Genomic DNA, 54486 nt, shown 5'->3' with positions numbered 1-54486 from the left:
TCGGGCTGGGCTTTGGCTACTTTCCGGCACGCACTGCCGCGCAGCTGGACCCGATCCAGGCATTGGCGGCGGAGTAGGGGCGCACCCGGTGACATCGTAGCCGCCATCACGGCCGGCGTTGCGGTAGAACGGCAGCAGCCACAGGTGGCTGATGCCGGGTTCACGGTGACCAGCCTGTTGCGCGGCATGGCAGCGGTCGGTGAACCGGATGGCACCGCATCATTACGCGGCATCCACGTTCCTTGGATGCCTGGGCGCGCACACTGAACGCTCACCCGATGCGCCGAGGAGACTTCCCGCATGGCCCGTCGCAAGATGCTTCGCATTGCCACGTTCAACGTCAACGGCATCGGCACACGCCTGCCGCAGCTGTTGGACTGGCTGCACAGCGAATCGCCGGATGTGGTTGCCCTGCAGGAACTGAAGGCGACCGACGCCGCGTTTCCGGCTTCGGCGTTGGAAGAGGCTGGCTACGGCGCGCTCTGGCAGGGCGAGGCGCGGTGGAACGGCGTGGCGCTGCTGGCACGAGGGACCACGCCGGTCGAGAGCCGCCGCCGATTGCCGGGCGAGCCCAAGGACACCCAGAGCCGCTACCTGGAGGCGGCGGCGCATGGCATTGTGGTGGGTGCACTCTACCTGCCCAACGGCAACCCGCAGCCCGGGCCCAGGTTCGACTACAAGCTACGCTGGATGGAGCGCCTGATCCGGCATGCGCGCAGCCTGGTCGAGCAGCCGCACCCTGCGCTGCTGCTGGGTGATTTCAACGTGATTCCCACCGACGCCGACGTCTACGACCCCAAGGCCTGGCGCCGCGATGCGCTGTTCCAGCCAGAGGTGCGCGAGGCCTTTGAACGACTGCTGGCGCAGGGCTGGACCGATGCGTTGCGGGAGGTGCACGGCGACGCCACGATCTACACCTTCTGGGATTATTTCCGCCAGCATGCCGAGCGCGACCGTGGGTTACGCATCGATCATCTGCTGTTGAACCCCGTACTGGCGGAGCGACTGAAGGACGCTGGCGTCGACCGCTGGGTACGCCTGCAGGAAAAGGCCAGCGACCACGCGCCGGCCTGGGTGACGGTAAGCGCGTGATCAACGCGCGGCTGGGTCCTCGCGTCGCTCGCGGCGTACCCGTGCGCGGGTGCGGTACAGGCGGCTGTCCGCTTTCTGGATGGTGTCGGCCACCGGCTCGCCGGGCGTGTTGATGGCCGCACCCATCGAGAACGCGCTGGGCGCGAGCGCGGCGTGGTCCTGGTACCAATGCTCCAGTTCGCTCAACCGGCCGTCGGCAGGCGCGACCAGTACCACCATGAATTCGTCGCCGCCCAGTCGTACCACCGTCTCATCTTTGCCCAGCGGTGAGCGCAGGAACGTCGCGAACTCGACCAGGACGGCGTCGCCACGCCGGTGGCCCTGGGTGTCGTTGATGTGCTTGAAGTGGTCCAGGTCGAACATCACGCAGGCCCAGCGCTCGTCAATGAGTTCATCCAGCCGGTGCAGGTAGCGCCGGTTGTAGCACTGGGTGAGGGGATCCTTGAAGGACATTTCGCGCAGCTGCTGCTCCTGCATCCGCAGCGCGGTGACGTCCTGAGCATGTCCCAGCACGTAGGGCGGGCTGGCTTCGTTGTCGAGCACGTTGTGATACGCCCAGTAGTGGCGCGTTCCGTCCGCGGCGATCAGCTCGATCACACCAGCGTCGGTGTGGTTTGCCTGGATCCGAGCGAGGTAGGCATTGAAGCCCGCGCGTTTTTCCGGCGGCATCAGGTCACACAGGCTGCGCCCGATCATCTGGCTTTCTTCGAAACCCAGCGATTGCACGGCCGCCGGATTCACCGAGGTCAATGTTCCGTCCAGCGTGTGGGTGCAGATCAGGCCCAGGCTGTAGTGGAACAATCGGCGGTAACGGGTTTCGCTCGCTTCCAGCGCGTCCAGCGCGGCTCGTTCGTCCGTGATGTCCTGGATCGCCCCGACCAGGCGCGGGTGGCCGTCGACCTGTTGCCGGCTGCCGACCACGCGGGTCCAGATCGCGCGCCCGTCGGCCGTGGTCATCGGCAGCTGCACTTCCCAGGACGTGCCTTCGTCGATGCAACGCTGCACTGCTGCCCGGATGATGTTGCGGCTGTCTTCGCGATAGAACGACAGCGCGGCGTCGAGCGTCGGTTCAAAGTTGCTGCGCACGCCGTGCAACTGCTTGGTCTCGCGGGTCCAGCGCACTTCGTTGGTGACCAGGTCCATCTCCCAGCCGCCCACCCGGGCGGCGCGGTTGGTGCGCTCCAGGAAGTCCTCACTGCGTTTGAGCTCACGATGGAGCGCCTTGGCCTGGCCCACCTGCGCCATCAGCATGCTGCGCTGCTCCAGTACCTGGGTGGTGACCCGGGCAAGGTGCACCATCAGCTCGCGCTGGGACGGAGACAGCACGCCGGGCATCGGATCGAGCAGGCACAATGTGCCGATGCGTGCGCCGTGCGCGGAGCCCAGAGGGATGCCAGCGTAGTGACGGATGCGCGGCCCGCCCGTCACCAGTGGATTGGTGGAAAAACGCGGATCCTGGCGTGCATCGGCTATCTCGAGCAGCTCGTCCTGGCGTATGGCATGGGTGCAGAAGGAAATTTCGCGGGCCGTTTCACTGACGCCCTCAAGGCCGATGTTGGCCTTGAACCACTGACGGTCTTCGGCCACCACGCTGATCAGGCCCATGGTCATGCCGGTCGCGGCGCGGGCGGCGGCGACAATGGCATCGAACACCGGCTCCGGGGGCGTATCCAACAGGTGCAGTCGTTCGATTTCGAGCAGTCGTTCGGCTTCGTCCATGGCGCTTTTCAGGGCTGGGTGGCGAGGGCGGTTGCGGCGGCTGTCTGGCACTACGCTAGTGCTTGCCGCGTTATGTATCGCCATGACGGGGTGATGCCGACGTGACGCATCGCGATCAGGGTTTGCGGGGCCCGCGCGAGGGCCGCACTGAAACGTGACGGTGGTCGCGAACATGCCAGCGCCAGGGGAAGTCCACCGCGCGGGTGATGCCGATGCGGGGCCCGATCACCGGATCTGCCGGAGGCGGCACGCCATCGCTGGCGATGACAATGCCGTGGCTGCCTGTCACCAGATCGGCGCCGTCGAAACTGCGGTCCAGCCCGAAGGCCTGTGAGAGCTTGCCGGGGCCGCTGGCCAGATCGTGGTCGCGGCGTGCGGCGGGACGCCGCGCCCGCATCTGGTCCAGCCCCTCGAGAGGTTCGATGGCGCGAAGCAGTACGGCGACGCCTTCGCCGATCTCTCCGCAGACAACGTTGCTGCCCCAGTGCATACCGTACGTGAAGTAGACATAGAGGTGGCCCGCCTCACCGAACATGCTGACCGTGCGCGGCGTTGGCCCGCGATAAGAGTGCGCGGCCGGATCGTCGCTGCCGGCATAGGCTTCAACCTCGACGATGCGGCCGACGCGACCATCGTTGCGCACCAGCAGCTTGTTGAGCAGCTCCGGGGCGAGCTCGGTTGGCGGGCGCCGGTAGAAGCCGCGCGGGAGGCTCTGCAGGGAAACGGGCAACCAGTCCGGCACGAGAGTGGCAGGTTCGGGCGAGAGAGCTTGGCACTGTGGCACTGGCGAGGTGAAACGTGCGCAGACGCCACGTCATTCCGGTGCAGGCGGAGCGGCCAGTGCCGCGCGGCGGGAGGCATAGATCTCGGGCGTCTGCGGCTTGATGAACAGTGCCACCAGTTCGGGATGCTCGCGCTTCACCGCCGTTTCGATGCGGGTGATGCAGGCTTCGATCTGCGGGGTCTGCCGGTCATCCTCGAACTCGGCGCTGAGCATGGCCACCACCTGTTCCGGGCCCATCTGCATGGTGGTCACCCCGTTCGCGCGACGCAGGTCCGGATCGGTTTCGGCCACCGCCATGATCCGCTCGGCCACCGCGGGGTGGGCAGGCTCTCCAACCAGCAGGCCTTTGGTTTCACGGGCCAGAAGGAAGGCGGTCGCGGCCAGCACGCCGGCGATGCACAGTGACGCGACCCCATCAAGCACCGGCATGTCCAGCACCTGCGCGGCCACCAGCCCGATCAACGCGAAGCCTAGCCCGAGCAATGCAGCGCTGTCTTCCAGCAGTACGGTGAAGGTGGAAGGATCCTTGCTGCGGCGGAAGGCTTCGAAGTAGCCGAGTCTGCCCTTGGTACGCCGGAACTCGCGCAGCGCCACCCACCAGGAAGCACCCTCGAACAGGATGGAAATGCCCAGTACGCTGTAGCTCAGCGCGTGGTTGCTGGCGGGCTCCGGCCGGCGGATGTGCTGGATGCCCTCGTAGGCCGAGACGCCGGCACCAGCGGCGAACACCAGCAGGGCGACGATGAAGCTCCAGAAGTACAGCTCGCGGCCATAGCCGAAGGGATGGACCGGGTCCGGCGCCTTGCCGGCACGGCGCAGGCCGTACAGCAGCAGTACCTCATTGAGGGTGTCGACCAGTGAATGCACGCCCTCGCTGAGCATGGCCGAGCTGCCGGAGATGCCGGCAGCGACGAACTTGGCGATGGCAATGGCGAGGTTACCCGCGAGGGCGGCATAGATGACCAGACGGGAACCGGTGGGAGCGGACATTTCGGCGGCGGGGCGGGGCGGACGCCTGATCTTCCCGATCAGCGCGTGCCCATTGCGTGCACGGCGCGATCAGTGCCCCTTGGGATTGAGGTACAAACGCGCCCCATCCGATTCACGGTAGCCCGTCCAGCGCCCACCGCCTGACGCGCGGAAGCGCCCGAACACGGTGTTGCTGGTGTCGGTAAGCAGCAGCTGATTGCCCGACAGTACCCAACGGTTGGCCGAGAAGAAGCCATCCGGGCAGCCGGCGGGCACGTAAGCACTGTAGCCGCCGAACCACTCGATACTCTTCAGCTCGATGGAGCAGGTGTTGCCGTTCTCCTGGCCCAGCGTCCAGCTGCCGAACAGATCGCTGTCGCGCACATCGCGGCCGCCACGGTGGCGGTCGTGGCCCCAGTCGTCGTTGTCGTCGTGGAAACCGAAGCCCACGTCGATCTCTTTGCTTTCGCTGCGTGACCCGGACTGCGAGCTGCCGCTGGTGGTGGCCTGGGTGGTCACCGAGCCACTGGTCCGGGTCTGGGTGCTGCTCGATTGGGTGGTCTGGTCGGTGCGGGTGGTCTGTTCGCCGAAGCCGGACGAGGCGTCCTGGGCAAGGGCGGGCAGGGCCAGGAAGTACAGCGCCGACAGGCAGCTACGGGCAAGCAGGGCAGCCATCGCAGGATCCTCGGAAGGGTGGATCGCGCGAGTATCGAACCGGTGGGGTGGGAGACGGTGTGAGGGCGCGCCCTGAGGCAAGCCAGCCAAGAACAGGTGCTGTCCGCTGAAGGATCGTGCCGGCCGCTGGCCGTCTCCCCTTTGACGCCCAGAGACCGAAGGAATGCCGGCCCGCGGCCGGCACTTCCCGCAGCCAGGCATCGCCTGGCGCTACTGATCCGGCTTCACCCTTGCCACCCGTTTCCGGTACTCATACACGTTGTCACCGCGGATACGCTTGTCCTCGGTGCCGGTGATCCGGCCGACCTGCTGGTCCGAGCCGGTGACCGGTTTGGCCTCGATCTCGGTCTCGTGTTCGAAGGAGTGCGATTTGTCGGTGTTGCGGTAATAGCGGTACAGCGCCCAGTACAGCGCGGTTGCGCCGGCCGGACCTGCCGCCAACAGCCAGAGGCCACTGTCGTCGCTCATGTCGATGCCACCAGGAAGGCAATTGCGAGGGCTTCAATGACGGTGCCGGTGGCCAGGGCCGCCAGCAGCATCTTCCATTGCTGCACGGGCACGCTGCCCATGGTTTCGCCGGTACGGCCGTTCACTGCGATGTAGTGCAGCATGCCGCCGTTCTTTCCGGGCTGGTGATACGAGTACAGCCACACCGGCAGGTACATCGACACCCAGCGCGTTCCATGCACCTCCAGCTGCTCCTGTTCCCAACGCACCCCACGGTTGTAGCGCCTCACCGAACCTTCCACCTGCGCGCGGGCGATCGACAGCAGCTGGTCTTCCAGCCGCGGCCGCAGCTTCTCCACGTCGAGGTTGCGCTTCTCAGAGGTGAAGCCGGCCAGGTATGAGGCGTTCCATTTCACCGCGTTCTTGGTGTCGAACGGCAAGATGGTGTTGATGATGTTGTTGGTGTTGGCGCGGGTATCCAGATTGCCGCGCTCGGCCGAGGATTCCAGGGGCAGGTCATCAACCGTGAAATCCACCTGGCGTTCGACCTGGTAGACATCTGCGTCGTACAGGGTGCGTTTGTTCTTCTCGCTGCCGACCGTGTATTGCCGGGTCTGGATCTCGCCCTTGCCGGCCACGGCCGCGCTGACATTGCTGTCCACGATCATGTAGGGCAGGAACACGCCCACCACGTTTTCCGGGGTGAACTGCTCCTTGAACGCCTTCAGCGCGAACATGCGGCGCTTGTCGACGAACTGGCGGATGCGCGCGACCGCATCGTCCTTCTTGATGTGGAAGGGCAGCACCGCATCGGGCACCGCACCATTGCTGATCTGTTCGTTGACGCCGAAGACGTGGCGGCACCAGTGGCAGCGCGCCGTCATCGTGCTTTCGGTATTGACCGTGACTTCGGCACCGCAGCCCGTGCACTTGAACGTCATCAGCGCCGAGGTGTCGGCGTCGATGTCACGCGCGCCGGAAGCGATGACCGTACCGCGCAGCTGGTCGATGGCCTCGCCCAGCCCGAATTCCTCCTCGACGCGCGCGCCATGCCATTCGTGACGGCAGTACAGGCAGACGAGGATATCGGTGCCGGCCTTGGGCCGGATGTCGGTGGCGCCGCACTTCGGGCAGCGGTTAAGGCCGTCCTTCAGCTCGCTGGCTGAGGTATCGATGGCTACAGGATCGGGCGCTTCCACTTCATCGCGGATGGCCTGGGGCAGCTTCGAGGTGTCCAGCGGGAAGCTGCCGGGCAGGGGAGGGACGTCCTGCGGCGAACCGGGCCCATCCAACGACGCCGCCGGCAAGGGCGGCGGCGTCGCGGGCGCGGATCCGGGCAGCGGCGGTGGGCCGTTTCGGGGATCGGACATGTTCGTTGTGCGTCCTGCTGTTACAGGCCCAGTGCCTTTGCTTTCAGGGCGTCGTAGTCGCCCTGGGTGATCAGGCCCAGGTCCAGCATTTCCTTGGCCTTCTTCAGCTTGGCCACCGGATCGTCGGCAGCCGGCGTGACCGGCTGCTGCATGCCGCCGACACCGAACATGCCCGAGGCCATGCCGACACCGACCAGGCCAGCCGCACCGCCGTTCTCGCCGGCCGACTGGATGCCCTGGGCGACGCTCGCCTGCAGGTTGGAATTACCGCGCGAGCCGGACAGCGCATCTGCGCGCTGGACGGTCTTCAGCAGTTCGCGGGTGTTGGCGTCGTACTCGATCGAGACAATGGCGGTCTTGACGATGGCCAGGCCGCGATCCGACTTCCACTGGTAGCCCTGCTCGACGGCGGCCGACAGGCTCTGTGCAAAGCCCAGCGAGTCCTGCTGCAGCTTGGTGATGCGGTTGCCCTTGCCCGGATCGTTCGTGTACAGGCTGAAGGCCGGTGCCAGCGAACCGACCACTTCATTGAACAGCTGGCTGGCGGCGGCGTTGTCCAGGTCGGTGAAGTCGAACACCTGGCCCGGCTGCAGGTAGCTGGCCGGCACGAAGTTCTTCACGAACAGGATCGGGTCGACGATCTTCAGCGTGTACGAGCCGCGCGTGACCGCGCCCACCTGGGTATTGAGGAAGCCATCGTCCCAGTAGATTTCCGACTGGGTACCGAAGCGGTTGTCCGGCAGCTCCTTCATCGAGACGAAATAAGCCGCCTGCTGCGAACCGGGCTGGCCGCCGAACTTGAAGCGTTCCCAGCTCTGCTTGATGAAGGTGCTGACCAGACCGTCGCCGGCGAAGATCGACTGCGAGTTGGGATCGTCCGAACGCCACTCGTAGCCGCCCGGTTCGGCGACGAACGCGGTGATCGCGCCGTCCTGGAACAGCAGCAGGCCGTAGCCCTCCGGCACGATGATCTTCGAGCCGTTGGTGATGATGTTGGACGAGCCACTGGTGTTGGAGCCGCGGCCGGCGTTGGTGCCGCGCGGCACCGCGGCGAACAGGGCCGCCGTCGAGGGCAGGCCTGTGGGCACGGTGTAGAAGTCCTTCCACTGGTCGGCCAGCACACCACCGACTGCACCCTTCACCGCCTGTACCAGACCCATGTCCAACTCCCTGTGATTCGAGGGCAGGCACCATGCCTGCCGAGCTGGACTGACTATAGAGGAGCGGCATGGGCCGCCGCCACCGCCGCGCGCGCCTCCCATTCATCATGGCGCGACGGCGGCAGCAGGCGATCAGGCCATGCCGCGCGCAATCAGGGCATAGCCGATCATCAGTGCCAGGCACAGTGGCAAGGTGACGAAGGAGGCGATCATCCAGCGCAGGGCCTTGCGCGCAGCCTCGGTGGCCGCGCCGATCTGGCCGCTGGCGACCAGTGACGTGCTGCGGTTGGCGTAGACGGTGGCGACGATGCCGAACGGCCAGAAGCCGGCGATGATGCTCAGGATGGCCCACATCAGGTAGTTCCTGGGGGGCACGGGTGGCGGGGTGCGGTCCATGCGGTCGATCTCCTTGATCATGCTGCGGCCGGGAGCGCGAGTATGCCGACAGGCCAATCGCAGCGGAAGGCATGCCACCCGTGCGTGGTGCGCAATCTTCTGCTGGTCGAATGGTCATTGATCGGGGGCGGCGACGCGGCAGGCATGCGCGGTGGCCTGCGGGGCTGGGCGAGCAGGCGGTGTAACCGTCATGGCGGCGCAACACGTGCCCGCCTCCGGTTCGGGCAGACGCGCTGATCATCAGCGTGGATGGGATTTCGGCGGCTTGCCTTCACCTGCTTTGCGGCGAGCGGCGAGCGGCGAGCGGCGCACGGAAACGTGGGCGACAAATATCCGGCGCGGATATTCACGTCATTATCATGCTTATTTTCTGGAAACTCGCTCTCCATAATCCAGGGACGCGATGGCCGGAACACAGGGAGCGCCGCGTCACAGGCAGTGCCGCCCTGTGGCGCACGACCCAGGCCTGGACGACGTCCGCGTTGCCGACCTCCAGCAGCGATGGCAGTTCCCGGCACCGCGGGAGCGGAAAGCGTGCACGGCAACAGCGGTTCGACCAGCGGGCACGGCATGCGGCGTGGACGTCGCAGCATCCCGCGATGATGCCGGAGGGCCTGCATCGCGAGATCGCCCGTTGCAGATGCATCGGGTCGCCATTCCAAAGGGGAGTTTCGATGCACAGGCAAGTCAGTGAGATGCTGCAGCGCGCTTATCGGCCCTATCCGTCATTGCCCGACCTGCTGGGCGCGTTCGTGAAGGAGCTGTCCCGGCACAAGGTGATGCGTGGTGGTCAAGTGCGGTTGCGTGGTGCGGTGGCAGGGGCGGCAGCGGGGTTGCCGGCGGCGTCCGGGAATGCGGAAGAGGTTTGCTTGCAGCGGGTTCCCATCCGCTATGGCGGCGAGCTGTTGGGTGAACTGCACCTGGAAAGTGAGGGGGGGCGGCTGGATGGCAGTGCGTTGGCGCTGGGGGAGCAGTTTGCCCAGCGCTGCGCGCACCTGATCAAGCGCTACGAGGCAAAGGACTGGGCCGAACAGGCGCTTAGCCGGCCGCTGCTGCTGGTCGGCGCTGGCGAGGCGTTGAAACAGATGGATGAATTCGTCGAGCGCGCGGCGGCCAGCCCGCTGCCGGTCCTGCTGCGCGGCGAGTTCGGTACCGAGAAGATGGAGCTGGCCGCTGCCCTCCACAGTGGCGGCCCTTGCAGGCAGGGCCCGTTCGTCGAAGTGAACTGTGTCCACCCGCAGGGCGAAGCCAGCGACTGGTTCGCGCGCGCACAGGGCGGGACGCTGTACTTCCACGAAGTCGACGAACTGCCGGTGCCGCTGCAGGGCCAGCTGTCACATCGCATGCGTGGGCTGCCTGCTGCCCATGCTGAAGCGCTGGCGGCCGGCCCGATACGGGTGATCGCTTCGACCAGCGCGGACCTGGAACAACGGGTGAGAGAAAAGCAGTTCTCGCGCGCCCTGCTGGCCGGGCTGGAGTTCCTGACAGTGGATATTCCACCGCTGCGCGAACGGGTGGAGGACATCGGTGCGCTGGCGGCGCGTTCGCTTGAGCTGCATGGATTCAATCCCCGCGTACTGGGTGACGATGTGCTGGAAGCCCTGTGCGCGCATGACTGGCCCGGCAATCTATTGGAAATGGAGCGGGTGGTGGTACGGCTGGCGGTGATGACCGGTGGCCGATGCATCCGCCGCGAGGATCTTGCACGCCACGCGCCGGATCTGGCAGCAGGCCACGTCGCCAGCGGTGCCGGGTGCGCGCCGCAACGGCTGCCCACGCTTGAGGAGATCGTCGCTCCTGAGCCCGTGCAGCCGGATACGGTGCGGGCAGCGCATGAGGGCCTGCACGACGGCCTGAAACGTGCGCTGGCCTATCTGAAGGACCATGCTGCGGAGCCGCTCACCCTGGGCGACCTCGCTCGCCAGGCCCATGTGAGCCAGTCGCACCTGGGATTCCTGTTCCGCAGCGAGTTGGGCACGACGTTCAAGCTGCTGCTGCAGCAACTTCGCATCGAGCATGCCAAGCAGCTGCTGCGGGATGGGCAGCGCCTGCGCATTACCGATGTCGCGCTGCAGGTCGGCTTCGGTGACCTGAGCCACTTCGAGAAGAGCTTCCGGCGCGCGGTAGGGGTCAGCCCGCGCAGCTACCGGCGAACCCCGCACCAGTAAAAGCAACGCCCCGGCGCAGGCGCGGGCCTGCCCGGGGCGCTGGGGTGGCAGATCCAGCGTTACCGTGCGTTTGCTTCTGCAGCGCGCTGCACGGCCTGCTCGGCGGCTTCGTCGGCGCGCCGTGCCGCCTCGGCGGCAGCGTCGACCGCGCGTTGCGAGACCTCCATCGCGGCGCGGATGCCGTCTTCACTGGCGGCCATCGCGGCGTCCGCCAGCTCCTGGGCGATCTGCATCGGGGATTTGCCCGCCGGATGGGCGGGAGTGGGCTTGCCGGGAAGCGGGGTCGGGAAGGTCATCGTCGGTGCTCCTGCTGGGGATGAGGGGGGAACACCGTCGCTGCGTTCCCCCAGGATGTGGCGCAATGCCGCCTGGGCATCGGCCAGGATCTTCTGCGCCTGTTTCCGGGCCGCCAGGCGTCCGGCAGCAACGGCCGCGCCGGCTGCCGACGCGAGCGCCTCCGTAGCTGCCTGCACGCCATCACCACCTGGTGCCGGGACCGGGTTCACACCGCGTCCGCCCGGTAATCCAGCGTCCCTTCATCGCCCAGGTAGCCGCCGGTTCGGCGGTAGTCCTGCAGGGTGATGACATTGTCCTCCACCTGCACCACCGCCTTGGCTCTGGAGCCATCGATCGGGAACTGCACGCTGGCACCATCCTGGCCGAGTCGGCCACGGGAGACCGGATGTTCGTTGAGGAATTCCTGTGCATCGCGCAGCTGCCAGCGCACGGCCTCGCGCAGCCGGCTGTCATCCTGCAGCAGGTCGGGATCGTTGTCGAAGCAGGCTGCCATCTGCTGGGCGGCCAGCGAGATGCGGGCGTAGCCGATCTGCCGGTTCGCGGCCAGGCTTGCGTCGATCGCCTCACGCACCTGCTCTGGCGACGGCAACTGTGGCAGTTGCGGCCCGTCCAGGAAGCCGAACAGGATCGGCAGCACCTGCTGCAACGCGCGGGTGGCATGCGCCAGCCGATGCTCGCGACTGCCGCCACCTGCGCTCACCCGCTGGTAGAAACGGAAGTAGTCGGCAAACTCGATGGGCCTGCGCGCGTGCAGCAGCGCGAAGTGGGCAGCGTCGGCCAGGTCATCGCGCCCTGTGGCAGGCATGCCGACCTCACCGGCCAGTTGGTGGAGCGCCAGCGACTCACGAAAATCCAGTTGCTGCAGCAGGGGAGCAGCGGCCGCACCGATCGCCGCCAGGAACGCGCGCGAGGCCCCGAGGTCGGTGTTGGTCAGCAGCTGGTGTTTGTCCAGTACCCGCTGCGCCTCGTTGTGCGACAGGCGTGTTTCTTCGTCAAACTCCATGTTGCGCAGGGCACCGAGGTCGCTGGCGCCAAGGCTGAGCAGCTTGATCGGGCCGACCTGCAACCCGAGGCGTGGCAACCATGTCATGCGCGAACCATGCAGACCCTGCTGCACCCCATCGAGCATCGTGCCCTCGTCGGAGAAAGCGTAACGGTGCTCATGCGATTCCATGGCCCATTTCAGCCATTGCTCGCCACCGTCGATGAACTGAAGGACATGCCTGCAGGGTTGGCTGATCTGGTTGGCCTGGGGGATGGAACGACCGGCAATGAAAACGCTCATGCGTGGCTCTCCTGGCGGCCTCACTGGGCCGGAAATTCCTTTAGGACGGTCGCAGCGGCATTGCCGACGCGATTGAAGTCGTCGGTGGCCCCCTGCATCATGTTCTGCGCCTGCGTGAGCACCCTTGCATACTTTTCGTCCCCCGTCGCCAGGTACTGGGCCATGGCCACGCCGGCCGCGGTGGTCGCGATGGTTGAGACATTGCGCAGGGCGTCGGCGGCATCCTGCACGGCGATCGCGGCAGACTGGGCCACCGACTGGTAGGCCTTGCCGGCGCCACTGGTCTTCACCACGGATGCGGACATGGTGGCCGTCTGCACCTGGTTGATCACATCGATGACCTGGGCGTTGACGTTGCTCGGGTCCATACGGGCTCCTTGATGGGCGGGTGGGGCCGCAGGCGGCCTGCAGGGTGTCAGGCCCCGGCGTCAGCGTCGGCTGCCGGGGAAGAAGAAGGAGAATCTGGCGCGGGATCCTGGGCGGGACCTGCGTCCGGATCCGGACCGGACGCGGCGTCGGGCGCAGGACCGGGCGCAGGCGCTGCCGCATTGCCTGCAAGCGTTTGGAGTGCATGCAGGCTGCTGGTGGCGGCCGCAGCGTCGGCAGTGGCACCGTGGGTCTGTGCCTGCAGGACGCTGATGGCGGTCTTTCCTTCTGCGGTGGCCGCGGCGATCACGGCCGCAGGCGAAGGGGGCGCCGGCACCGGGCCGGGCAGGGGGATGACCTGCGGCGGTGGCGGCGGAGGGGGGTCCGGAGCAGGCGGTGGCACCGGCCAGGGGGCATTGATCATCTTCGCGCAGGTCGCGGTGACCGCTGCGTTGCTGACCATGCCGGCACCCTGCTGGCGTGCGACAGCGTTGTGCATGGCGGTGCCCAGCGTCTCCAGCATCACCATGTCCAGCATGCTGAAGGACTGCGCCGGCCCCTGGGCCACCAGCAGGGTCGAGGCGGCACTGACGCTGTCGACGATCTGGCTGTTGACGGTGTTCTCACTGCTCATGACGGAACGGCTCCCTTCTGGATGATCAGGGCCAGGACCTGGGCCAGGCTTGCGCCGGCGGTCACCTGGCCGCGTTGCTGGTTGGCCACCGCGTTCTGCATTGCCAGGCCGAGGCTGTCGGCCATCGCCAGGTAGGTGGCGGACATCGCGAACGAGGGGGCGAGGGCGATCGCCACACCGGATCCGGCGCTGGTGGCGGCCAGCAGGTAGCCGGTGGCGGGCGATGCGGCCATCGATCAGGGGCCCGGCGTGACGCCGCCCTGAGCGGGGGCGCGGTGGTTGGCGTCACGCCGGGCCAACACGTCAGCGCAGACCCAGGATTTCGCGGGTGGCCACGCCGTTGGAGGCGGTATCGATCGCATACAGCGTGGACACCCCCTGGGTGGTCGACGCCTGCATGGTCACGTAGGACTGCTGCTGGTTGTTGGTGGCGTTGTGCGCGGCGTTGGACAGCGCCTGGCTGGTTGCCACGAACAGGTTGCCCATTGCGATAGCCGGCGCATCACCAAGCACCTTGGTGTTGACCTGCGAGACCGAATCGGTGATCTGGCTGTTGACGGCGGTGGGAAATGCCATGGTGGAAGCTCCTAGGGTGGACAGCACTACAGGAACGGAGATTGCCGGCACTCAATGGAATCAGCCGAGAATCTTCCGGGTGGCGGCGCCGGTGGCGCCGGTATCGACGGCGTAGAGCAGCGCGACGCCCATCGTGGTCGCGGCCTGCGCCGTGACATACATCTGCTGCTGGGCGAGCGTCGCGTTGTGGGCGGCATTGGCCAGTGCCTGCGCGGTGGCCTGGTACAGCGTGCCCATTGCCGTGGCAGGCGCCACGCCCAGCGTCTGCAGGTTGGCCTGGCTGACCGAGTCGGTGATCTGGTCGTTGACGGCCGTGGGAAATGCCATGGCTCAGCTCCTTGCCTGCCGGCGCATCACGCGCCGAGGATCTGCTTGGTGGCCACGCCTGTGGTGGCGGTGTCGATCGAATACAGCGTGGCCACACCCATGGTGGTGGCCGCCTGCGCCGTCACATAGGACTGCTGCTGCGCATTGGTGGCGTTGTGGGCGGCGTTGGCCAGGGCCTGTGCGGTGGCCTGGTACAGATTGCCCATGGCGACGGCGGGCGCGTCACCCAGCACTTTGGTGTTGGCCTGGGTGACCGAATCGGTGATCTGGTCGTTTACAGCGGTCGGGAATGCCATGTCGATCTCCTTGAGGTTGGCGGATCAGCTACGGAACGACAGGTCAGGAACCCAGGCCGCGAACGCGGGTGCTGAGGATTTCCTTGCTCGCCACCGCCGTGGTGGCGGTATCGATCGAGTACAGGGTGGCCACGCCCATGGTGGTGGCCGACTGCGCGGTGACGTAGGACTGCTGCTGCGCGTTGGTGGCGTTGTGGGCGGCATTGGCCAGCGCCTGTGCGGTGGCCTGGTACAGATTGCCCACTGCCACGGCGGGCGCATCGCCCAGCACCTTGGTGTTGGCCTGGGTGACCGAATCAGTGATCTGGTCGTTTACCGCGGTTGGAAATGCCATGTCCTGCTCCTGCGAAAGGGTGGAAGTGCGTGGTATCCAGTGTCACGGTGCGTCGCCTGCAGCGGCCTGGGCTTCACCGTGGGGCCAGAGTAGGAAATGGCGTCGCCGCCGGATTGGCGGAATCGACGGAGAATGCGGGGGGATCACCGTGAAGGTGCGGCGTGAATGCGGCGGAACTGATGATCATCGCCGTCGTCGCCAGCGCTTGCGGGTTGCCCTGGGGCACACACAGAGGCTGCGCGTGGGTAGCGCGATCCGGCGGCGACGGGCCGTGGCCACGTCGTCGCCGGATCCGGCCGCTCAGAGCATGTAAGGGATCTTGAACGCCAGCGTGAAGTCCGGTGCATCCGGGGTCAGCCCGATGCCCAGCAGGGTCACCAGTGTGGTGTGCTGGTTGAGCGCGTAGGTCACGCCCAGATTCAGTGATGCCGCGTTGGCGTCGCTGCCGATCACTTTCATCCACTTCCCGCCTTGGAAACGGGTGGAAGCGCGGGCGCTGATGCGGTCGCTGAAGGACAGGCTGAGACTGGTGCGCTCGTTGAACGCAAAGGCCACGCCAGCGCCGAAGTAGACCGCGCCGCCGAGCTTCACGTCACCCGGGTTGACCGTGTCGGGGTTGCTGTCGATGTCGCTGAAACCACGCGGGAACGAATGCACATAGCCGACGTTGGCGAACAGGATCGCCGGATCGGCGGTCTTGACCATCGACAGGCCCACATTGGCCTGCCACACGCCATTGCCGGTGGGCTGTTCCCTGGGTACGGCGAAGCGGATGTAGTCATCGTCATCGCGCTCGATCACCTTCCAGTCCAGACCGTAGGGTGCGCGCCCGGTAGGGGCGGTGACTCCGGCGGTGAGCACCGTTTCCGGGCGCCAGCCGCGTTCGCCGAACAAGCGGTAGTTCGCACTCAAACCGATATCGCCCAGCCCGTTGCCATTGGTTTCTTCCTGCGCGATCGCGGCCGCCGCGCCGCCGGCGCCGCCCTTCTGGTAGACGGTGCGCCGCGCCAGGTAAGGCACGTCCAGGTTGAGCGTCAGGCTCGGGCTGACACCCCAACGTGCGGCCAGGTTGTAGGTGAGCGAATCGGATTCAACGTTCTCGATGGCGATGTTGCCGAGGAAGATCGCGTCCAGCGCCAGGAAACCATTGAGGGTGAGCTGCTTGCGGTCGTAGCGGGCGTAGGTGAGGCTGTTCTCGACGGTGAAGCGGCGCGAGAACAGGGCCGACTGCTGTTGTTTCACATCATCCACGCTGCGCCGCGATTCCTGCTTCGCCTGCTGTGCCTCGGCCGCCGTGCTGGCGTAGCCCTCGCTACCCTGCGACGTCTGTAGCGTCGAGCCATGCTCGACTGCGGCGCCCGTTGCCGCCGCCGTTCCCGGCCCGGTGGGCCCGGTGCGTCCACTCAATCGCGCCTGCATCGCCTGCACCTGCATGTCCAGTTCGCGCAGCCGCCGCACTTCCTGTGCATAGTTGGATTTGAGCTGCTCCAGCTGGCTGGCCAGTGCCTGCACGTCGGCGCCATCGTCCGCCGCTGGCGGCGCGGCGAAGGCGGTGCCCGCCAGCGCCGCCAGCGCCAACGGGGTGATCCTCATCAAGGTGTGCATGTTCGTGTCCTGCGTTGTGGAACACTTCCCCCAACGCCGTGCCGTGGTGCTAGCGGCCCGGCCCCATGCCGCGGTTCATCGCAATCGCCTGGGCCACGTTCTGGCTCAACGGCAGGTTGCCGCCCGCGGTATCCCGCACCAGCTCCAGCCGCAGCTGGTTGCTGGCGATCTGGCCGTCACCGTTCAGGGCGATGCCCTGGCCGACGCTGCCGTTGCGTATCCATTGCTGGACCAGGCCCTGGCCCTCCACCTGCAACTGCAGGCGTGCCTGGTTGCCGTCCAGCACCGCGGAGGCCGAGACGCCTGCACCCTGCGCACTGAGCGAATGGGCACCGTCATACGAACGGGCCGGCACCGTGCCGTTGCGCACCACCAGCGTGGTCGCATTGCGGGCGACGTTGCCATCGCCGGCCACCTGCACGCTCTGCACCAGGCCATTGGCGTGGGCCAGGCCGGTGCTGTCGATATGGCGGCCCTGCGTGTCCGGCAGCGGCGCATCTGCAGCAGTCACGTGCACGCTGGGCTGGAAGCTCAGTTTCGGGCTGCCGCCGCCGCGGAAGTCCATGCCCAGAGTCAACGCACCCTGCAATACGTTTCCGTTGCCGGCCTGCCACTGCGAGACCATCGTCACCCCGAACCACGCGACGGTATTGCCGCCCACGGTGTAGCGGCCGCGCATCAGGTTCAGTTCGGGATCCGGAATTTCCTTCAGGCCGCGTCCCGGCGCAGCATCCGCCGCCTGCAGGGGCAGGGCGGGGCTCGCCAGCAGCAGGAGCATCAACAGACGGTGGCGGAACATGGCGGAACCTCCTTCAGAACAGGTCGGCGTGGCTGAAGCCGAAATCGACCAGTTCGGCATCGGTGATCGGCCCCTGTCGCGCGTAGAGCGCGCGGGCACTGGGTCGTTCGCTGGGTTGCAGCAGGACTGTGTTGCGATCGAAATCGCTGCCGATCACCACGAATACGGCGCGCGATGGCCAGGCAGCGAGAAATTCAGGCAGCGCCAGGCTGCGGTTGCCAAGGATGGGATCGGCCACCTCGACCACGCCGTCGCGTACCTGCTTGAGCACCACGAAGTGGCGGAAGCCGCGCACGTCCATCAGCACAAGACCGGGAACGCGAAGCGTGCGCAGGCGTGCCTCATCGATGCGATAGCCGCGCCCACGCATGCCCAGCGATTCCACATAGCGCTTGATGTCGAGCAGCGAAAAACCGCGCTCGGCCACCAGCGCCGGATCGGAGACCCTCATCATCCCTTCGATCACCGTGGTCTCGTCGGTCTCCAGGTGGTAGGCATGGCGCAGGAGGGTTGCCAGGGCCGCGGCACCGCAGCTGTAGTCGGTGTGCTGGCGTACCACGTTGCGGTAGCGCCGTTCCTGCATGCTCTCCACCTTCTGCTGCAGCAGCGCGCCATTGGGCAGTACGCCGGCGAAGCCGACGTCGCCCGCCCGCGCGGACGCGCCGCCCAGCAACAGCAGGCAGGCCAGCAGGCGTATCGAGAGACGGTGGCCGAACATCGCATTCTCCGGCAGCAAGGGGGAGCTCCTGTCCCAAGGGGGAGGAGGAACAGGAGCTCCCGGGAACCCGGCCGTTGGCGGACGGCCGGGGTGTTGCGCTTACTCGCCGCTGCCACCACCGCCGCCGGTGCTGGGCTGGGCGACTGCCAGGGCCAGGCTGTTGGCCTGCAGGTTGCCGGTGCCCGCGGCCACGTTCACGCCGATGTTGCCCGAGGCACCGGAGAAGGCGCTGCCCGACAAGGCCGAGGTGTTGGTCGCGTTGACGTTCACCCAGCGCGTGGTGCTGACCGTGCCGCTGAGGCTGGCATACAGGTCGGCCACGCCCAGTTCGACGAACTGGCTGGTGCCACTCTCACGCGTATCGAAGCCCAGGCCGCCCACCCCCGGCCGGTTGGGGTTCATCGTGGCGTTCTGGATCTGGTTGTCCAGATCGATATGGCCGGTGCTGTTGCCACCCGGGTGCGGCAGCTCGCCACTCCACGTATCCAGGTAGTAGTTGGCCATCTGGTAGGCGTTGCCGGTGCCGCGGTAGGTTCCCGCGCCATAGGCCAGGGTCAGGCCGCTGACGCCGCCACGCATGCCGACCTGCACGGTATCGGTGTAGGACTGCACGAAGCCCGCGTTGCTGACCGTGTTGCCGGTGGAGACCTGGTTGGAGCTGATGCTCGACTGCGCCACTGCGGTGGTCGCGACCGAGGCGGCGAGCGCATTCTTCTGCTCGTTGTTGTTGCCCGAGGCGATGTTCACGCCGATGTTGCCGGACGCACCGCCGAAGGCATTGCCACTGAGACCCGCGGCATTGGTGACGCCGGAGTTCATGGTGGCGTTGCCGAAGCCGGCCTGGTTGACGAACACCTCGGCGTCGGCCATGCCGAAGCTGAAGGACGCGTCGGCGGCGGACAACGAGGCGGCATTGTCCTGGGCGTTGTTGTCGCCCGATACCACGTTGAAGCCCAGGTTGCCGGAGGCACCTGCGCCCACGCTGTCACCGATGGAGGCACTGTTGGTGACCAGGCTGTTGCTGGTGGCGTTGTTGCTGATCGACTGGCGGTTGTCGATCACGGCGATGGCCGCCGAGTCGAGGTCGATGTCGCCGGTGATGTTCGGGTCGCCGGAGAAATTGATGTCGGTGCTCAGTCGCAGGTCCTTCTCCAGGTTCACGTCGACGCCGTGGTTGTTCTTTTCCTTGCGTTCGTCGGCCTGGATGGTGCTGTGCTTCTGCACATTGACGTTGACGGTGCGGTTGCGCACGTCGTTGTCGGTGTGGTTGTGCGTCTCGTTGCGGGTTTCGCTGACGGTGTGGGTGTGGTTGATGTTCGCGTTGGCGTTCTGGTTGTCCCAGCCATTGGCCGCAGCGGCGGTCGAGGCAGTGGCAATCGCCATGGCGAGCATGGTCCGTTTGACGGTCGCTTTCATGGTGCCCTCTCTCTCATCGGGTGGTGCATCGGTTGGGTGGTTGTCACGGGCGGTCCTGCACGACCAGGCCGAGTACATTGGCCGTGTCATTGCCGCTGCCCGCGATCTGATTGAGTTGCAGGACCCCGTCGAATCCCCGCAGCGCGGTGCTGGTGACACCAGCGCTGCGGGTGCCCGTCGCGACGCCGCGACCGGCGTCGTCCCGCCCCCCTGCCAACGCGGAACCCTCGGCGGCCAAGGCCGTATCGTCGGTTTCGCGTATGCCCTGTCGGGCCAGCGTCGCGCTGACGACGTTGAGCGTCGTGTTGGCGATGCCGCTGGCCTGGTTGATGGATGCGATGCCGCTGGCACCGGCCAGCGCCTTGCCATCGATGACGGCAGTGGCGTGCATCGGCGCACCCAGCACGCGGTTGCCACCGCGCAGTTGTCGGTTGCCGATCGAGACGTCGGCATGTTCGCCCGTGGCGATGCCGCGCAGGTTGGTCTGCAGATTGAGGTCGCCGGCCGCCTGGTTGACCGCGATGGCGCCGTTCGCGCCGGCCAGTGCACGGCCGTCGATGCGGGCAACGTCGAGGTAGGCGAGCATGCCGCTGTAGTCATCGGCCTGCGCGATCAACGGCGTGGCAGGCAGGATCAGCAGCAGCCAGTGCGCCCGCCTCACTTGCCACCTGCCGGGGCCATGCCCTGCAGCGGGAACTGGCCGATTGCGCCGCGCACGGTATCGCCGATGCCGCGGGTACTGTTGCCGACCGCACCGAGCGGCCAGCTCATGGCGCCACCGAGACTGCTGCCCACCATGCCGTCACCGTGGCGGCCGAGCGTACCGCCCAATGCCTGCTGCGTCACGCGTTCGACCGTGGTGCCTGCGGGTGCGGTGGCTGTGGCTGCCTGACCCGCCCCCATGCCTGCGTAGTCCTCATCGCTCAGCTCGTCCATCCCGTTTGCCGGGGCACCCGCACCGAGGGCCGCTGCGATCTCGCGCTGGGGTTTCGGGTCGGCGATCAGCGCCATGCCGGGCGGCGCCATGCGATAGGCCGGGCGTGCGGACACATCACGCAACAGGACGATTTCGCCCGGTTGAGCCTTCACGCCCTGGCGTGCACCGGAGGCAGAGGCGCTCGCGCCAACCGACAGCAGGGCCATGGCCAGCGTTGCCAGCAGGCCGCGAATGGGGGTGATGCCGTCCATGCCGATCTCCCGTGGTGGGTGCGGCGGAAGCACGCATCAACCGTGCCAACCCTGCAAGGCTTGGCGGCCCTGGCGCCAGGCGCTGGCGGGCGTCGGGTGCTGCTGCCGCGCTGTTACAGCGGCGTCGGAAAAATGTTGGGGTCGCGCTGTACCTGGCGCCGCAGGGCAAGGCGGGCGCCCGACTGTCACACGGGTGTTACAGGTGCCGTCGCGGACTGTAACGATGCCGCTTCAGCCGGTGGTCTCTTGACGCGGCGCTTATTGCGCCGCCGTTTAGCGCAGCGCTAGGATCCGCCCATCAAAGGCCGCTGCGGTGGCCGTAGAGGGTCCCGGCGGAGGGCGGCACGCCGGTGATTGCCTGACAGTCCGCCGACGGTGTCCGGATGCTGGGGGAAGCATGGCGGCGGTCCCGGAGGCTTCTACATCACGTTGCGTGCTCTGGTTCGGCGAGCCGCTGGCGAACGAGCGCAGCGCGCTGGCGGCCGCAGGCTGGTACGTGCGCCGCATCCATCCCGACCCGGCGATGGCGATCGGGCTTCGCGGGCGTGATCGGCTGGTCGCTGTGCTGGATCTTCGCCATCTGGATACGCCCGCGCTGCAGTTGCTGGCGCAATGGATCGAACAGCACGTGCATCTGCCCTGGCTTGCGGTGCTGCCACCCGGCGCAGGGCCCACGCCTGCAGCGTGGCTGCCCTTGCTGCAGCGTTGCATCTCGCGGTTCACGCTGCCTTTCGGCCTGCAGGACCTGGTGGCTGCGATGCGCCAGCAGTTCGACGCGGATGATACTTCTGCCAGCGAGGTATGCGGCGGCCAGGGACCACGCGCACTGATCGGCGAGAGTCCTGCGTTGCATGCGGTGCGCACCGTGCTGCACAAGTTCGCGCCGGTCGAACTGCCGGTGCTGGTCACCGGCGAAACCGGTACCGGCAAGGAGCTGGCGGCTCACGCGCTGCATGCGTTGTCTGGCCGTGCGGGCAAGCCGTTCATCGCGATCAACTGCGGTGCCATTCCGGCCAGCCTGGTGCAGTCGGAGCTGTTCGGCCACGAGCGTGGCTCGTTCACCGGCGCCGACAAGCGCCAGATAGGCGTATTCGAAGCCGCACACGGCGGCACCGTGTTCCTCGACGAGGTGGGCGACCTGCCGGCGGAGGCGCAGACCAGCCTGCTGCGCGTGCTGCAGGAAGGCACCTTCGAGCGCGTCGGCAGCAGCCAGCCGCTGCGGGCCGACGTGCGTGTACTCGCGGCCACCCACGTCGAACTGGAGCACGCGGTGGCGCAGGGGCGGTTCCGCAGCGATCTCTACTATCGGCTCAATGTGCTGCGCCTGCTGATGCCGCCCTTGCGCGAGCGTGGCGCCGATGTGCAGCTGCTGGCCGAGCACTTCCTGCGCTGCTTCCGCCTGCGCCACAGCGTGCGTGCACGTGGCTTTGCGCCCGCTGCGCTGCAGGCGATGCGGCGCTTCGGTTGGCCCGGCAACGTGCGTGAACTGCTCAACCGGGTGCAGCGGGCGGCGATCATGGCCGAAGGCGAGCTGATCAGCGAGCGCGACCTTGAACTGGGTGGGGCCGAGCATGCGCCGCCGGGCGCGATGCTGCAGGATGCTCGCGGCCAGGCCGAGCGCGATGTGCTGCTGCAGACCCTGCGCCAGACCGGCTACAACGTCTCCGAGTGCGCACGGCAGATGCAGATCTCGCGGGTGACCGTGTACCGGCTGTGCCGCAAGCATCGGCTGGAACTGCCGGCGCAGCGCTGAGCGCGGATCATGGTTCGCCCGAACGGTAGCGGATGCGGTACAGGTCCAACCCCGCACCGTCTGCGCGCCGCGCCGAATAGGTCAAAGTGTCAGGTTGCGAGCCATCCAGCATCGCACCGTAGCTGTCGCCGAAGGCTTCGTTCACCGGGGAGGGCAATGCATGGCCCGCGTCATAACGGCCTCCACGCTCGTAGGCAATGAACTGGCGGACCGGTGCACTGCCGAAGTCCAGGGCGCGGGCAAACACCACCGTTCGGCCGTCGCCGAGGAAAGTGGCATCGAACTCCTGCGCGGCGGTATTGATGCCACCGACCAGCGGCCGCGCCAGCTGCGCCACGCCGCCGATCATCGTGGCGCTGTAGAGGTCATGGCCGCCGGCACCGCCCGCGCGATCGCTGGAGAACAACAGCGTACGACCGTCCGGGGAGAGCATCGGTGCGAACTCGTCGGCCGCACTGTTCACCGCGGGGCCCAGATTCTCCGGTTCGCCGAATCGACCGTCGCGTCCAATGCTGACCCGGTACAGATCGTCGCCGCCCTGGCCGCCTGCGCGGTCCGAGCAGAAATACACGACGCGCCCATCTGCGGAGAACGCGGGATCGAAGTCTCGTCCCGGCGTGTTGAACGAGACCGGCGTCGCCGGCCGCCAGCGCTGCCCATCGTGGCGGGAGACCCAGATGTCATACCCGCCCGGACCGCCGGGACGGTTGCGGCTGAACCACAGCGCGGTGTTTCCGTCCGGGCTCAGGGTCAGTCGAATCTCGTCGTACTGCGTGGATGCAACGCCCGGCGCAAAGCGTTCAGCGGAGCCGACGATCTGCAGCACGCTTGAGGGAGTCGCGGGGGGCGACGCAGCAACCAGCAGCATCACGGCCAGCCGCGCTTTCATGCCTGCCGCTCGAAGTCGCTGGCCCAGTTGGTTTCCCAACTGCGTCCCCCATCGGTCGAAGCCGCCTGTTCCCAGCGCGCCGAGCGCGGGGTGATGCGTGACCAGATCACCCGCGTCTGGATTGATCGACCGTCGTGCTGGTCTTCGCCGAAGAAGCGGCCGACACCGGCCTCGAAACCACCGCGCAGCGGCGCACCGATCCGGGTCGGCTCCCGACCATCCAGCCACCAGCTCAGCCAGTGCTGCTCAGCCGCACTCCAGGCGCGGATACCCATGCCGCGCAGCGGTGTTCCCGGCACGTCCATCAGGTTGTCGCCTACGTTGCCGAATCCTCCCAGTACCGGCCAGTTGTGCAGGGTGCCGTTGAACGCGTCCCACGCATCACTGCCTGCCAGCCGAGCGCGCAGGCGACGATGGCGCACGTTCCAATGGCCCACCAGGAAATCAAAGTCGCGCGGTGCATCCGGCAGCTTCGGAAGCGGAGAGGGGACCGCCGCAGTGCGGCGGAACCAGTTGCGCCAGTTCACTTCCCAGTGCGCGCCGGCATCGTCGGAGAACGCCTGTTCCCACCACGGCTCATCGCCATGGATGTCATGCCAGCGGAACCAGACGTCGATGGGGCGTCCCTTGAAGTGATCACGACCACGGAAGCTGCCGCCATCGCCTTCGAAGACGCCGCGCACGGGCGCTTCGATATGGGCAGGGTTGCGCCCATCGATCCACCAGATCGACCACGTGGAAGACACTGGATCAAAAGCACGCACGCCCAGGCCTCTGTACGGGCCCGAAGGCAGCGCCATGACGTTGTCATCGATGGTGCCGAGCCCGCCCAGGGTGAGCCAGACCGCGCTGGCGCCGGTGAAGGCTTCCCAGCGGGTGTCGCCCACCAGGCGCTCCTTCAGGCGTTGGTGCCGGACCTGCCAGTTGCCCTGCAACCATTTCCAGTCTTCGCTGTGGCTGGACAGGGGCCGCCCCGAGGGTAGGGCGCTTGAGGCTGCCACTGCGGCCAAGGTGGCCAGGAACTGCCGTCGATCCATGTGCGTGACCCCTTGCCGGAAGTGCCTCCATCGTTGCGGGTGCGAGGGGGATTGACCACGCAGATATCCGGGCTCAGGCTAAGCCACACTTATGGTGAGCCAACGCCAGCTTCCATCGCTTGCCGCCATCCGCGCCTTCGAAGCGGCGGCGCGGCTGGGCAGTTTTGCCCGTGCCGCCGAGGAGCTCGACACCAGCGCGGCATCGGTGAGTTACCACGTGCGCCGGCTGGAGGCCCAGACCGGCACCTGCCTGTTCCTGCGCCACGCACAGCATGTGGAACTGACGGCAGCGGGTGCCAGCGTCGCGCAGGAGGCCACCCGGGCCTTCGACGCGCTTCGTGCCAGTTTCATGCGTGCCGCTGACATGGATGCGGCGCGATTGCGCCTGTCCGTATTGCCCACGCTGGGTACCAGCTGGTTGACGCCGCGGCTGGGCAGCTTCCGTGCCCGCCATAGGAACATCGTGCTGGAACTGGACCTGTCGGCAGAGCCCCAGGACCTGGCCGCCGGGCGTTTCGATGCCGCCATCCGCAATGGGCATGGCGGGTGGCCCGGGCTGCAGGCCACGCCCCTGTTCCCCAGCATTTTCACCCCGTTGTGCGCGCCAGCGCTGCTGCCGGCGGCAGACGGGCTCGGGCGCCGGGCCTTGGAGGTTCCGCTGCTCGGCAGGCCCGACTGGTGGGCACTGTGGTTTTCCGCACATGGCGCGGTTCCGCCGCCGGCCGAGGAGAGCCTGGTCAGCCCCTTTGCGGTAGAGCATCTGGACGTCGGCGCGGCCATTGCCGGGCAGGGCATCGCCATTGCTTCGCCAATCCTGTTCCGGGCCGAACTGGACAGCGGGCGCCTGGTGCAGGCACATCCCGGTGTGGCCAGCGACGGGCGTGGTTTCTGGTTCGTGGCACCGACGGCGCGCAGCCGGAGCGCGAAGGTCATTGCATTCGGTGACTGGTTGGGCGAGCAGGCCGCGCAGGCCAGGCATGCGGCGCGACATCATCTGGCGCGCACGGTGGCGGCATGAACCAGAGCCCTGAACTGCTGCGACGCCTGCTGCGTGCCAAGGACCGGATGGACCATGCCAGCCACGAGGACTGGCCGGTGGCCCGCCTGGCCGAAGTGAGTGCCGTATCCGCGGCGCATTTCGCGCGTTCGTTCAAGCAGGCCTTCGGGCTGCCACCGCATCGCTACCTGCTGAGCCGACGGATTGAACGGGCCGTGGCGATGTTGCGTGACACCGATCTGCCGGTCACCGAGATCGCCGCGCAGACCGGCTGGAGCAGCCTGGGCACCTTCGGCCGCATCTTCCGTGACATCACCGGCGACAGCCCGGGCAACGTGCGCGAGCGTGAGCGGGCCGGCCAGGCGACGCCGGCCTGCGTGCCGGAGTGCCACGCACGTGCCGCGCAGCGACCGGACCTGAACATGGCAGTTTTGGAGAAGCGCCGGCGCGCGGCGGTTGCTAACGTGGATCCCACGTGAGGGAGGTCCCATGACAAACACTGTGAACACGGTCGGCCTCTATGTGCGCGACCAGGATGAAGCGCTCGCGTTCTACGTCGGCATGCTCGGTTTCGAAGTGGACACCGATGTGCGCAATGGCAGCTACCGTTGGCTGACGGTACGCAGCCCCGGCCAGGACGGATTCCAGCTGGGGCTGTTCGTTCCGGGCCCGCCCACACACGACGCGGCCACCGCGCAGGCACTGCAGCAGCTGGTGGCGAAAGGCGCAATGCCGCCGCTGGTGCTGGCCGTCGATGACTGTCGGGCGCGCTATACGCAATGGCTGGCACGGGGCGTCGAGTTCACCCAGGAGCCGGTCGAACGCTATGGCGCCATCGATGCCGGATTCCGTGACCCGTCCGGCAATGGCTGGAAGATGATCGAAGCCCGATCCGAAGCGAGGCGCCGTCAATGAGCCGGGGTGGCTGGGCGCGGCCCGTGCATCGCTGGACCTCGATCGTCTTCACCCTGGCGGTGATCGCCAATTTCGCCGCTCGCGGGCTGGGGCAGGGCGAGCCGGCAGCGTGGATCACCTATTCGCCGCTGCCGCCATTGTTCCTGCAGCTGTTCACTGGCCTGTACCTGTTCGTGCTCCATTACACCGGGAAACGCCGCAGCGCCACGCTGGGCGCTGCAGGCTGAGGCCGCCTCAGGCGGCAGCGTCGGCGGCGTAGGCCGCCAGCAATGCCGGCAGCTGGTCCATGCGCTGGAAGATCACCTTCGCACCCGCAGCGCGCAGGGCCTCCGGCGTGCTGTGGTGCGGGCCGCCCTCGCTGAAGCCAAACACGGTGGCACCCGCCGCCACGCCGGCGGTCGCGCCGGTCACGGTGTCTTCAATGACCGCGCAGCGCTTCGGATCCACACCCAGCGCGGCAGCGGCCGCCAGGTAGACGTCCGGGTGCGGCTTGGTGTTCGGCATGTCCTGGCCGCTGTAGACGTGGTCGCCGAAGGCATCGAGGATGCCGACCTTGCCCAGCTGCAGTTTCACCTTGATCAGGTCGGCACCGGACGCGCAGGCAATGCGGCCACCGGTCGCTATGGCGATCGCACGCACGGCCTCGGGCGCCCCCTGGATCGCCTCAAGGTCCTGCTCCAGCGCACGATTGCGCTGCTGGCGGAATTCCTCCAGCCACTGCTCGGTGAACGGCTTGCCGGTGCGCTCTGCGATCAGCCCGGCCAGATGGGCCACGGATTGGCCCAGGAAGACCTCGCCCGCCTGCGCAGGCGTCAGCGGCCAGCCGCGTGCGGTCAGCATTTCCGAGAGCACGCGGGCCACCAGCGGCTCGGAATCGACCAGTACGCCGTCGCAGTCGAACAGTACGGCATCGAAGGGGAAACGGGACATCTACTACTCCGGGAACAGCCAAAGGGGCGAAGCGCCCGCCATTTTCCCATAGCGGGACGGGCAGGGCACGCCGGCCACAGGAACGCTAGACTGCCGGGCCACCCCACCCAGCGCCTGCACGGGAATACCCCTTGAACCGAGTGCGATCCCAGGCCCGGCACCATCACCTCATCAGTGCCGGCATCGCCGGCGCGGTGACGCTGGCCGGCAGCTGCCTGCTCCCCGTCCTGGTGTTGCTGCTGCCTGCGGGACTCTCGCCAGGCGAGTTCATCATGCCCGTTGCCGACGGCGCCGCGCAGTTGCGGAGTGCGGGGCTGCTCCTGCTGGCGGCCTGCGCACTGGCCACGTTTGCCGGCCTATGGGCCAGCGCGCCGCCGCCAGAACCCGCATCGACGGCGCGCAGGATGGTGGTGTCGCTGATCCTGCTTGCCACGACGCTGCTGATCAGCCTGGCCAGCATGGCCTACCTGATGCGAACGCTGTCCAGTGGGACGCCAACGACAGGGCACGGGCTTGTCGCTGCTACCGTCGTCGGCGCCGTAGTGCAGTTCCTGTTTGCCAGAGTGCTGGCGTCACGATGGCTGCGTGTACAGGCATCGTGACGTTCCTCTGCCCGCCGCTCAGCCCAGGTCACACCCTGCAGGCTGTGGCCAGGTGGTGGCCGGCAGCATGCTTTTCAGCGAGGCCGGTGCGTTGATCGCCACATAGCTGGCGCCCAGCAGCTCCTCCAGATCGGCAATCGTCACCAGGTAGTTGTCCAGGCTGCCGAGGTTGGCCTCGTTGGGAATGATCCAGCTGATCGCCTTGGCGGTTCCGGTGTTCGGGTCACGGGTGATGATCGTCTTCCAGAAGAACTCCGGGGTCGGGATGCCATGGCTGGCGAGGAAGTAATCGTTGGCGGCGTCGCCGTAGACCACACCACCGTAGACGTCCACCGGTGCGATGTCGCGGTAGCACTCGGCCACGTTTTCGGCCTTCACCCAGATGCCCTGGTTGAAGCTGGACACCTGCGGCACGATGTTGGTCATGTAGTTGGCGCGACGGATGTAGGTCGCGTCGTAGTCCATGTGGTTGGACGTGACCAGATGGCCACGGTCATAGCCGGATCTGATGCTGGCGTAGGACGCGGTGCTGGTCTGGCCCAGGCAGCCGGCCGGCAGGTCCGGGTCCTTGTAGAAGCTGGACGGCCGTGCGGCCGAACCGGTATCGGCGGTAAGCGTGTACTCGTAGCGGGTGGCGCTGTGGATGCTGCAGTCGTAGGTCAGCACGAAGCCGCCCTTGTTGAGGGTGACCACCTGGGCCTGTGCAGCACCGGCAAAAGCACTGAGTACGATGGCAAAGACAAAGCCTGCAAGGCGCATTTCGATTCTCCAGCAGAAGATTCAGGGCGCAGCCGCCCGTCACGACCTGGCCGGGGCGAGGACATGCGGAGATGCTGCGGAGACGGATGCTGCGGATTGCGGTGGAGCCTGGCCGCGTTGTTGGGCCATCAGCCCTGCGGTGTCATAAGCGTCACAAGCTGGCGCCTTGTGGTCAATGACGAAAGGGCGAAGCTGTGATCATGCGCAAGCACTGGTGATATGTCAGATCACGCGGCGCGTGGATGACACGCGCGCGTGCTAGGCGCCTGGCAGGCCTGCCAGCTGCGCGCCAGGGCCTGCGGCGGCGGGCGCTACAGGAATGCTTCCTGTTCTTCGTCCTGCGCCAGGCATGCGGCCTTGCTTTGCTCGGTCGAGCTCGCAATGGCCGCCTCGTCGAAACCGCTGCGGCTCAACCATAAACGATTCCAGCGGACCAGTGCGTCGCTGTCGCGTGCCAGGCAGGCATAGCGGACGATCGATTCCAGGTTGTCGATGGTCGGGTACTGCTGAGCGATTTCGTCCAGTCCCTGGCGCATCAGCGGCCAATCGGGCTTCGCCGCGCGGAAGTGATCGGGCGAATACTCGGTGGCCGACCAGTACAGCCGTGCGTAGCGCATGGCCCGCTTCTTCTTTGGTGCGCTGGCCATCGAGTGCCGCGCGAAGGCTTCCATCTTCTGCGCGCTGCCGCCCCAGGCCGGCGTGAAGTACTCCATGGCAATGAGGTGCAGTGGTTCGTAGTCGGGGAAGGCCTTCGCTGCTCGATCAACGAGCGCCAGCATTTCGTCGTCATCCGCGCTTTCGCGCAGCGCGATCAGCACGTTCATCTCGTGCCAGAACGGGTCGCCGCCGGCAACATCCTCATGCGATTGCAGGTAGGCCCGCGAAACCGCGTTGTACTCATGGAACTGTGCCCAGTCTTCGTCGTTGACGGTGTTGGCGTATCCGTTGCCGCGGTAGCTCCAGGCCAGGTTGAGTGGAATCCGTGCGGTGATCAGGTGGGCCGCCGCAGACTTCGGCGCGTGCTGAACCCAGCGCGCCGCCCACGCAGACCAGTCGTTCCAGGCTTGAACCTCCTGCCGCGACGTGCCGATTGCACGCGACATGCAGATGTAGAAACGGCCGAGCCGGGATTGGCCGGCGGCGTTGAGCTCGCCCTTGCGGAAACGCGCGGCCATCGCGTCGAGTGCCGCAAAGTCGTCGTTGGCCATCAGCCGCGCAATGTCCGCGCAGTCGTTGGCGGGTTCGGGGGCATCTTCTGCCAACACTGAAGGGGCGAACAGGCAGGCAACGCTGGAGAGCGTGCCTGCGACGAGCATCCTGTGCATCGGGGGCGTCCTTGCTTTGATGGGAGACTGCGGAGGGCCCGCAGTGCCTCGAAGCATAGCAAGGCGCGCTTTGCGGCATGTTGCGTCGCAAGGTGCCAGCCACCATTCGCACTGGTACGGTCCGACCCGTTGCACCACCACCGACGGGGAGAGACGACGATGCGCAAGCTTTTGCTGCTGTTGATCCTGCTGACCGGGCTGGCGCCCGCGGCCCTGGCGGCCACGGTCAAGACCACCCATCGCACCATCCCCAGCTGGGATGGCACGCCCCTCGGGGCCTTCGTCATCGAACCCCAGGAGGCCGGCAGTGGCCGCTATCCGCTGCTGGTGATGCCCAGCAGCTGGGCAGTGCCCAGCGTGGAGTACGTGGGCGTGGCACAGTCGCTGGCGCAGCGCGGCTATGTGGTCATCAGCTACAGCTCGCGCGGCTTCTGGGAGTCGGGCGGCAGCATCGACATCGCCGGGCCGGCCACGGTCGAGGACGTCAGTGCACTGATTGACTGGGCGCTGGACAACACCCGTGCCGACCCCTCACGAATCGGTGTATCGGGCATCTCCTATGGGGCCGGCACCAGCCTGCTGGCGGCAGCACGCGACCCGCGCATCAAGGCCGTTGCCGCGTTGAGCGGCTGGGCCGACCTGCAGGCGTCGCTCTACAGCCATGACACGCCCAGCGCGCAAGGTATTGCCCTGCTGGTGGCAGCCGGCCTGGCCACTGGCCGCCCCGGGGCGGAGCTGGCCACCATCAACGGCAATGTGCTGGTCGGCAACTACCAGGGGGCGGTGGACTCGCTGCTGCCGGTGGCGGCACAGCGCAGCCCGGCCAGCAGCCTTGATGAGATCAATGCCAACCAACCCGCGGTATTCCTCGCCAACGCCTTCAACGACAGCCTGTTTCCGCCGGGCCAGCTGGTCGACTTCTTCACCCGCCTGAAGGGACCCAAGCAGTTGCAGCTGCGCCATGGCGACCACGCCCTCAACGAAGCCTTCGGTGCGCTCGGCATTCCCAATGAGGTCTATGCCACGGTGGGCGACTGGTTCGACCACTACCTCAAGGGCGTCGCCAATGGCATCGATCGCCAGCCGGCGGTGCAGTTGAAGTCGCAGAAGGGCAGCTGGAGCCGTTATCCGGACTGGCAGGCCACCTCTACCGGCGCCGTAAGCTACGGGCTGACCGCGCCGACCGGGCTTCTGCTGCCCACCGGAGGGCTGGCCGAGAGCGGTGGCGGCACCGGTTGGAACTACCGGATCGGCAGCGGCCTGCTGACTGCCGCCAACTCCGGCGTGGTGATGGCGTCCGGCGCGCTGCAGATGTTCAACCTGCCGCCCGGTGCCTATGTACCATTCGTTGGCCGCAACGCAGCAGGCGTCTGGCAGGGCCCGATCTACTGGAGTGCACGCCGCCTGGATGGCGCACCGGAAGTGCGGTTGACGGTGACGCCCACTCGCGCCAACACCACGCTGTATGCCTACCTGTATGCCGAGGATATGCTGGGCAACGGCCAGCTGATCAGCCACAAGCCGTACACCCTGCGCGGTGCCACGCCCGGCCAGCCGAGAACCATCGATCTTCGCCTGGAAGCCAGCAGCTGGAACCTCCCGACCGGCAGCCGGCTGACCCTGGTGGTCGATACCGTGGACCTGCGCTATGCGGGCATCAGCCAGCTGGGGGGGGCGGTGACCTTCAGCTCGCCGGCCAACGCGCCTTCGGTGCTGAAGGTGCCGCTGCATTGATTCAAAGCCACACGGCCTTCGCTCGACGCCATGCCGGGCGAAGGCGTTTCCCGGTGGATCAGTTGCTCCGCACCTGTGCTGCGGCGGAGTTTGCGCGATTGATGCGATCCAGGTGCAGGGCAGGGGGGGCGCGGCTCACTCCCCCTACGGCAGCAACACTCGGATCATCTCGTGCTGCCTGGACAGGTTCGCCCGTTGCACGAAACCCTGGATGATCGAGGCCGCCACCTTGCGCTGGTTGTCCATGTCCAGCAACGGTGCGATGGCCTGTCCGGAACCATGGGGGCTGTCGTGGAATGGGCAATCGATCGGGCCTGCAGTGGTCAACGTCAGGATTGCCTTGGCCACGCGCGCCGACGGCGAATGCGGCGCATCGAAGATCACCAGCGTCCGCTCGTAGCTGACACCTGTGGCGCGTACGGTCGAGTGCAGGGAATCCTCGATGGTCATGTGCGCGCCGAGATCCTGGGCAAGCGCAAGGAAGCAGTTGGCCGCCGTCGCCTTGCGCAGCGTTGCAGGGTCGGTGCGGATGATCATCGCGCAGTCGACGCCGGAGATCGGCACCTGGGTGACATCCAGGTACGGGTTCTGTGCCAGTGTCCCGATCAAGGCGAGATCGTCGCTGTAGCCGCACGAAGCGGCAGGTGCACCCAGGCGTTGCAGCAGCGCTGCGACCCGTTGCACGCCCCATTGCCGCCCGTGCGCCAGACGCTGCGCGTGGGTGGCCGACAGCGCGCCGTGATCGAATCCCGAGGCTGACGCCTGCATGCGCGCCTTGACCATACGCATGCAGGCATCGACCTGCTGCATGCAGTCCGTGTCATCGGCGAACACCGGCGCCGCCGCGATGCCATCGATCACCCGGCCGAACGTCGCCAGGTCGCCCTGCTGGTCGCGGTACCAGTCGTGGATGCGCTGCACGTTGCGGCGACGTTTCTGCAGCTTGTCCGCGCCTGGCCAGCCGGGATAGGCAGCGATCTCGCACAGCATGGTCAGGCCTTCCCACAGGTGGTACTCCATGCTGGGCAGGGGCAGCCGCCAGCGCTCTTCAGAACCGGCATCCTCGGCAATCACCAGGTGGTTGCGGAGGATGTCCGACCACACTGTCACGGCCTCCACGGTATCGCGGCGCGGCGTGGTGACATCGATCAGTTCCATCAGGATCGGCCGCGGCGTCACCGGGTCATCGCCGGCAGGCGCCTTCGGATCCTTCACCCATCGCGCGTGCCAGGTATAGCCCATGCGATACAGCACGAACGGTTTGATGCCGTCGTTGAGGATGATGCCGGGTGGCGGCGGAGGGACAGGCGGCGGCTGCACGGGCTGCGGCAACGGTGGCTGCGGAGGGGGCAGCACGGACGGGCTTGTTACCGGCGCGGACGTGCCGATGCCCTTCAATGGCTCGCTGGTGAACAGATGCAGGCCCGCGCGGTCACGTTCGTACACCTTCCGGAACGTCTGCGGGTTGTCACATGTCACCAGGCACTGCTGGCCGGGCGGCACATGGATGTCCACCGATGCAAGATCCACCACCTGGCCGGCCAGCGGATTCTGGTTGGGTGGGAAGACGCTGATCTCCAGCGCGATGTTGAGGCCGGCACCCTGCATCACGTCGATCACGATGTCTTCAACACCGCCGTGCAGGGCGTCCTGTGCCGGGATCGGGATCCAGGGGTTGATCACCACCTGCGTGTCCCAGTCGGACCTGCCGAAATCGAACAGCGTCGGCGGCGGGTCTGCCGGGCGTTCAAGCAGTGCGTCCAGCGCATTGCCGCCCTTGACGTAGAAGAACATCAACGGCTCACCGGGTTTCAGGCTGTAATCCCGCCGTACCTTGCTGGACAGGCTGCGCAGCTGGTCCTTGATGTCGGCCAGGGCCTTCACCACGACCGAGCGGACGTCGGGATACACCTGCGCGTTGTTGATCTGCGCGGTGAGCTGCTTGCTGATGTGGCGCCGGGCCTCGCGTTCGGGCGTGCTCTCTTTCATGGTGGGCCTCGCTGGGGTGCAGGGGCGGGCAGGGGGGGCGAAGGGCCCTCTCAGCTGGAAGACAGCGATGCGGCCATCGCGGCGTACCAGTCAATCGACTGGCTGTAGGGCCTGGACATCTGCTGCAGCATGGTGGCGAAATCCTGCGTGCTGGGTGGCGTGACCGCCGCGCGTGCGCCCAGGTAGTTGCCAAGATCGGCGGCCGCCACCAGCTGTGCATGATCGATTTCCCAATCGGTCACCTCACTGGCGGTCGGGCGCATCACACTGGGCCTTGCCCGCACGTTGGCGCAGACTGCATCGGCGATGTTCTGCAGATCCCGGGCGACCGTCCTGAAGCGGACCAATGCATAGCGTCGATTAGGCTTGAGCAGATCCCGCGGGAAGTTGACGGTGTCGAGGGAGATGCCGGTTTCCTCCATGAACTCCCGGCGGGCAGCATCTTCCTCGGTCTCGTTGTCATGCCTGCGGCCGCCAGGGAGCGTCCATTGCCCAGCCTGGTTGACGACAACCATGGGAACCTGCGCCGCCCATGCGCGGGTGTCCCGGGCCAGGTTCTGTGCCGTCAGCAGCGCGGGCCCCCATGAATCCGGCGAGAACACCGGCAACGTGTTTGCCAGGTTCCTGATGCGCTCTGGCAGCGTGGATTGACGGAACAATCTGCGGGTGAGGTGGGTGACAGCAGATCCAACCTGGTCCGGATTCGGCGGTGACGCCTGCATCGCCTGGACGGCATTGCTGAGATTCACCAGGATGCTCTGGCCTTGGGTCGTCTCTGCATAGCCGGCGGATGTGGCAGCGACCTGGGCACTCTGGAGCAACGCAAGCGCAGGCTGCCAGTCCTCGTCCCGCGGCAATGCGGGAGATGCGGCGACTGTCAGGGCAGCGTCCAGTGCTTCTGCAGTCAGCACCATCACCGAATTGGACGCCCACCAGTTGTTGATGACCCGCTTGCGGGTGATCAGGTAATGGGTTCCGTTCCAGAGCGCAGCATAGACCTGGGGCATGATTCAGTCCTCCATCAAGCGCGGGGCGGGCGCGGTGGATCCACTGTAGGAGCGGGAGGCGAGGGAGAATCGGCGGTAGCGATGATGTATGCGGTGGAACCGACGGAGCAGGAGGGCAGGGGGCGTTGATTTCCCCGCATTGGGGCCAAGCCCGTGGCCGCCCGGGCGTCAACGACTCCCGGCGCCTGCCTCCGGGTCATGCAGTCCACGCAGCTTCTTCCTGCCACGGACAGGTGCCGGATGGGCGCGCCTACACGGTCGATACCTATGCCTACGGCGGCAGGACGCTGGTGCAGCACTATGTGGTGCAGGGGAGGGGGCATGCATGGAGCGGCAGCCAGTCGGACCTGCCGTTCACCGATCCCAAGGGGCCGGATGCAGGCGCAGGTCAGTTGCGCAGAACCATGCACGCCACCGCCCCACGAACCGCCTCGCAGGGCGGTCGCAGGGCTCAAGAAGTACTGCCGATGGTCGCTAATGCGCAGGGGTGGGCATGGCGCCCGCTCGATTGGGCACTTCTCGCCCACATATAAGGATGTAGTTCTGTGAGAGTTATTGTTGTTCTGGCGCTGGCGTTGTCCATCAGTGGGTGCGGGATGCTTCCGAAGAAGGAAACGCCCGAGCAGGCGGTGGCGGCATCCCGCTTCTATCCCGGGAAATCGATCGACCAGGTCAGGGCTGCTTCAATCGAGGTCTTGAACCTGCTGGCGCCCGGAAAGATGGAATTCGATGCTGGCGCGCCCGGTATCGCGGCGAAGCGCACCTATGGGTATGTCGAACGCCGCATGGGCTACCAGGGCACCATGACGACGTTCTACAACGTCAACATGACGGCGGTCAGCTGGTACACCGTTGCGCTTTCTGAAGAGGCCGGTGGTACGCGGGCCCGGTTTGCGCTGCAGACGCGTGCCGACGATCAGGCTTCGTACTGGGCCAACCCTGCTGTCCCGGCCATTCACAGCAGCTTCCGTCACGATCTTCCGCTGGACGGACGCCAGGGCACGGCCGATCTGAAGCTGTTCCATGATCGCGTCGAGCATGTGCTGGGGCTGCGTCCGAACTGGGTGTCATGCGGCGAAGTGAAGGAGCCAGGCAAGGTCCTTGAGCTCTGCGATCGCAGCGGCATCAGCGACGTCGGTCCGATCCGATCCTGACCGCTCCCGGGCCGCTCCTGTGTTGATGCGCAGGGCGGCTCGTGCAGCATCGTGGGTTTCATGGCCCGATTCTGCCGCTTCATCGACCCGTGCCAGGGTCTGGTCGTACGACATCCCCATGCTGGATCTGTTCGGCTAGGCTGGTCTGATCGAAGACGAGGATGAAGGTCATCATGAACCGCTGGATTCTCCTGGCATTGGCCACGCTCCCGTTCGCTGCCGGTGCCGTGGTCATCCGCGATGATGTTGACGATGCCAGGTACCAGATCGACGCATCGGTGTTCCCGGCACTGGCGGACATGCCAGGCGAGGGGCACGGCGTCCTGATCGCACCGCGCTGGGTGCTGACCGCAGCGCATGCCGCACCGATGGAGGGGATGGGCGCCACCATCACCCTCGATGGGAAGAGCTACGGCGTCGAGCGTGTCTTCCTGCATCCCGGCTACCGCAGGATGCCCGAGGCGCTGGGCGAGGAAGCCATGGCAACGGGGAGTGCGTCGAAAATCCACGCGTTTCTGGCGGCGTCCGATGACATTGCATTGATCAAACTTGCCGCACCGGTGAGCGATGTTCCGCCGGTCGCACTCTACCGTGGCGCCGACGAGGTCACGCAGGTCGCCGCCCTGATAGGGAAGGGCGCCACCGGCAACGGTGCGACTGGACTGGTACCCGGCGGGTCACATCGTACGACCCTGCGTCGGGCCTGCAACGCGATCACCGGCGGCAACGCGCGTTATCTCTGGTACCGTTTCGATCCGCCTCCGCAGGGCCTTCCCCTTGAAGGCGTACTCGGCAACGGCGATAGCGGTGGCCCGCTGGTGATCAGGAAAGATGGGGCCTGGCAGCTGGTGGGCCTCGGTTCCTGGATCACCGCCGTTCCCGAGCATGCGCTGGAGGCGGGTTTCTACGGGCAGGTGGTCTACAACGTGCGCGTGTCCCGCTACATCGATTGGATCGAAAGCATCATCGATGCGTGACGCGAAACTTCAGTTCTTGTTCCCCTGGCGCGACGGCGCGGAGCAGGCGTAGCGGAAGGAAGCGCGCCTTAACGATTCATGGTCAAGAACAAGCACACGGCGCGGATCTCAGCCGGTGCGACGGGCGCTCGTATCCTTCCCGGCATGAGTTCTCCCTTCGATCTTCCAGAGTTCATGACGGTCACCCGGCCCTCCGGCTGGGTGCAGAGCGGCGAGCGTTGGGACCTGTGGTGGAACGGGCGTTCCGTGGCCAACATCGTGCCGCATGCCGTGCTCGGGTTCCGGGTGTACCTGGACGCACGCAAGATGTCCCAGACCAAGGTGGTGGCCGCCACGAATGTGCGACAGGCCAGGCGCTACGCCGAGCGCTGGTGTGCCGCGCGGCTCTGCCCACAGCTGCGGCTGCGCGAGGCGGTGGCACGACTGGTGGACGTGGTGCCGGAAACAAGCGCTGCGCCGTCGCCCGCACTTTCGCGGGAACAACGGCAGCAGGCCCGCCGCCTGGCCGAGGCCGGGGCGGGTGAGGTGGTACGGATCAAACAGGCACTGGCGCCGCGACAGCCCGCGATGAAGACCCGGCCGGAGCTGCAGGGGCGAGGTGGAGCCTGGTCGATACCCGGGCAGGCTCGGTCAAGCCGGAATTCCAACGGCAATGCCTCCCCGGCCAGGCTTATGCCGAGAGTTCCTCGCGCACAATCCTCGCCCCCGCGCTGAGCGCGCGCAGCTTGCCCCTGGCCACATCGCGCGCCAGCGGCGCCATGCCGCAGTTGGTGCTCGGGTAGAGCTTGTCGGCGTCCACGAACTGCAGCGCCTTGCGCAGGGTGCTGGCTACTTCATCGGCGGTCTCCACCGTGCTGGAGGCCACGTCGATGGCACCCACCATCACTTTCTTGCCGCGCACCAGCTCGATCAGGTCGATCGGCACGTGGGAGTTGTGGCATTCCAGCGAGATGATGTCGAGGTTGGAGGCCTTCAGCTTCGGGAACGACTCCTCGTACTGGCGCCATTCCGACCCCAGGGTCTGCTTCCAGTCGGTGTTGGCCTTGATGCCGTAGCCGTAGCAGATGTGTACCGCCGTCTCGCACTTCAGTCCTTCGATCGCACGCTCCAGCGCGGCCACGCCCCAGTCGTTCACTTCGTCGAAGAACACATTGAAAGCCGGCTCATCGAACTGGATGATGTCAACGCCGGCGGCCTCCAGCTCCTTCGCTTCCTCGTTGAGGATCTTCGCGAACTCCCAGGCCAGCTTTTCGCGGCTCTTGTAGTGCGCGTCGTACAGCGTGTCGATCATCGTCATCGGGCCGGGCAGCGCCCACTTGATCGGCTGCGTGGTCTGGCGGCGCAGGAACTTCGCATCCTCGACGAATACCGGCCTGGGGCGGCTCACGGCGCCAACCACGGTCGGCACGCTGGCATCGTAGCGGTTGCGGATGCGCACGGTTTCGCGCTTTTCGAAGTCGACGCCGCTGAGATGCTCGATGAAGGTGGTGACGAAGTGCTGGCGGGTCTGCTCGCCGTCACTGACGATATCAATGCCGGCATGCTGCTGTTCCTGCAGGGACAGGCGCAGGGCGTCCTGCTTGCCCTCGATCAGGCCTTCGTCCTGCAGCTTCCAGGGTGACCAGAGCTTCTCGGGCTCTGCCAGCCAGGAGGGTTTGGGCAGGCTGCCTGCGGTGGAGGTGGGGAGCAGCGTCTTCGTCGGCATCGTGTGGTGTGTCCTGGGGGCGAATGGAAAATCGATGGATCAGCGGGCGGCCCACTGCTCAAGCATGGCGCGGTACGGCTTGATGAAGTGTTCTTCGGTGAACCGGCCCTGCTTGACCGCCAGCTGGCTGCGCTCTTCGCGGTCGTAGACGATGCGGGTGGAGGAGTAATCCTGGTGCTTCAGGCTGGGCTGGTAGACCTTGCCGGCCACGGAATTGGCGTTGTAGATCTCCGGGCGGTAGATCTTCTGGAAGGCCTCCATCGTGCTGATGGTGCCGATCAGCTCCAGGTTCGAGTAATCGCCCAGCAGGTCGCCCTGGAAGTAGAACGCCAGCGGTGCGACGCTGCCCGGCGGCATGAAATAGCGTACCCGCAGGCCCATCTTGTCGAAGTACTGGTCAGTGGGGGAGAACTCACCCTGGCGGTATTCCACGCCCAGGATCGGGTGATGGTTCTCGGTGCGGTGGTAGGTCTTGCTGCTGGAAACACTGATGCAGAACACCGGCCCCTTGCTGAAGTTGGCGCGGTAGGCGTCCGAGCGCAGGAAGTGCTGGAACAGCTTGCCGTGCAGGTCGCCAAAGCCCTCCGGAAGGCCGAAGGTGGCCTTACCCTCGTTGCTGGCCGGCAGCACGACGCTGAAGTCGTAGTCGCGCACGTAGGACGAGAAGTTGTTGCCAACGATACCTTCGGTGCGCGCGCCGGTGTGCGTGTCAACGATGGTCGGCCGCAGCACTTCGATCAACGGGAACAGATCGCTGCCGTCGGCGCCGTCGATGTGCATCTCCACCGAGATGATGTCCAGCTCGACCGCGTAGCGATCGGCGCTTGGGTTGTCCCAATGCGCCAGATCATTGAAGCGGTTGTTGATCATGCTGATCGTGTTGCGCAGGTTCTCCTGCCGGGATGCGCCGCGCGCCAGGTTGGCGAAGTTGGTGGTGATGCGCGTGCCTTCGGCCGGCTGGTAATCCTCGTTGAAGGGGATGCGCGTGATGCTGAAGGTGAAGGCGTCGTTCGTCATGGGCGGCGTTCCGTTTGCGGGGTGACATCCAGATGCAGGTCGGCGGCATCTGGCTTCAAAGGGCTTCGATGGCCTCGGCGGCGGCGACTGGCGCGCGGCGATGGGACAGCGCAAGCAGCGGCATTGCGCGCTGCACCGCCAGTCGTGCGCGCTGGATCAGCGCTTCGTTGTGCACGTGCCCCTCGGTGAAATCGCGGTCGGTGGCATACACGCCCAGGGGCAGGGTGCGGGCCTGGAAGAAGCTGAAGAGCGGCCGCAGCTGGTGATCGATCACCAGTGCATGGCGGTCACTGCCGCCGGTCGCGGCCAGCAGGATGGGGGTATCGACCAGCGCGTCCTGGTCGATGAAGTCGAAGAAGTGCTTGAACAGCCCTGTGTAGGAGCCGCGATAGACCGGCGTGCTCACCACGAGGACATCGGCCCGTTCGACGGCCACCAGCTGGCGCTCGACAACCTCCGGGAGCTGCGAACGCCACAGCGCACCGGCCAGCTGCGGCGCCAGTTCGCCGAGTTCGATCAGCTGCTGTTCGCTGCGCATGTTCTCGCCGATCAGGCCCAGCAGGTGCTCGGCGAGGGTGGCGGCCCGGGAGGGGCGCTGCAGTCCACCGGAAACGGCGACGATACGGAGGGGGCGTTGGGATGAAGGCATGACCCGATCCTAGCCATGCCTTTCCATGACGTAAAATGGTATTACTTCACCTATCCATGAGTGAGATTCATCTTAATGTTGGAGCGGATCCACCTCAGCATCGTGCAGCAGGTCGAGCAGCAGGGCTCGCTCACCGCTGCTGCCGGCGTGCTCAACCTGACCCAGTCGGCGCTCAGCCACAGCATGAAGAAGCTGGAGCAGCAGCTGGGTACCGATGTCTGGCTGCGCGAAGGCCGCAGCCTGCGGCTGACCCAGGCCGGGCAATATCTGCTGGCAGTCGCCAACCGGGTGCTGCCGCAGCTGGACCTGGCCGAGGAGCGCCTGCGCCAGTTTGCCCAGGGCGAGCGCGGCGCGCTGCGCATCGGCATGGAATGCCACCCCTGTTACCAGTGGCTGCTGAAGATCGTCTCGCCGTACCTGGCCGCGTGGCCGGACGTGGATGTGGACGTCAAGCAGAAGTTCCAGTTCGGCGGCATCGGCGCGCTGTTCGGCTACGAGATCGACCTGCTGGTCACGCCCGATCCACTGCTGAAGCCGGGCCTGAAGTTCATCCCTGTGTTCGACTACGAGCAGGTGCTGGTGGTGGCCAGCAACCACGCCCTGGCCAAGGTGGACCACGTAAAGCCGCGCCAGCTCAGCCAGGAAGTGCTGATCAGCTACCCGGTGCCGTTCGAGCGCCTGGACATCTACAACCAGTTCCTGCTGCCGGCCGGCATCACCCCGCGGCGCCACAAGGCCATTGAAACCACCGACATCATGATGCAGATGGTGGCCAGCGGCCGCGGCGTGGCTGCCATGCCGCGCTGGCTGGTGGAGGAGTACGCCACGCGCATGGACGTGGTGCCCGTACGGCTGGGCGCCAAGGGCATCCCCAAGCAGATCTACCTGGGCGCGCGCGAGGCCGATACCGGTATCGACTACCTGCAGGCCTTCATCGAACTGGCCCGCAACAGCTCGCCGCTTGCCGGCAATGTGGGCGGAGCACGTTGATGCCGGCAGGCCTGTCACTGCGGGCGGACGCCTTCATCAGCGCTTTTTCACTGGAAGTCAGCGCGAAGGCCATGCCCGCGCTGTGCGCCGAGGCTGACCGCATACCGCGCGGCACGATCATCTCCATTCCCTGGCTGGCCAGCGAGGATGACGACGCACGCCTGGCCGCCGCACGCACGGTGCGCGCGCTCGGATTCGAGCCGATGCCGCATCTCTCTGCGCGGCGCGTCGGGTCACGCGCAGCGCTTGAACGCTTCCTGGAGCGTGCCGCCGGCGAAGCCGGGGTCGCGCGTTGCCTGCTGATCGCGGGCGACCTGGCCACGCCCATCGGACCATTTGCAGACAGCGCGTCGATCATCGAGACCGGTCTTCTGGAGCGACACGGTATCAAGGTCGCCGCCATCGGCGGGCATCCGGAAGGCCACCCGGTAATGAGCAGTGACGAACGCTGGCAGGCGCTTCAACACAAATGCCAGCGCATCGAAGCACGCGGCATGGCCCCCTTGATCGTCACCCAGTTCGCGTTCGATGCCGATACCGTGCTGACCTGGCTGGATGCACTGCGCACGCGTGGCATCACCGTTCCGGTGCTGGTCGGTGTGCCGGGTCCGGCCAGCATCACCCGCTTGCTGCGTTATGCGGCGATGTGCGGCGTAGGCGCCAGTGCATCGATGCTCGCCCGGTATGGCATCTCGATCGGCCGCCTGCTCGGAACGGCGGGGCCGGAGGTTTTCGTCGATCGCCTGGTGAAGGGGCTGACCAGCGCCCATGGCCCGGTCAGCCCGCATTTCTTCCCGTTCGGCGGTGTTGCGCCGTCGCTGGAGTGGATGGCGCGGTACCGGCGGCGCATTTCCAGTGCCCGCAGCGTAATCCCCGAAGGCTGACAGCTGTCACTGGCTGCAACCCGGGCGGAAGCGAATAGTGAGCGCCAAGGCGAGGGCGCCTCGCCACCACTCACCAAGGGGACCGCTCATGAACATGCTCCAGCACCTCGCCTCGCAGACGCCAATCTGGGTGTGGCTGCTCCTGGCCTTCCTGATCACCCGTGGCATCGCCGCCATGAAGCCGGCCGAGACCTCGCTGCAGAAGCTTGCGATCGTACCCGCCTTGTTCGCCGTCTGGGGTGCGTGGTCGGTCAGTCATCGCTTCGGCGCTTCGCTGAGCGCCTGGAGCGAATGGCTGGCCGGCATCGCCACGGGCGCGACGCTTGCCTGGCTGCTGTTGAATCGATTGAAGCTGACGCTGGACCGCAGCACCGGCAAGCTCTGGCGCAGCGCGGACTTCAGCCTGCTGCCGCTGCTGCTGGCCACCTTCCTGGTGAAGTACGGCTTCGAAGTCGCATTTGCGGTGTCGCCGTCGCTGTCCGCCCATGCCGGCTTCAGTGCCGCCTACCTGCTGCTGACGGGCGGGTTCACTGGCATCTTCGTGGGCAAATACTGCCGGTACCTGGGCTCGCTGCGGATGGATGCGGCGGGCAAGGGGCTGGAAACCGCAGGCTGATTGTCCGAGGCGTGCCGGCCGCTGGCCCGCGGCCCCAGGCAGGGTTGTGCGGCGCTGGCGCAGGCGTCACGATGCCCGCCACTGGCCACCACCGGAAACGCTGACGTCATGAAGACCACATCCTGGTTCTGGATCAACGTGGTCAGTCACTTCAGCATTGTCGCCGCCCTGGCCTGGCTGCCCGCACGGTGGACGGGGCAACTTGTGGAGGCGCTGGCCGGGACGCAGCCGGCTATCGGTGATACCCGGTATTTGGCCTTCATCGGCGCCATGTTCGGCTTCTGCGTAACCGCGCTGATCCTGATGGGGGCGCTGACAGTCACTGGCGAACTGCTGGGTTTCTCCAGGCCCTATGCGCGGCGGCCGGAGTCCCGGAACGAAGCGCAGGTCGTCCACCGGAAGGTGTTGCTGGTTGCATTCGCCACGCTCTCGTGGGTGGCCGTGGGATCGCTCGCGGGTATTGCGTCGATCTTCGTGGCTTCGTGACGAGGGCGTTCTGTAGGCGCGGCAACGCACGGAAGCTGCTGTCCACCGGCTGGGGCGGAAGGTTGCGAATCCGCAAAGTCCAAGGGTCAGACAGGTTAAATGAAGGCTCCAAGATGAAGATTCTGATCTCTTCCCTCATGTTCCTGGGCCTGGTGGTTGCGGCAGGAATCGTTTGGATAACGTATCCAACCTCTCTCGAATCTGAGCTCAGAACATTCCGCTCACTTCCACCAGAAACATTCAAGATGCTTCGCGACGATGCGATCGCCTTCGCTCGGGCGAACGCATCGAAAGGCATTGCCATCGAAGCAGGCCCCCCGCAATCGAGCGTGTTCGAACTTCGGTGCAGAGAGGTTCCATTACTCCTGGTCGAGAACGGGCATGACCTGCTCACCCTCGATATCTTTGGATACGCAGACCGACGTGCGCCAGGCATTGCCAAGTTTCAGGATCAGACGATATCGAGACTGATCCCGGAGGGTCAGCCCGGCAAGCCCGGCCCGATTTCTGGAGAGCCCTCGGGGCTGGAGGCGCTCATCATGAAGCATCGAGACGGCATCGATGTCGCGCAGCAGTGCCATTGAATCCAGGGGCGATTGAAGTGCGCCAAACGCATTGATCTCCTGACTTCGAATCCGCCGCACCCTATGCACGCCGCCTGATCGACCAGGTGGGCGTGCCCGACGTCGATGCCACCGATGGGCCGCCACCGGCGGTGGCTCTGCAGCAACCGCGCGGTGCCAGCAATGCGCGATCATCGGTGGGGTAGCGTGACCACGCTGTCCAGCCTGGTGCGCATGATGTACTCGCGCGCAGGCGCCTACCCGGCCAACCAGTTCCACCAACATGGCCACTTCACGCGAAAGCGGCTGTCGCTAGAGAGCGGGTATCGTGATCCTCTGCAGATCAAGCTTGGCCCTGAGCGCATAGTGCTTGCGGGTGACCGGCACGGTGCAGGTCAGGCGGGGATCCAGGTAGTCCTTGAACAGCGGTGGCCGCCAAGCACCCAGATAGAACAGCCGATCCTGTTTGACCGCCGCGGGCAACGGCACGTCGGACAGGTCGCTGTCCGACGCATCGGTGATCAGGCAGGGTGCATGGCGGAAGCCCAGCCTGCGCAGCAGCCCAGCCAGATGTCCAGCGCCTTAGACGGTCCCGCGCCACTGGCTCATCAGCATCTGCAGAAAGCGCTCCGCCGTGGGCGAGAGCAGGGCGCCCCGGCGACGGACGATCCCGATCGTGCGCGATACCACAGGATTGCCGATCGCGCGTGTCACCAGGGTGGGGTGATCCCCGTCCGGCGTGGCCATCTTCGGCAGCACCGACACCCCGATGCCCGCCTCGACCATGCCCAGTGACGTCGACAGGTGCGTCACCTCGTAGTGCCAGCTCAACTTGAGGTTCTCGCGCGCCAGCGCGCCGTCCAGCAGCGTGCGGTTGCCGCTGGTGCGATGCACGGTGATCAGCTGGTGCTCGGCCAGATCAGCCCATTCCACCTTGCGCTTGCGGGCCAGCGGATGATCACGTCGGCAGGCGAGGACGAAGGGGTCCTCAGCCAGTACGTCGAAGTCGAGATTGGGATCGTTGGCGCCCATGAAGTTGATGCCGAACTCGACTTCGCCACGTTCCACTGCCTGCAGACCCTCCGTCGCCGGGATATCCAGGATGCGGAAGCGCACGTTCGGGTGCGCTTCGTGGAAACGCGCCATCACGCTGGGCAGGAAGTAGAACGCCGCCGTCGGCAGGCACGCGATGGTCACGGTGGCGCCGCGGGTGTCCTCCCGGCCGCGCAGTGAGAACAGCGAGCCATCGAATTCCTCCAGCATGCGGCGTACCAGCGGCAGCAGGTTCTCGCCGACAGCGGTGGTACTGACGCTGCGCGTGGTGCGCTCCAGCAGTGGCGAACCCACGGCCTGCTCCAGCTTCTGGATCCGTCGGCTGAGTGCTGGCTGGGAGACGTGCAGGATTTCCGCGGCGCGATGGAAGCTGCGGGTCTCCGAGACCAGCAGGAACGCACGCAGATCCAGGATTTCGCAATTGATGCTCATTGGGTATCAATCATCCGAAAATCAGCAATTCACAGATCAATTGGGGTCATGCCAGTATCGAATCACAGAGGGGTCATTCATTCCCTATACGCATCAATCTAGCACACGTATGTCCAACGATCTGCTCAGCATTCCCTGCGTGCTCATGCGCGGCGGTACCTCCAAGGGCCCGTTCTTCCTGGCCAGCGACCTTCCGATGGACATCGCTGAACGCGATCGCCTGCTGCTGGAAGTGATGGGCTCGGGCCATCCGTTGCAGATCGACGGCATCGGCGGTGGCAACGCGCTGACCAGCAAGGTGGCGATCATCGACAGCTCCAGCCGTCCGGACGCCGATGTCGACTACCTGTTCGCCCAGGTACGGGTAGAGCAGCAGGTGGTGGATACCTCGCCGAACTGCGGCAACATGCTGGCGGCCGTAGGCCCGTATGCCATCGAGCGTGGGCTGGTGCAGGCGCAGGATCCGCAGACCGAGGTGCGCATCCACAACGTCAACACCGGCAAGCTGATCATCGCCACGGTGGAAACGCCGGGCGGCAATGTGGTCTACCGCGGTGATACGCGCATTGCCGGCGCGCCGGGCTCGGCCTCGCCGGTCAGGCTCTCCTTCCTTGATGCGGCAGGTGCCCGCACCGGCAAGCTGCTGCCCAGCGGGCACGCGCAGGAGACCATCGATGGCGTGCCGGTCAGCCTGGTGGACTGCGCGATGCCGATGATGCTGGTACGTGCCGAAGACCTGGGCGTGCGCGGCGATGCCCCGCCCGCCGAACTGAACGCGGACGCGGTATTCATGCGCCGGCTGGAAGCGCTGCGCATCGAGGCAGGCGCCCGCATGGGCATCGCCGACGCCGGCAACAAGGTCATTCCGAAGCCGGTGCTGCTGTCGGCGCCGCAACATGGGGGCGATCTGCAGGTGCGCTATTTCATGCCGCATCAATGCCACACCGCGCTGGCCATTACCGGCGCGGTTGGCCTGGCCACCGCCGCCGTTACGCCAGGCACGCTGGCCCACACTTTGGTCGGATGCCTGTCCGTTCCCGGCAGCATTACCCTCGAACATCCGAGCGGGGCCCTGGAGGTGGGCCTCAGTCGCAGCTCGCAGGATGCGCCGGTCGTTGCCAGCGTCGTGCGCACCGCACGCCGCCTGTTCGAGGGCCGCGTGTTTGCCACCACGCCAGCACTTGCCGTGGCCGGTTCCACCCAAGCCCGCCAATGGACGTCAGCGGCATGATCTGAACCCGGACGGGCCGGCGCAGGTGCGCATGCCCGCCATTACAACGTAGATGCTTCACTCCTGGGAGGGATGATGTACAAGCAGTTCTTGATGGCCGCGCTGTGCGCGGCTGGTCTGGCCGCGGCCGGATGCAGCAACAGCGGGCGCACCGAAGGCGCATCCGCCGGCGGTGGTGACAATGCACCGGTACGCATCAGCGTCGGCTCCTACAACCTCAACAACCTGCCGTTCTTCATCGCCGACGCCAAGGGGTACTTCAAGGACGTCGGCCTGCAGGTGAAGACCGAGAACTTCGCCCAGGGCGGCTCCAAGGTATTGCAGGCGCTGGTGGCCAATTCCACCGACGTGGCCGTCGGCTTCTACGACCACACCATCCAGATGCAGGCCAAGGGCAAGGACGTGGTGGCCTTCGTGCTGCTCTCGCGCAACTCCGGCCTGGTGATGGCCGGCCGCGAGGATGCCACCTTCGATCCGGCCCGCCCGGAGACCATCAAGGGCCAGAAGGTCGGCATTACCGCACCGGGCTCATCGTCGGATTTCTTCGTCCGTCACTTCCTCGCCCAGCACGATATTCCGGCTGACAGCATCTCGTTGATCGGCGTCGGCTCGGGCGCCGCAGCGGTAGCCGCGCTGGAGCAGGGCAAGATCGACCTGCTGGTCAACTACGATCCTGCCGCCACCCTGATCACCGAACGCAAGGTCGGCAGGATCCTCCTCGACGCGCGCAGCGACGACGGCGCCCGCCAGGTCTATGGCGGCCTCTATCCAACCTCGGTGATGTACGCCAACCAGAGCTTCCTGGACAAGCGCCCCGAAGCGGCCGAGAAGATCGCCCGCGCCGAGCAGATGGCATTGAAGTTCATCGCCGACAACAGTGCTGAAGACATCGTTGCGGCGCTGCCGGACAGCTACGTCTCCGGCGACCGCGCCACCTATGCCCGCGCAGTGGAGAACGCCCGCGCAATCTTCACCCGCGACGGTCATTTCACGCCGGCTGATCTGGAAACGCCGTTGAAGGTGCTGCGCGAGTTCAATACGGACGTGGCCAAGGCCGACATCGATCTGTCCCGCACCTACACCAATGCCTTCGTCGAGCGTGCCAACGCCGCGGCGCCGGCTGCCCAACCGTAAGCGGAGGTAACCCCATGGCCCTCAATGCCACCGTGCGCCAGCTCAATGGCGCACCGCAGCTGGAGCCTGCACAGACCATGGTCGCGCTCAACAAGGTGACCATGTCCTTCGGCGAATTCACCGCCGTTCGTGATGTCGACATCCAGGTAGGTGATGGCGAGTTCCTTGCCATCGTCGGGCCAACCGGCTGCGGCAAGAGCACCATCCTCAATTCCGTGGCGGGCCTGCTGAAGCCGTCGTCCGGCCAGGTCAGCATCGACGGCCGTGCGGTCAGCGGCGTTCAGGAGTCGGTGGGCTACCTGTTCCAGCAGGACGCGCTGCTGCCGTGGAAGACCGCGTACCAGAACGTTGAGCTCGGCCTGCGTTTCCGTGGCGTGCCCGAAGCCGAACGCAAGGCCAAGGCCAACGCGTGGCTGGCCAAGGTCGGCCTGGCCGGTTTCGAGCATCGCTACCCCCACCAGCTGTCCGGTGGCCAGCGCAAGCGCGTGCAGATGGCGCAGGCGTTGATCGTCGAGCCGAAGGTGATCCTGATGGATGAGCCGTTCTCGGCGCTGGACATCCACACCCGGCACCTGATGCAGAACGAGCTGCTGCGCCTGTGGCAGGAGGACCGGCGCTCGGTGATCCTGATCACCCACGATCTGGAAGAAGCGATCGCCCTGGGCGACCGCGTGGTGGTGCTGTCCTCCGGCCCGGCCAGCCGTGTCGTGCGCAGTTTCGACGTGGATCTGGAACGGCCGCGGAACGTGGCCGAAATCAAGCTGGATGACCGTTTCACCGACCTGTACCGCGACATCTGGGCCTGCCTGCGCGGCGAAGTGGAGAAGAGCTATGCACGCCAAGACTGACAAGTTCATCCAACTGGCCCTGGTTGTGGCCGTGTTCGGCGGCTGGGAGGGCGGCATCGCGCTGGGCGTGATCGATCCGTTCTTCTTCCCATCGCCAACGGCGATCGTGCAGCAGGCCTGGACCTGGCTGTCCGATACCTCGTTCTACCAGCACGTCTACATCACGCTGACCGAAACCGCGCTGGGCTACATCATCGGCACCGGCCTCGGCGTGGCCGGCGGTGTCTGGCTGGGCCTGAGCCGCCGCTCGGCGCGCATCCTCGATCCCTTCATCAAAGGCTTCAACGCAATTCCGCGCGTGGTGCTGGCCCCGATTTTCGTGTTGTGGCTGGGGCTGGGCCTGTGGTCGAAGGTGGCGCTGGCGGTCACCCTGGTGTTCTTCACCACGTTCTTCAATGCCATGCAGGGCGTACGCGAGGTGAATCCGGTGGTACTGGCCAATGCCCGCATCCTGGGCGCAAGCCGCAGCGACCTGCTACGCCATGTCTACTTCCCGGCAGCAGCCAGCTGGATCCTGTCCTCGCTGCGCACCTCGGTGGGCTTCGCCGTGGTCGGCGCGATCATCGGTGAGTACCTCGGCGCCTCGGCGGGCCTGGGTTACCTGATTGCGCAGGCAGAAGGCAACTTCAACGCCGTCGGTGTGTTTGCCGGCATCATCATCCTTGCCGCCTTCGTGCTGGTCATCGACGCGCTGCTGGACGTGGTCGAGAACAAGCTGATCACCTGGCGTCCCAACGCCCAGGCCCAGGCCACCAGCTGACCGGGCCGGGCTGAGCCCGCCTGCCGCGCCGCCGGGCCGATCCGGCGGCGCGCGCTTCCTCCCCCGATCTTCCCCCGCACCACCGCAACAGGCCAGCGCCGGGCCAGGGGGCCGGCTGGCCGGAGAGAGTCCATGAACCATTCCACCGTGCTGCCGCTGGCAGCGCTGTCGGTCGCGCTCGGCCTGCTGTTGGCCAGTGGCCATGCTGGCGCCCAGGCTGTTTCGTCCCCACCCGCACCACTGAGCCAGGCCGAACTCTCACGCCTGGTGCAGCAGCAGGCGCTGCAGATCCAGCAGTTGGAGGCGCGCCTGCGTGCCGTGGAGGGCGGGCACAGCACCGCCGGTGCGGCGGCCGCAACGCAGGGCCCCGCGCTGGACACCCGCGTCGCCGCACTGGAATCCAGCCAGGCCAAGGCGCCCAAGGTCACCTGGTCCAAGGGCGCACCGGAGTTCAGCAGTGCCGATGGCAGCGTGGCGTTCCGTCCGCGCGGACGCCTGTTCGTCGACGCATCCAGCACAGACGGATCGTCAGTGAGTGACCGCAACATCTCCGGTACCGAGATCCGCTCGGTGCGGCTGGGCGCCGAAGGCCGCTATGGCATCCTCGGCTGGGCGGTGGAAGGTGACTTCGCCGACAACGCGGTGGCGTGGAAGTCGGTCTACGCCACCGTGGACCACCGCCTGTTCGGGCTGTCGGCCGACCTGACCGTGGGCAACCGCCTCAACGACCGGGGTATCGACGGCTCCAGCAGCACTTCCAACACGCCGTTCCAGGACCGCAACGTGGTCGGCACGCTGATGCTGCCGCAGCGCGGGCTGTTCGGTGTCGGCCTGACCGAGCGCGTGTACGGCAAGGACTGGCATGCCAGCCTGTCGGTGGCCGGCAACGATCTCAACAACGCCGGCACCGACAACGACAGCCAGACCTGGGCCACGCGCGTGCATTGGAACCCGGTGGCCAATGATACGGTCACGGTGCACCTGGGGGCCTGGGCCTTCCACGAGGAGATCGCCGCAGGCGCCAGCGGCGTCGTCCGCAGTTCGGCCATCGCCGGGCACTTCAACGACCTGGTCAAGATCGCGCCGGGCACACTGCTGGGCGCCGAGCGCAGCACGGCCTATGGCGCGGAACTGGCAGGCTTCTTCGGGCCGGCCTGGGCGACCGGCGAATGGGGTACGCGCAACCTGCGCGGGGCCGACGCCAGCGGGCGCTACGATCTGGACCACCAGGCCTGGGCGATCTCGGCTGGCTGGTTCCTGGCCGGTGCAAGGCCGGCCTATTCGGGCAAGGCCGGCACCTGGGGCCGGGTCAAGGTGGCCGATCCTGTCACCCGCGGCGGTGCCGGGGCATGGGAACTGAAGGGGCGCTACGAGGATGTGGACTATGCCGAGCTGCCCAGTGGCGGTACCGGCCACGCGTGGACGCTGGGTGCGAACTGGTATCTCAACGATTTCAGCCGCGTGATGTTCGAGGCGATCCGTTGGCAGACCCGCAACCGCAGCGGCACCGGCCAGGGCAGGGATGAAGGCACCACCTTCAACACCCGCCTGCAGGTGGCCTTCTAGAAGCGCATGCCGCTCGTGCGCCGATCAGAGCAGCAGCAGTGCTCCGATCAACGCCGGCGGCATCACCAGCGCGCCGACGCGCAGGAAGTCGAGCGCGCTGACATGCTCGCCCTCGCGGCGCAGCGCCACCAGCCACAGCATCGTCGCCAGCGAACCGGTGACCGACAGGTTGGGTCCCAGATCCACGCCGACCAGCAATGCGGCACGGGTCTGCGCCGGCAGGTCGGCCATCTGCCCGAGCGAACCGGCGGCCAGGCCGACCGGCAGATTGTTGGCCACGTTGCTCAGCAGCGCAGCCGCGCCACCGGCCAGCCAGCTGGCCTGGCGTGGAGACGCCTGCGCCACGGCCTGCAGCGCGCTGGCCGCGGTCTGGATGACACCGGTCTGCGCCACCGCTTCCACCAGCACGAACAGTCCCGCCACCAGCGGCAGCACGCCCCAGGACACGTGTCGCAGCAGTGGCAGCGGGCTGCGCCTCTGGCGGATCGCCACCACGGCCACACTCAGCGTGCCCGCACAGAACGTGGTCAGGCCCAATGGCCCGTTCAAGGCGGACGTGACCAGCAACACGGTGCCGGTGAACAGCACGCCCAGTGCGCTCAGTCGGCCGCCGTCGGTCAACGGGCGATGCGCCGGCGCGGCCACCAGCGGCTGGGCGATCTCGCGCCGGTGCACCCAGCGCAGGACCAGATAGGTGGCACCGATCGCCGCCGCCGACGGCAGCGCGAACTGCGCCAGCCATTGCAGCAGCGGCGGCAGGTGCTGGCCGTACACCACCAGGTTGGCCGGATTGGAAATGGGCAGCACGAAGCTGGCCGCATTGGCAATGAATGCACAGACGAACAGGTAGGGCAGGGGATTGGCGCGCGCCGCCTTGCAGGCAGCGTAGACCGCCGGCGTCAGCACTACGGCCGTTGCATCGTTGGACAGGAACACCGTCACCAGCGTGCCGACCAGGAACACCAGGTCGAACAGGCGTCGCCCGGATCCGCCCGCATGCCGCACCGCGTACAACGCGACCCAATCGAACAGGCCTTCGCGCCGCGCCAGTTCGGCCAGCATCATCATGCCGACCAGGAACAGGTAGACGTCGCGGCCTTCGGCCACCGCACCCCATGCGGTATGCAGCGACACCGCGCCCAGCAACGGCAACAGGGCGGCAGCGCCCAACGCCCACACATATTCGGGGATGCGCAAAGGACGGAACAGCAGACCGAGGGTGGCAACGGCGACCGCTGCCCAGATCACGAGGGGGGCTTGGGGGGCGAGCATGGAGTGGGGCTTCAGCGGCACCTGCAGCGACCCCGGCGCAGGTGGGGCCTGGCGCGCGCGATCAGCGGATGGGCGGCCGCTGCAAATCATCGCAGGTTCCGGGTCGCCGCATCATACCGTGCGGCGCGGCTTGGCGACCGCTGCCGTCGACCGCGTTGCAGGTGGGCCGGGGGGCGGCGCCCAGCCCACGTTCAGCACTCAAGCGCGCCATGACTTCAGGCACTGCAGCGTGACTACACATGTAGTCAATCTACGCACACACCCATTGGACGAGATTGCGATGCCAAGATCCTGCTGGTTGTCCTGCGCCCTGGCCCTGGTGTTCGGCATCGCCGGGCCCAGCCAAGCGGCGACACGTGCCGATGCCCTTGCCGCGATCGAGCGCAATGCACGCGCCGCGCATTCCGATGCGGTCCTGGTGATGCATGAGCGGGAGACGCTGCTTGAGCTGAAGCCCGCCGCCGGGCAGGAATCCGTTCACCTGATGTCGGCCACCAAGTCGGTCGTCGCGCTGGCCATTGCATTGCTGCTGGACGAAGGAAAGCTGGCTTCGATCGATACGCCGGTCAGCCGGATCTATCCCGAATGGAAGCAGGGCAGGAAGAGCGCCATTACCGTGCGCATGCTGCTGGACCATACCTCGGGCCTGCAGAACGTGGCGAACGCGGGCGGAGAGCTGGAAGGGGCCCCGGACCTGGTCAAGCTGGCACTGGCTGCCGAGCTGAGCGATGACCCGGGCAACGTGTTCTCCTACAACAACAAGGCTACCAACCTGCTGCCCGGCATTGTCGAGCGCCTGGCAGGCGAGCCTGTGGACGCGTATCTGGACGCGCGGCTGTTCAAGCCCCTGGGCATTGCCCACTACACCTGGATGAAGGATGAGGCAGGCACCCCGCTGGGCATGGCCGGGCTGTCCCTGCGCGCGGCCGATCTTGCCGCCATCGGGCAACTGTTGCTGGACGGAGGCGTGGCACCGGATGGCAGGCGTCTCCTGAGTGAGCAGTCGGTCGCGTTGATGACGACCGAAAGCGCCCGTGCGCCAGATGTTGGGCTGCTGTGGTGGCGGATGCCGGCCTGGGAACGGTACCAGCTCAAGCCCCGGCTACGGGATCTGCTGGTGAAAAGGGGCGTGGATGACGACGTACAGCGCGCACTGCAGGCCAGCGCAGGGCGAGTATTCGAAAGCCGCAGCGCACTGGTCGCCTTCCTCGCCAATCAGCTGGGCGCGGACTGGTCCCAGCGCTACGGCAGCCAGATCTCCGCGCGCGGCCTGAAGCTCGCCGATCTCTACGACATCTCACGGGGACCGGTCGTCGGCTTTGCCGCCAACGGCTACCTGGGCCAATACCTGATGATCGTCCCGGAACAGCGCGTGGTCGCCGTGCGTCTGGTTCACCGGCGCGAGACCCACAGCGCTCCACAGGACGACTATCCCTCCTTCTTCGCCGATGTCCTGCAGTTGGCGCGGACACTGCAATAGGCCCTGTCGTCATCATGTCCACGCGCTCTGAACATCCTCCTGGAGCGTTCTTCACTGTCGTGCCGCTAAAAGTGGGATGACATCTTGGCCGCACACCTACTGAAGCATGTTTGATTATCAGGACTGGACCTTCCACGCCAATGGCCGCACGGTAGTGGCGCGGGTAGCGCTGGACGGCGACGGTGGCGGTACCATCAACCGCTACCAGCTGGTGCCGGGGCCGGCGCAGTCGGGGCTGAGCATCAAGGTCGCCTCCCAGGATGAGGCCGCGCAGAAACTGGAGGCCGAAGTGACCAAGCTGCTCGGGCCGGAGTGGTAGCCACGACGCCATGCCGGGCAGGGATCCGCATGGTGACGTCGGGATGACCGGCCCGGGCAACGGGCATCGCGCCGGATGCTCGTTGCGTGAGGCCGCTTACTTGGGCATCAGCACGGTGTCGACCACGTGGATGACGCCGTTGGACTGGCCGACATCTGCAATGCTGATGCCTGCCTTTCCACCCTTTGCGTCGATGACCCAGAGCTTGCCATCGTGGAGCGCCACGGTGAGAGGCTCACCCTGCACGGTCTTCAGGGTGGCCTTGCCGCTGTGCTTGCGGGCATCGGCCAGAAGCTGGGCGGAACTGTAGTTGCCCGGGACGACGTGGTAGGTCAGGATCCGGGTCAGTTGTGCCTTGTTTTCAGGCTTCACCAGTGTATCGACAGTGCCTGCAGGCAGCTTTTCGAAGGCCGCATTGGTGGGCGCGAAAACAGTGAAGGGCCCGGCGCCGTTGAGGGTGTCGACCAGGCCGGCTGCTTTGACCGCTGCAACCAGCGTGGTGTGATCCTTGGAATTGACGGCGTTCTCGACGATGGTCCTGGTGGGGTACATTTCTGCCCCGCCCACGATGACGGTGTTGGCGGCGAAAACCGAGGAGCCGGACGAAACGAGTACGGCGAAGCCGACTGCGGCGGCGATGCGCTGAAGAGCGTTCACGGTGCGTTCCTTTCTGGATGACCCGCAAGTGCGGGCATCTTTCCTACGTCGGGTGAGCGTGACCGGATGCAGCAACGGCCGAGTCATCAGCTGTTTGGCGCGCAGGCGGTTTTGCTGCGCTGCATGGTGACAACG

The 54486-nt window shown here is 66.4% G+C and carries 61 protein-coding genes and 2 pseudogenes (1 of these 63 cut by a window edge); 27 read left to right on the top strand and 36 right to left on the bottom strand.

The genetic code is table 11. The annotated features are described in order from the left end of the window. Together ACM0PB_RS15365 and xth are read left to right on the top strand one after the other, a co-directional pair. Positions 1-77 carry the 3' end of a MacB family efflux pump subunit gene (locus tag ACM0PB_RS15365; RefSeq protein ID WP_065177754.1) on the top strand. Its footprint begins 1867 nt before the window's first position, so 77 of the gene's 1944 nt are visible here — the last part of the coding sequence; its start codon lies beyond the left edge, outside the window; it ends in the stop codon at positions 75-77. Between the two features lie 223 nt (positions 78-300). Then, complete coding sequence (gene xth / locus ACM0PB_RS15360; protein WP_414604454.1) at positions 301-1092, top strand: exodeoxyribonuclease III; 792 nt, start codon at positions 301-303, stop codon at positions 1090-1092. Here xth and ACM0PB_RS15355 read toward each other — a convergent pair whose 3' ends face one another. The 8 genes from ACM0PB_RS15355 to ACM0PB_RS15320 form a co-directional block, all read right to left on the bottom strand. Further along, positions 1093-2811 (bottom strand): sensor domain-containing diguanylate cyclase, encoded by a 1719-nt coding sequence (locus ACM0PB_RS15355; RefSeq protein ID WP_065186446.1) that lies wholly within the window; start codon positions 2809-2811, stop codon positions 1093-1095. It abuts the gene before it with no gap. Positions 2812-2926: 115 nt separating this feature from the next. Next, positions 2927-3553 carry a DNA-3-methyladenine glycosylase gene (locus ACM0PB_RS15350; RefSeq protein ID WP_065196342.1) on the bottom strand — a complete coding sequence of 209 codons (627 nt, stop codon included), beginning with the start codon at positions 3551-3553 and terminating at the stop codon, positions 2927-2929. A 72-nt stretch (positions 3554-3625) separates the two neighbouring features. Then, positions 3626-4585: a cation diffusion facilitator family transporter gene (locus tag ACM0PB_RS15345; RefSeq protein ID WP_414604453.1), complete on the bottom strand. Its 960-nt coding sequence runs from the start codon at positions 4583-4585 to the stop codon at positions 3626-3628. Between the two features lie 69 nt (positions 4586-4654). After that, positions 4655-5239: an AprI/Inh family metalloprotease inhibitor gene (locus tag ACM0PB_RS15340; protein WP_414604452.1), complete on the bottom strand. Its 585-nt coding sequence runs from the start codon at positions 5237-5239 to the stop codon at positions 4655-4657. Positions 5240-5449: 210 nt separating this feature from the next. After that, positions 5450-5707 carry a hypothetical protein gene (locus ACM0PB_RS15335; RefSeq protein ID WP_005416661.1) on the bottom strand — a complete coding sequence of 86 codons (258 nt, stop codon included), beginning with the start codon at positions 5705-5707 and terminating at the stop codon, positions 5450-5452. Beyond that, entirely contained in the window at positions 5704-7056 is a 1353-nt protein-coding gene (locus tag ACM0PB_RS15330; RefSeq protein ID WP_032954186.1) for a membrane protein, read from the bottom strand. The genes ACM0PB_RS15335 and ACM0PB_RS15330 overlap by 4 nt, the downstream gene beginning before the upstream one ends. Positions 7057-7076: 20 nt before the next feature. Further along, complete coding sequence (locus tag ACM0PB_RS15325) at positions 7077-8216, bottom strand: SPFH domain-containing protein (protein WP_414604451.1); 1140 nt, start codon at positions 8214-8216, stop codon at positions 7077-7079. 132 nt (positions 8217-8348) lie between these two features. Continuing rightward, a complete protein-coding gene (locus ACM0PB_RS15320; protein ID WP_279946058.1) occupies positions 8349-8612 on the bottom strand; it encodes a CD225/dispanin family protein in 264 nt (87 codons plus the stop codon). 674 nt (positions 8613-9286) lie between these two features. Between ACM0PB_RS15320 and ACM0PB_RS15315 the strand changes: the two genes are divergently transcribed. Then, positions 9287-10780 (top strand): AraC family transcriptional regulator, encoded by a 1494-nt coding sequence (locus tag ACM0PB_RS15315; RefSeq protein ID WP_065177761.1) that lies wholly within the window; start codon positions 9287-9289, stop codon positions 10778-10780. A 59-nt stretch (positions 10781-10839) separates the two neighbouring features. Here ACM0PB_RS15315 and ACM0PB_RS15310 read toward each other — a convergent pair whose 3' ends face one another. From ACM0PB_RS15310 to ACM0PB_RS15240, 15 genes are all read right to left on the bottom strand, one after another. Next, positions 10840-11076: a hypothetical protein gene (locus ACM0PB_RS15310; RefSeq protein WP_065177762.1), complete on the bottom strand. Its 237-nt coding sequence runs from the start codon at positions 11074-11076 to the stop codon at positions 10840-10842. A gap of 206 nt (positions 11077-11282) precedes the next feature. Then, positions 11283-12362: a hypothetical protein gene (locus ACM0PB_RS15305; RefSeq protein ID WP_164229155.1), complete on the bottom strand. Its 1080-nt coding sequence runs from the start codon at positions 12360-12362 to the stop codon at positions 11283-11285. A 20-nt stretch (positions 12363-12382) separates the two neighbouring features. Beyond that, positions 12383-12730: a hypothetical protein gene (locus ACM0PB_RS15300; RefSeq protein ID WP_005416654.1), complete on the bottom strand. Its 348-nt coding sequence runs from the start codon at positions 12728-12730 to the stop codon at positions 12383-12385. 47 nt (positions 12731-12777) lie between these two features. Continuing rightward, the gene (locus ACM0PB_RS15295; RefSeq protein ID WP_329843772.1) at positions 12778-13362 is read right to left on the bottom strand and encodes a RebB family R body protein; all 585 of its coding nucleotides are present in this window, start codon (positions 13360-13362) and stop codon (positions 12778-12780) included. Further along, positions 13359-13595, bottom strand: coding sequence for a RebB family R body protein (locus ACM0PB_RS15290; protein ID WP_005416652.1), 237 nt, complete (start codon positions 13593-13595; stop codon positions 13359-13361). The genes ACM0PB_RS15295 and ACM0PB_RS15290 overlap by 4 nt, the downstream gene beginning before the upstream one ends. A 70-nt stretch (positions 13596-13665) precedes the next feature. Then, positions 13666-13938, bottom strand: a complete 273-nt coding sequence (locus ACM0PB_RS15285; RefSeq protein WP_005416651.1) for a RebB family R body protein — start codon at positions 13936-13938, stop codon at positions 13666-13668. A gap of 60 nt (positions 13939-13998) precedes the next feature. Further along, positions 13999-14265 carry a RebB family R body protein gene (locus ACM0PB_RS15280; RefSeq protein ID WP_005416650.1) on the bottom strand — a complete coding sequence of 89 codons (267 nt, stop codon included), beginning with the start codon at positions 14263-14265 and terminating at the stop codon, positions 13999-14001. 26 nt (positions 14266-14291) lie between these two features. Beyond that, the gene (locus ACM0PB_RS15275; RefSeq protein WP_005416649.1) at positions 14292-14561 is read right to left on the bottom strand and encodes a RebB family R body protein; all 270 of its coding nucleotides are present in this window, start codon (positions 14559-14561) and stop codon (positions 14292-14294) included. A gap of 43 nt (positions 14562-14604) precedes the next feature. Then, the gene (locus ACM0PB_RS15270) at positions 14605-14895 is read right to left on the bottom strand and encodes a RebB family R body protein (RefSeq protein ID WP_005416648.1); all 291 of its coding nucleotides are present in this window, start codon (positions 14893-14895) and stop codon (positions 14605-14607) included. A 300-nt stretch (positions 14896-15195) separates the two neighbouring features. Further along, complete coding sequence (locus tag ACM0PB_RS15265; protein WP_065186439.1) at positions 15196-16500, bottom strand: transporter; 1305 nt, start codon at positions 16498-16500, stop codon at positions 15196-15198. A 49-nt stretch (positions 16501-16549) separates the two neighbouring features. Next, positions 16550-17299 (bottom strand): hypothetical protein, encoded by a 750-nt coding sequence (locus tag ACM0PB_RS15260; RefSeq protein WP_414604450.1) that lies wholly within the window; start codon positions 17297-17299, stop codon positions 16550-16552. 13 nt (positions 17300-17312) lie between these two features. Beyond that, positions 17313-18017 (bottom strand): C39 family peptidase, encoded by a 705-nt coding sequence (locus ACM0PB_RS15255; RefSeq protein ID WP_414604468.1) that lies wholly within the window; start codon positions 18015-18017, stop codon positions 17313-17315. A 99-nt stretch (positions 18018-18116) separates the two neighbouring features. Beyond that, positions 18117-19433, bottom strand: coding sequence for a FapB/FapC family functional amyloid domain-containing protein (locus tag ACM0PB_RS15250; RefSeq protein ID WP_414604449.1), 1317 nt, complete (start codon positions 19431-19433; stop codon positions 18117-18119). Between the two features lie 43 nt (positions 19434-19476). Beyond that, a complete protein-coding gene (locus ACM0PB_RS15245; protein WP_329953338.1) occupies positions 19477-20094 on the bottom strand; it encodes a FapB/FapC family functional amyloid domain-containing protein in 618 nt (205 codons plus the stop codon). Then, entirely contained in the window at positions 20091-20621 is a 531-nt protein-coding gene (locus tag ACM0PB_RS15240) for a FapA family amyloid fibril periplasmic chaperone (RefSeq protein WP_414604448.1), read from the bottom strand. The genes ACM0PB_RS15245 and ACM0PB_RS15240 overlap by 4 nt, the downstream gene beginning before the upstream one ends. Positions 20622-21018: 397 nt before the next feature. Here ACM0PB_RS15240 and ACM0PB_RS15235 point away from each other — a divergent pair, with 397 nt between their 5' ends. Beyond that, complete coding sequence (locus ACM0PB_RS15235; protein WP_414604447.1) at positions 21019-22374, top strand: sigma-54 interaction domain-containing protein; 1356 nt, start codon at positions 21019-21021, stop codon at positions 22372-22374. A gap of 7 nt (positions 22375-22381) precedes the next feature. Here ACM0PB_RS15235 and ACM0PB_RS15230 read toward each other — a convergent pair whose 3' ends face one another. Then, positions 22382-23263, bottom strand: a complete 882-nt coding sequence (locus tag ACM0PB_RS15230) for a TolB family protein (RefSeq protein WP_235649627.1) — start codon at positions 23261-23263, stop codon at positions 22382-22384. Beyond that, positions 23260-24300, bottom strand: coding sequence for a hypothetical protein (locus ACM0PB_RS15225; RefSeq protein WP_164229164.1), 1041 nt, complete (start codon positions 24298-24300; stop codon positions 23260-23262). Before ACM0PB_RS15225 ends, ACM0PB_RS15230 begins: the two co-directional genes overlap by 4 nt. A gap of 91 nt (positions 24301-24391) precedes the next feature. On the opposite strand from ACM0PB_RS15225, the gene ACM0PB_RS15220 reads away from it, so the two are divergent. The 4 genes from ACM0PB_RS15220 to ACM0PB_RS15205 are packed head-to-tail and all read left to right on the top strand — an operon-like array spanning position 24392 to position 26439. Continuing rightward, positions 24392-25318, top strand: coding sequence for a LysR substrate-binding domain-containing protein (locus tag ACM0PB_RS15220; RefSeq protein WP_414604446.1), 927 nt, complete (start codon positions 24392-24394; stop codon positions 25316-25318). Then, the gene (locus ACM0PB_RS15215) at positions 25315-25776 is read left to right on the top strand and encodes a helix-turn-helix domain-containing protein (RefSeq protein ID WP_065177773.1); all 462 of its coding nucleotides are present in this window, start codon (positions 25315-25317) and stop codon (positions 25774-25776) included. The genes ACM0PB_RS15220 and ACM0PB_RS15215 overlap by 4 nt, the downstream gene beginning before the upstream one ends. A 10-nt stretch (positions 25777-25786) precedes the next feature. After that, the gene (locus ACM0PB_RS15210) at positions 25787-26212 is read left to right on the top strand and encodes a VOC family protein (protein ID WP_164229168.1); all 426 of its coding nucleotides are present in this window, start codon (positions 25787-25789) and stop codon (positions 26210-26212) included. After that, entirely contained in the window at positions 26209-26439 is a 231-nt protein-coding gene (locus ACM0PB_RS15205) for a hypothetical protein (protein ID WP_061478310.1), read from the top strand. Before ACM0PB_RS15210 ends, ACM0PB_RS15205 begins: the two co-directional genes overlap by 4 nt. 7 nt (positions 26440-26446) lie before the next feature. On the opposite strand, the gene ACM0PB_RS15200 is transcribed toward ACM0PB_RS15205, so the two are convergent. Then, positions 26447-27142: an HAD family hydrolase gene (locus ACM0PB_RS15200; protein WP_065177775.1), complete on the bottom strand. Its 696-nt coding sequence runs from the start codon at positions 27140-27142 to the stop codon at positions 26447-26449. Positions 27143-27273: 131 nt separating this feature from the next. On the opposite strand from ACM0PB_RS15200, the gene ACM0PB_RS15195 reads away from it, so the two are divergent. Next, positions 27274-27744, top strand: coding sequence for a hypothetical protein (locus tag ACM0PB_RS15195; protein WP_414604445.1), 471 nt, complete (start codon positions 27274-27276; stop codon positions 27742-27744). A gap of 18 nt (positions 27745-27762) precedes the next feature. Here the strand turns inward: ACM0PB_RS15195 and ACM0PB_RS15190 are convergent, their stop codons facing one another. After that, the gene (locus tag ACM0PB_RS15190; protein WP_065177776.1) at positions 27763-28503 is read right to left on the bottom strand and encodes a DNA/RNA non-specific endonuclease; all 741 of its coding nucleotides are present in this window, start codon (positions 28501-28503) and stop codon (positions 27763-27765) included. A gap of 311 nt (positions 28504-28814) precedes the next feature. Next, the gene (locus tag ACM0PB_RS15185; RefSeq protein ID WP_414604444.1) at positions 28815-29828 is read right to left on the bottom strand and encodes a hypothetical protein; all 1014 of its coding nucleotides are present in this window, start codon (positions 29826-29828) and stop codon (positions 28815-28817) included. Positions 29829-29987: 159 nt separating this feature from the next. Between ACM0PB_RS15185 and ACM0PB_RS15180 the strand changes: the two genes are divergently transcribed. Continuing rightward, entirely contained in the window at positions 29988-31562 is a 1575-nt protein-coding gene (locus tag ACM0PB_RS15180) for a S15 peptidase family protein (protein ID WP_065177778.1), read from the top strand. Between the two features lie 144 nt (positions 31563-31706). Here ACM0PB_RS15180 and ACM0PB_RS15175 read toward each other — a convergent pair whose 3' ends face one another. Further along, complete coding sequence (locus ACM0PB_RS15175) at positions 31707-33551, bottom strand: hypothetical protein (RefSeq protein ID WP_164229172.1); 1845 nt, start codon at positions 33549-33551, stop codon at positions 31707-31709. A gap of 50 nt (positions 33552-33601) precedes the next feature. Next, a complete protein-coding gene (locus ACM0PB_RS15170; RefSeq protein WP_065177780.1) occupies positions 33602-34558 on the bottom strand; it encodes an NUDIX domain-containing protein in 957 nt (318 codons plus the stop codon). Between the two features lie 215 nt (positions 34559-34773). Between ACM0PB_RS15170 and ACM0PB_RS15165 the strand changes: the two are divergent. The 4 genes and pseudogenes from ACM0PB_RS15165 to ACM0PB_RS15150 form a co-directional block, all read left to right on the top strand. Continuing rightward, positions 34774-34938, top strand: a pseudogene (locus ACM0PB_RS15165) (extracellular catalytic domain type 1 short-chain-length polyhydroxyalkanoate depolymerase); the annotation flags it as partial. Positions 34939-35103: 165 nt separating this feature from the next. Next, positions 35104-35712, top strand: coding sequence for a hypothetical protein (locus ACM0PB_RS15160; RefSeq protein WP_138951294.1), 609 nt, complete (start codon positions 35104-35106; stop codon positions 35710-35712). A 173-nt stretch (positions 35713-35885) separates the two neighbouring features. Continuing rightward, positions 35886-36689: a S1 family peptidase gene (locus ACM0PB_RS15155; protein ID WP_164229174.1), complete on the top strand. Its 804-nt coding sequence runs from the start codon at positions 35886-35888 to the stop codon at positions 36687-36689. Positions 36690-36767: 78 nt separating this feature from the next. Beyond that, a complete protein-coding gene (locus tag ACM0PB_RS15150) occupies positions 36768-37403 on the top strand; it encodes a hypothetical protein (RefSeq protein WP_279946066.1) in 636 nt (211 codons plus the stop codon). Here ACM0PB_RS15150 and ACM0PB_RS15145 read toward each other — a convergent pair. From ACM0PB_RS15145 to msuE, 3 genes are read right to left on the bottom strand one after another with little or no spacing between them, the layout of a single operon-like run. Continuing rightward, entirely contained in the window at positions 37360-38394 is a 1035-nt protein-coding gene (locus tag ACM0PB_RS15145; RefSeq protein ID WP_065177783.1) for a methionine synthase, read from the bottom strand. The two genes, ACM0PB_RS15150 and ACM0PB_RS15145, sit on opposite strands and share 44 nt — an antisense overlap. A 39-nt stretch (positions 38395-38433) precedes the next feature. Next, positions 38434-39411, bottom strand: coding sequence for a DUF1852 domain-containing protein (locus tag ACM0PB_RS15140; RefSeq protein ID WP_414604443.1), 978 nt, complete (start codon positions 39409-39411; stop codon positions 38434-38436). A 55-nt stretch (positions 39412-39466) separates the two neighbouring features. Further along, positions 39467-40060 carry an FMN reductase gene (gene msuE / locus ACM0PB_RS15135; protein ID WP_139727133.1) on the bottom strand — a complete coding sequence of 198 codons (594 nt, stop codon included), beginning with the start codon at positions 40058-40060 and terminating at the stop codon, positions 39467-39469. Between the two features lie 75 nt (positions 40061-40135). Here msuE and ACM0PB_RS15130 point away from each other — a divergent pair, with 75 nt between their 5' ends. From ACM0PB_RS15130 to ACM0PB_RS15105, 6 genes and pseudogenes are all read left to right on the top strand, one after another. After that, positions 40136-41050 (top strand): LysR family transcriptional regulator, encoded by a 915-nt coding sequence (locus tag ACM0PB_RS15130; RefSeq protein ID WP_005416621.1) that lies wholly within the window; start codon positions 40136-40138, stop codon positions 41048-41050. Further along, complete coding sequence (locus ACM0PB_RS15125) at positions 41050-41934, top strand: methylenetetrahydrofolate reductase (protein WP_414604442.1); 885 nt, start codon at positions 41050-41052, stop codon at positions 41932-41934. The genes ACM0PB_RS15130 and ACM0PB_RS15125 overlap by 1 nt, the downstream gene beginning before the upstream one ends. Before the next feature lie 88 nt (positions 41935-42022). After that, the gene (locus ACM0PB_RS15120; RefSeq protein WP_139727130.1) at positions 42023-42550 is read left to right on the top strand and encodes a DUF6622 family protein; all 528 of its coding nucleotides are present in this window, start codon (positions 42023-42025) and stop codon (positions 42548-42550) included. A 108-nt stretch (positions 42551-42658) separates the two neighbouring features. Then, positions 42659-43036: a hypothetical protein gene (locus tag ACM0PB_RS15115; protein ID WP_065177798.1), complete on the top strand. Its 378-nt coding sequence runs from the start codon at positions 42659-42661 to the stop codon at positions 43034-43036. Positions 43037-43149: 113 nt separating this feature from the next. Beyond that, positions 43150-43620 carry a hypothetical protein gene (locus ACM0PB_RS15110; protein ID WP_065177789.1) on the top strand — a complete coding sequence of 157 codons (471 nt, stop codon included), beginning with the start codon at positions 43150-43152 and terminating at the stop codon, positions 43618-43620. A gap of 44 nt (positions 43621-43664) precedes the next feature. Next, positions 43665-43872, top strand: a pseudogene (locus tag ACM0PB_RS15105) (hypothetical protein); the annotation flags it as partial. 309 nt (positions 43873-44181) lie between these two features. Here ACM0PB_RS15105 and ACM0PB_RS15100 read toward each other — a convergent pair. Further along, a complete protein-coding gene (locus tag ACM0PB_RS15100; protein WP_053496567.1) occupies positions 44182-45084 on the bottom strand; it encodes a LysR family transcriptional regulator in 903 nt (300 codons plus the stop codon). A gap of 109 nt (positions 45085-45193) precedes the next feature. On the opposite strand from ACM0PB_RS15100, the gene ACM0PB_RS15095 reads away from it, so the two are divergent. The 5 genes from ACM0PB_RS15095 (at position 45194) to ACM0PB_RS15075 (ending at position 50623) form a co-directional block, all read left to right on the top strand. Continuing rightward, entirely contained in the window at positions 45194-46315 is a 1122-nt protein-coding gene (locus ACM0PB_RS15095) for a 4-oxalomesaconate tautomerase (RefSeq protein WP_065177790.1), read from the top strand. A gap of 75 nt (positions 46316-46390) precedes the next feature. Further along, positions 46391-47449, top strand: a complete 1059-nt coding sequence (locus ACM0PB_RS15090) for an ABC transporter substrate-binding protein (RefSeq protein ID WP_065186460.1) — start codon at positions 46391-46393, stop codon at positions 47447-47449. Between the two features lie 14 nt (positions 47450-47463). Next, positions 47464-48297, top strand: a complete 834-nt coding sequence (locus ACM0PB_RS15085) for an ABC transporter ATP-binding protein (RefSeq protein ID WP_005416613.1) — start codon at positions 47464-47466, stop codon at positions 48295-48297. After that, positions 48281-49057: an ABC transporter permease gene (locus ACM0PB_RS15080; RefSeq protein ID WP_005409726.1), complete on the top strand. Its 777-nt coding sequence runs from the start codon at positions 48281-48283 to the stop codon at positions 49055-49057. Before ACM0PB_RS15085 ends, ACM0PB_RS15080 begins: the two co-directional genes overlap by 17 nt. 132 nt (positions 49058-49189) lie before the next feature. After that, complete coding sequence (locus tag ACM0PB_RS15075) at positions 49190-50623, top strand: OprO/OprP family phosphate-selective porin (protein WP_414604441.1); 1434 nt, start codon at positions 49190-49192, stop codon at positions 50621-50623. A 24-nt stretch (positions 50624-50647) separates the two neighbouring features. On the opposite strand, the gene ACM0PB_RS15070 is transcribed toward ACM0PB_RS15075, so the two are convergent. Then, entirely contained in the window at positions 50648-51895 is a 1248-nt protein-coding gene (locus ACM0PB_RS15070; RefSeq protein WP_414604440.1) for an arsenic transporter, read from the bottom strand. Between the two features lie 298 nt (positions 51896-52193). Here ACM0PB_RS15070 and ACM0PB_RS15065 point away from each other — a divergent pair, with 298 nt between their 5' ends. Further along, complete coding sequence (locus ACM0PB_RS15065; protein ID WP_414604467.1) at positions 52194-53375, top strand: serine hydrolase domain-containing protein; 1182 nt, start codon at positions 52194-52196, stop codon at positions 53373-53375. 106 nt (positions 53376-53481) lie between these two features. Then, positions 53482-53694 carry a hypothetical protein gene (locus ACM0PB_RS15060; protein WP_005416609.1) on the top strand — a complete coding sequence of 71 codons (213 nt, stop codon included), beginning with the start codon at positions 53482-53484 and terminating at the stop codon, positions 53692-53694. Between the two features lie 96 nt (positions 53695-53790). Here ACM0PB_RS15060 and ACM0PB_RS15055 read toward each other — a convergent pair whose 3' ends face one another. Beyond that, positions 53791-54351 carry a fasciclin domain-containing protein gene (locus ACM0PB_RS15055; protein ID WP_065196313.1) on the bottom strand — a complete coding sequence of 187 codons (561 nt, stop codon included), beginning with the start codon at positions 54349-54351 and terminating at the stop codon, positions 53791-53793. Between the last annotated feature and the right edge of the window lie 135 nt (positions 54352-54486).

Origin of the sequence: Stenotrophomonas sp. AR029 (assembly GCF_047520695.2) — a bacterium.
GTDB classification, from domain to species: domain Bacteria; phylum Pseudomonadota; class Gammaproteobacteria; order Xanthomonadales; family Xanthomonadaceae; genus Stenotrophomonas; species Stenotrophomonas sepilia.
The sequence above is the reverse complement of the archived record's forward strand: the minus strand, read 5'-3'. Positions and strand labels throughout refer to the sequence as shown.

Coding starts and splice junctions, on each gene's coding strand:
- ACM0PB_RS15265 (WP_065186439.1), bottom strand. CDS start 16,500: ATGCACACCTTGATGAGGATCACCCCGTTGGCGCTGGCGGCGCTGGCG.
- ACM0PB_RS15295 (WP_329843772.1), bottom strand. CDS start 13,362: ATGAGCAGTGAGAACACCGTCAACAGCCAGATCGTCGACAGCGTCAGT.
- ACM0PB_RS15185 (WP_414604444.1), bottom strand. CDS start 29,828: ATGCACAGGATGCTCGTCGCAGGCACGCTCTCCAGCGTTGCCTGCCTG.
- ACM0PB_RS15075 (WP_414604441.1), top strand. CDS start 49,190: ATGAACCATTCCACCGTGCTGCCGCTGGCAGCGCTGTCGGTCGCGCTC.
- ACM0PB_RS15260 (WP_414604450.1), bottom strand. CDS start 17,299: ATGTTCCGCCACCGTCTGTTGATGCTCCTGCTGCTGGCGAGCCCCGCC.
- xth (WP_414604454.1), top strand. CDS start 301: ATGGCCCGTCGCAAGATGCTTCGCATTGCCACGTTCAACGTCAACGGC.
- ACM0PB_RS15170 (WP_065177780.1), bottom strand. CDS start 34,558: ATGCCCCAGGTCTATGCTGCGCTCTGGAACGGAACCCATTACCTGATC.
- ACM0PB_RS15120 (WP_139727130.1), top strand. CDS start 42,023: ATGAACATGCTCCAGCACCTCGCCTCGCAGACGCCAATCTGGGTGTGG.
- ACM0PB_RS15200 (WP_065177775.1), bottom strand. CDS start 27,142: ATGTCCCGTTTCCCCTTCGATGCCGTACTGTTCGACTGCGACGGCGTA.
- ACM0PB_RS15315 (WP_065177761.1), top strand. CDS start 9,287: ATGCACAGGCAAGTCAGTGAGATGCTGCAGCGCGCTTATCGGCCCTAT.
- ACM0PB_RS15100 (WP_053496567.1), bottom strand. CDS start 45,084: ATGAGCATCAATTGCGAAATCCTGGATCTGCGTGCGTTCCTGCTGGTC.
- ACM0PB_RS15095 (WP_065177790.1), top strand. CDS start 45,194: ATGTCCAACGATCTGCTCAGCATTCCCTGCGTGCTCATGCGCGGCGGT.
- ACM0PB_RS15225 (WP_164229164.1), bottom strand. CDS start 24,300: ATGGATCGACGGCAGTTCCTGGCCACCTTGGCCGCAGTGGCAGCCTCA.
- ACM0PB_RS15330 (WP_032954186.1), bottom strand. CDS start 7,056: ATGTCCGATCCCCGAAACGGCCCACCGCCGCTGCCCGGATCCGCGCCC.
- ACM0PB_RS15210 (WP_164229168.1), top strand. CDS start 25,787: ATGACAAACACTGTGAACACGGTCGGCCTCTATGTGCGCGACCAGGAT.
- ACM0PB_RS15060 (WP_005416609.1), top strand. CDS start 53,482: ATGTTTGATTATCAGGACTGGACCTTCCACGCCAATGGCCGCACGGTA.
- ACM0PB_RS15220 (WP_414604446.1), top strand. CDS start 24,392: ATGGTGAGCCAACGCCAGCTTCCATCGCTTGCCGCCATCCGCGCCTTC.
- ACM0PB_RS15080 (WP_005409726.1), top strand. CDS start 48,281: ATGCACGCCAAGACTGACAAGTTCATCCAACTGGCCCTGGTTGTGGCC.
- ACM0PB_RS15305 (WP_164229155.1), bottom strand. CDS start 12,362: ATGAGCGTTTTCATTGCCGGTCGTTCCATCCCCCAGGCCAACCAGATC.
- ACM0PB_RS15255 (WP_414604468.1), bottom strand. CDS start 18,017: ATGTTCGGCCACCGTCTCTCGATACGCCTGCTGGCCTGCCTGCTGTTG.
- ACM0PB_RS15300 (WP_005416654.1), bottom strand. CDS start 12,730: ATGGACCCGAGCAACGTCAACGCCCAGGTCATCGATGTGATCAACCAG.
- ACM0PB_RS15190 (WP_065177776.1), bottom strand. CDS start 28,503: ATGCGCCTTGCAGGCTTTGTCTTTGCCATCGTACTCAGTGCTTTTGCC.
- ACM0PB_RS15345 (WP_414604453.1), bottom strand. CDS start 4,585: ATGTCCGCTCCCACCGGTTCCCGTCTGGTCATCTATGCCGCCCTCGCG.
- ACM0PB_RS15285 (WP_005416651.1), bottom strand. CDS start 13,938: ATGGCATTTCCCACCGCCGTCAACAGCCAGATCACCGATTCGGTCTCG.
- ACM0PB_RS15340 (WP_414604452.1), bottom strand. CDS start 5,239: ATGGCTGCCCTGCTTGCCCGTAGCTGCCTGTCGGCGCTGTACTTCCTG.
- ACM0PB_RS15155 (WP_164229174.1), top strand. CDS start 35,886: ATGAACCGCTGGATTCTCCTGGCATTGGCCACGCTCCCGTTCGCTGCC.
- ACM0PB_RS15205 (WP_061478310.1), top strand. CDS start 26,209: ATGAGCCGGGGTGGCTGGGCGCGGCCCGTGCATCGCTGGACCTCGATC.
- msuE (WP_139727133.1), bottom strand. CDS start 40,060: ATGCCTTCATCCCAACGCCCCCTCCGTATCGTCGCCGTTTCCGGTGGA.
- ACM0PB_RS15355 (WP_065186446.1), bottom strand. CDS start 2,811: ATGGACGAAGCCGAACGACTGCTCGAAATCGAACGACTGCACCTGTTG.
- ACM0PB_RS15090 (WP_065186460.1), top strand. CDS start 46,391: ATGTACAAGCAGTTCTTGATGGCCGCGCTGTGCGCGGCTGGTCTGGCC.
- ACM0PB_RS15110 (WP_065177789.1), top strand. CDS start 43,150: ATGAAGATTCTGATCTCTTCCCTCATGTTCCTGGGCCTGGTGGTTGCG.
- ACM0PB_RS15335 (WP_005416661.1), bottom strand. CDS start 5,707: ATGAGCGACGACAGTGGCCTCTGGCTGTTGGCGGCAGGTCCGGCCGGC.
- ACM0PB_RS15180 (WP_065177778.1), top strand. CDS start 29,988: ATGCGCAAGCTTTTGCTGCTGTTGATCCTGCTGACCGGGCTGGCGCCC.
- ACM0PB_RS15275 (WP_005416649.1), bottom strand. CDS start 14,561: ATGGCATTCCCGACCGCTGTAAACGACCAGATCACCGATTCGGTCACC.
- ACM0PB_RS15280 (WP_005416650.1), bottom strand. CDS start 14,265: ATGGCATTTCCCACGGCCGTCAACGACCAGATCACCGACTCGGTCAGC.
- ACM0PB_RS15230 (WP_235649627.1), bottom strand. CDS start 23,263: ATGAAAGCGCGGCTGGCCGTGATGCTGCTGGTTGCTGCGTCGCCCCCC.
- ACM0PB_RS15215 (WP_065177773.1), top strand. CDS start 25,315: ATGAACCAGAGCCCTGAACTGCTGCGACGCCTGCTGCGTGCCAAGGAC.
- ACM0PB_RS15145 (WP_065177783.1), bottom strand. CDS start 38,394: ATGCCGACGAAGACGCTGCTCCCCACCTCCACCGCAGGCAGCCTGCCC.
- ACM0PB_RS15070 (WP_414604440.1), bottom strand. CDS start 51,895: ATGCTCGCCCCCCAAGCCCCCCTCGTGATCTGGGCAGCGGTCGCCGTT.
- ACM0PB_RS15140 (WP_414604443.1), bottom strand. CDS start 39,411: ATGACGAACGACGCCTTCACCTTCAGCATCACGCGCATCCCCTTCAAC.
- ACM0PB_RS15320 (WP_279946058.1), bottom strand. CDS start 8,612: ATGGACCGCACCCCGCCACCCGTGCCCCCCAGGAACTACCTGATGTGG.
- ACM0PB_RS15270 (WP_005416648.1), bottom strand. CDS start 14,895: ATGGCATTTCCAACCGCGGTAAACGACCAGATCACTGATTCGGTCACC.
- ACM0PB_RS15325 (WP_414604451.1), bottom strand. CDS start 8,216: ATGGGTCTGGTACAGGCGGTGAAGGGTGCAGTCGGTGGTGTGCTGGCC.
- ACM0PB_RS15240 (WP_414604448.1), bottom strand. CDS start 20,621: ATGGACGGCATCACCCCCATTCGCGGCCTGCTGGCAACGCTGGCCATG.
- ACM0PB_RS15085 (WP_005416613.1), top strand. CDS start 47,464: ATGGCCCTCAATGCCACCGTGCGCCAGCTCAATGGCGCACCGCAGCTG.
- ACM0PB_RS15250 (WP_414604449.1), bottom strand. CDS start 19,433: ATGAAAGCGACCGTCAAACGGACCATGCTCGCCATGGCGATTGCCACT.
- ACM0PB_RS15235 (WP_414604447.1), top strand. CDS start 21,019: ATGGCGGCGGTCCCGGAGGCTTCTACATCACGTTGCGTGCTCTGGTTC.
- ACM0PB_RS15115 (WP_065177798.1), top strand. CDS start 42,659: ATGAAGACCACATCCTGGTTCTGGATCAACGTGGTCAGTCACTTCAGC.
- ACM0PB_RS15150 (WP_279946066.1), top strand. CDS start 36,768: ATGGTCAAGAACAAGCACACGGCGCGGATCTCAGCCGGTGCGACGGGC.
- ACM0PB_RS15175 (WP_164229172.1), bottom strand. CDS start 33,551: ATGAAAGAGAGCACGCCCGAACGCGAGGCCCGGCGCCACATCAGCAAG.
- ACM0PB_RS15290 (WP_005416652.1), bottom strand. CDS start 13,595: ATGGCCGCATCGCCCGCCACCGGCTACCTGCTGGCCGCCACCAGCGCC.
- ACM0PB_RS15130 (WP_005416621.1), top strand. CDS start 40,136: ATGTTGGAGCGGATCCACCTCAGCATCGTGCAGCAGGTCGAGCAGCAG.
- ACM0PB_RS15125 (WP_414604442.1), top strand. CDS start 41,050: ATGCCGGCAGGCCTGTCACTGCGGGCGGACGCCTTCATCAGCGCTTTT.
- ACM0PB_RS15310 (WP_065177762.1), bottom strand. CDS start 11,076: ATGACCTTCCCGACCCCGCTTCCCGGCAAGCCCACTCCCGCCCATCCG.